We start from the raw sequence: 56,522 nt of genomic DNA, 5'->3' as shown, positions 1-56,522 counted from the left end.
GCGAAGACCTTCGCGCAGTTCCCGACCGACTACTCGACGCTGCCGAAGATGGCCTTCGTCACGCCGAACCTGTGCAGCGACATGCACGACTGCTCGGTCTCCACCGGCGACACCTGGATCAAGAACAACCTGGGCGCCTACGCCACCTGGGCCAAGACCCACAACAGCCTGCTCGTCGTCACCTTCGACGAGGACAACTCGCAGAGCGGCAACCGCATCCCGACCGTCCTGTACGGCCAGCCGGTGAAGGCGGGCAGCTCCAACGGCACCACCTACAACCACTACAACCTGCTGCGCACCCTGGAGGACCTGGCGGGCACCTCGACGCACGCCGGACAGGCCGCCTCCGCCTCCGACTTCAGCGGTATCTGGAACTGACGGGATGTACGTCAGCGAGAGCCGCGGCAGCACGCCCGCGGTGACCGCGCCGCCGACCGCCCGGGGCAAGCTCCCCGGGCGGTCGGCCGTCCCGGTCACCAAGGCCGTCACCGGCACCGTCTTCGCGCTGGGCGCGGTGAGCCTGATCACCGACGTCTCCTCGGAGATGGTGACCGCGGTGCTGCCTCTGTACCTGGTCACCGGGCTGGGCCTGTCCCCGCTCGGCTTCGGTCTGCTCGACGGCGTCTACAACGGCTTCAGCGCGCTGGTCCGGCTGGTCGGCGGTCACCTCGCCGACCGCGGCGGCCGGCACAAGTCGGTGGCGGCCTTCGGCTACGCCCTGTCCGCGCTGTGCAAACCGCTGCTGCTCATCGCGCACACGCTGCCGCTGATCGGCGCGGTGCTGGCCGCCGACCGCACCGGCAAGGGGCTGCGGACCGCGCCGCGGGACGCGATGATCTCGCTGTCCTCCTCGCCCGAGACCCGCGGCCGGGCCTTCGGGGTGCACCGGGCGATGGACACCACCGGGGCGCTGCTGGGCCCGCTGGTCGCCTTTCTGATCCTGCGCCAGGCCGCCGAGGGCTATGACGCGGTGTTCACCGTCAGCTTCTGCGTGGCGATGGTCGGCGTGGTCGTCCTGCTGCTGTTCGTGCCCTCCAGGGCGCCGGAGCTTGGGCCGTCGCCGAAGGCCGCCGACCGCCCCTCGCTGCGGGCCGCGGTGGCGCTGCTCGGGCGCCGCGAACTGCGGAACCTCTCGCTGTGCGCGGTGGCCCTGGGCCTGGCCACGGTCAGCGACTCCTTCGTCTATCTGATGCTCCAGCGGCGCTTCGGGGTGCCCGACCGGTGGTTCGCGCTGATGCCGCTGGGCACGGCGGCGGGCTTTCTGCTGCTGGCGGTGCCGCTGGGCCGCTGGGCGGACCGGATCGGCCGCTGGCAGGTCTTCGTCGGCGGCCATGTGGCGCTGCTGTGCGCCTACGCGCTGCTGCTGGCGCAGCTGCGGTCCGGCTTCCTGCCGTACGCGGTGCTGGCGCTGCACGGCGCGTTCTACGCGGCCACCGACGGCGTGCTGATGGCGGCGGCGGCCGGCTCCGTACCGGCGGCGCTGCGGTCCAGCGGGCTGGCGCTGGTGCAGACCGGGCAGGCCGGGGCCCGTTTCTTCTGCTCGCTGGCCTTCGGGGCCGCCTGGACGGCGTGGGGAGAGCGCTCCGCGCTGGCCGGCGCGGCGGTGGCCCTGCTGGTGAGCGTGTCGCTGTCGGTCGGGCTGCGTCCTTCCCGGGCGCCCGGAGCTGTCAAGGAGGCGGTATGAGCGACGGGTCGCCGGTGGCGGCGATGACCAACCGGAGCAAGCTGATGGTGCTGCTCGCCTGCGTGGTGGTGCTGGCCTGCGTGGCCGGGGTGGCCGTCTGGCACGCGGCGGAGCAGGCCGACCGCAAGAACCAGGTCCAGGCGGGCGGACCGCCGGTCCACGCCGGCACCGTCTCGCTGGCGCCGGACGCGCCCCGGCAGATCGTCTTCCGTTCACTGGTGTGGGGGCCGCACCGCGACGAGCTGGCCAGCGTGCCCGCCTCCGACCCGGACGGGCCGCGCACCGCCTCCGGCGTCAAGTGCCTGCGGTTCTACGCGGCCGGCGGCACCGGGATCTGCCTCCAGGCCGAGCACGGCCCGGTCAACGACACCTACCGGGCCATCGTGCTGGACGCGCGGCTGCGCGAGACCCGCCATGTGGACCTGGGCGGCATACCCACCCGGGCCCGCGTCTCGCCCAGCGGCCGGATGGTCGCCTGGACGGTCTTCGTCGGCGGCGACTCCTACGCGGGCACCAACTTCTCCACCCGCGCCTCGATCCTCGACACCCGCACCGGGGTCCTCCAGCCGACCCTGGAGGATTACACCGTCACCCGCGACGGCAAGGCGATCCACGCGGCGGACATCAACTTCTGGGGCGTCACCTTCATCGACGACGACCACTTCTACGCCACGGTCGCCACCGGCGGGAAGACGTATCTGATCCGCGCCCAGGTCTCCACCAGGACCGCCGTCACCCTGCGCACCAACGTGGAGTGCCCTTCGCTGTCGCCCGACGGCACCCGCATCGCCTTCAAGAAACGCGTCCCCGGCCTCTCTCCCGACGCCCCCTGGCGGCTGTACGTCCTCGACCTGGCCACCCTGCGCGACCACCCCACCGCCGAGACCCGCAACGTGGACGACCAGGCGGTCTGGTCCGACAACGACACCCTCACCTACGCCCTGCCCGGTGACTACGGCTCCGACCTCTACTCCGTCCCGGCCGACGGCACCGGCACCCCCACCCTCCTGACCCCCTCCGCCCTGGCCCCGGCCTACCTCTCCTGATCCCCCCTGACGACGCCCGGTGGGAGGGTCCTGGCGTGGCGAAGGACGTCAGAGAACGAGGAGGCCGGCGTCCTTCGCCAGGCAGAACCGCAGAACGACCAGCAGCTTTCGGGCATCGTCGATGTTCCCTCGGACGAGAGGGTCGTTGACCTCGTCCTGCCACTGGACGACGATGGCCTCCAATCGTGGCAGGATCGCGGCGCACTCGTGGGGCGAGAGCTCGCCTCCGCCGTCGTCCGCGCGGTCGAGCAGCGGTTCGAGTGAGGTGGAGACATCGCTCCACGGGCGCTCCCCGCCGAAGCCCCGCATCTCGGAGAGACTGAACCCCTCGGCCTGCGCCGGCTGTCGCCGGAACACGGAGAAGCCGCTGAAGGACCAGGCAGCGTCCGGACTGCTCGTGTCTCCGTCTCCCGGAAACAGAATCAGCCCCATACTGTCCTCCCCCTGCTTCGTCGCTCGCGCAAAGGATCGGCCACGACCAGGGCCGTCAGCAACTGAGATCTTCGCCGCGTCGGCCGCCTGAACCAGCAGCTGAACGAGTTGCCTGAAGACTCCCGCAGGGCCCTCGAAGACCATCGCCAGGAGCCCGAGATCAACTTTTAGGTCAGGGGTAGCTCCGCGAGCATGACCGCGTAGGTGGGGGAATCGGGGAACGGCCGCCGGTCACCAACCTTCCGATATCCCCATGACTCGTACAAAGCCCGCACCCGGGGATGATCCGGGTCAACGAGGAGGACCGCGAGATCCTCATCCCGGCCCTCCATCAGGGCATCAGCGAGCCGCTTGCCCGCCCCGATCTTCCGCCACCCCACACGGACGGCCATCTCCGAGAACGAGAACGTCCGATCCCGCTCCGGAGCCGGGTCGAGGTGCTCGCGCCACCACTCCCGGCCCGGTGTTGCCGGGGCACCGTAGGCGAAGCCGACAGCCTCGTCCTCGTCGTACGCGATGACGCAGGCGAAGCCGGGGTTGCCGCCCCAGTGGTCCACGAACCATGGGAACCGCTGCACGAACGGGTCGTCCCGCAGCTCCGCGTAGGCGTCGGCATGGATATCCAAGATGGCCTGCCGGATCTGCGGCAGATCGTCGTGGCCATAGCGTCGGACTTCCAGGACCGGGGCGGTCGTCATGCGCGGCTCCATTCGAGTCGGAAGCGTTCGCCCCACTCTTGCGTGGTGTTCGACTTCGGCGCGAGCGTGATCAAGTCGCGGTAGAAGTCGCCCAGTAGTGAACGCATCCTGCCGGGGATCGAGGTTCCGGACATCATCGTAAAGACGGACTCAGCGGTGTCGCACGCCAGTTGGATGTCCCGCTGGTGGAGTTGTGCAAGAGCAAGACGGGCGGTGGCCAGGGCCCGGTTCCGGCGGAACTGCTCGGGGATGTTGGACAGCGCCTGATGCGAAGCGGCCTCGGCTTCAAGGGAGTCGCCGATCCGGTCCAGGACGATCGCGGTCATCGCGGACAGCTCCGCAGGCCCGTAGAAGGCGAGCCAACTTGGCCGGCGCACCGTCGGGTCACTCTTGCCCAGGGCCTCTTCTGCGTAGCCCAAGGAGCGCAGCGCAGCCTGCCGGTCACTCAGCAGTGAGTGACCGACCGCTGTCCGGGCGTGCGCCAGCGAAGCGAACAGGGGATCACGGCGGGCGATCGAGGTGGCCAGGGCGGCGTGTCCGGACGTCACCGCGTGCCCATAGTCCTGGCTCTGTCGGGCGAGCATCGCGTAGAGGTTCCACACCTCCATCTCCACCATCGAGTCCTGCGCCATACCCGCCAGGTACAGGGCACGGCCCAGCAGTGGCTGAGCGCGGGCCAACTGTCGCGCATCCAATGCGGCCCACGCGGCGCGGGCGGTGTAGTCGGCAGCGACAGAGAACAGCCGCTGCCGAATCCGCTGGGACGACGCCAGCTCCTGCATCTCGAGAGCTTGGCCTGCCCGGGACAACGCGTCCTGTTCCAGGGCCTCATGGCCGCCGCCGGTGTCATCGAGAGCGACCAGCCCATCCAGCCCGCTGCGGAGCCGGGCGATGTCGGTGATGCCGACACGGGACCGGGTGGTGAAGGGGGCTACGGCCGCTGCTGTCGTAGCGGTGGCGGCAGAGAAGAAAGTGCGGCGCAACACGGGCTGCTCCGGTTCGGTGGTGGGGCTGCGTCTCGCCGCTGGAGGCACAAACCCCAACTCTGCGGCGTCCACACCGAATACTGCCGTGAGTGCTTCGCGCTGCCGAGGGTGCGGCCACCGGGTTTTTCCGGTCAGCCAGAACCGCACGGTCCGGTCGCTGACGGTCCCTTCGTAGCCTTTCGCCCGTAAGTACGAGTTCACGGCTTCGGCCAACTCGCCCTGCGTGAGACCCGCGTCGGTCAGGACCCTGCTGAGGACTTCGTTCCCCTCCATGCACTGAACGTAGCGACACCACCCCACCCAGTAGAAGCACATGCCCGGAAATTTCCGGTACCCGCCGTGGCACAGCACCCGATTTTTCCTCCTCGACCCGGATGGGCGGCCATTGCCTGGCGCAGCCGCAAACCGCACCCATCGAGGTCCTAATAACTGTGAGCCCCATCGTCGTACGCCACAGAAGCCGCTCCCACGACGAAAACGGCTGGGCCCCGCTCCCCCGTTAACGCCCTCACCAGCCGCTGGGGCACCTCCACCGCCCCCGAAGGGGAAGCCATGTGGATGAGCGCTGATCAGCGGGGACCCGGCGCAACCGGACGCATAGCTCTCTGGGCCGACGACCTCGTCCACGACCCCCGTCAGAGGGTGCGACGGCACCGTCTCGGATATGCGCAGCGATGCGCGGTGACCCCGAGGTACGGGTACGACAAGCTCGCCGGTCGCTACGAAGCAACAGCGCTGGTCGCAGCCGTCAACGAATCGCTGTGCACGCGAGCTTCACGAGGAGCCCGCAAGGAGCCGCCGCGCGTCGGCAGCGGCTGGTGACAGCATGGTGTCCCGTAGGTCCGCCAAGGGGACCCATTCCGCTGCGTTCGTGGAGCCGTCGACCTCGGCCACCAACGGCGGCCCGCTGCTGAGGTCAACGGCGTAGAACAATGCCGTGAGGTTCCACTCCACCCCGGGCCGCCGGGCCGCGTACGTCCGTGCGTCGAGCAGCCGAGCGGCACCGAGTTCACGTCCCGTTTCTTCACGAAGCTCACGCGCCAAAGCCTCCACGGGCTGTTCACCCTGGGGCGATCCCGCCACCCGGCAGGCGCCACAGCCCAGGCGCGAAAATTGGTGAAGAGCTGGACAACCGAGCCAGCAACAGCCGATCGTCCTCCACCGCGATCGTGTACACCGAAACACGGACCTGAATGCGACAACCCACCGGACCGATACCTCTCCGCGCCGGAAAGCTGGCAGAGGGGAACTCTATCCCCGGCCAGATCCACTCGCGCGACAGACCCTGTCCCATCGGCGCAGGCCCAACCGAGTCGCGCCCGCCGGAGCCACCATCTACGCCGCCTCACCAACGCCTCAACGAGACGCGGACGGCCCAAAGACTGCCCGGAGGGGTGAGACGGCTCCGGGCCAGCGGTCCACCGCCGTCGGCCCGGGCACCGCGCACCAGCCACTACAGGTTCCGCAGGTTCTTGCGCAACTCGAAGGCTGTGACCTCGGAGCGGTGCTCCTCCTGCTCCTGCTTCTTCTTGCGCAGGAACTTGAGAGGGGGTCAGGCGAACTGCGCGTTCACCCGCGGCAGGAGCGGTGACCTGCGGCGGAGTGGTCACCGTTGGTCGTTGCCGGTCGGCCCAAGTCGGCCTCGCGCGGCCCAGGGACGGCCCAGCAACTGCTGCCGATGTCACGCCGTGAACTGTGCCAGTTCACGGATCTGCGGGTAGGACGACGCCGCCGTCCCAAGCCTCCCCTGGAAGCCTCGTAGGAGGGGCAACAGAAGTCCGGGCGGGCCCTTCACCCAGGGCAGTTCGCGCACCCGCAGGAAAGGCCAGCGTGCGCGCCGTGTCGGTCAGACGCCCTGTGCGGCCGGCGGCCGAAGATCTCTCTTCGTACATCGTGCAGACGCGGAGTGCACGACCCGGTACCGTACGTCAATGATTGATCTCCGCCGAAGGGGGGCGGAGGACCGGAGGGGGAGTTCATGATCGACATGTCCACGTGGAAAGAGATCACCGTAGATGTCTTAAGGGATCTCCACCTTGACCCGAAAAATGTTCGCCTAGATCTGAAGAGCGATGCACCCGAGGTGGACATCGTCCAGGATCTATTCAGGAACGAAAAGGCATTTTCTCTCGTGGAGAGCATATGCAAGGTAGGGCTTCTGACGCACGAACTCCCTATCGCAGTAATTAGAGATGGCAAGATAGTAGTAGTCGAGGGAAACAGGCGAATCGCGGCCTTGAAGGCGATCCAGAATCCATTCTGGACCCCGGAACATCATGCACGGATCACGAAAATCACTCAGGATATCAATCGTGATGCCTTGCGCAAGATCACTGTTAAGTTAGCGCCAAACCAAGATGAAGCTGATCAGCTAATCGCCGCCATCCATACTGGCTCCCAACGCGTCGGTTGGTCACCTGCACGCCAGGCTGCGTTTTTCCAAGCTCAGATCGACGGCGGGAAGTCCCCTCAGTACCTTATCGACCAGTACCCGACGGTCGAGGTAAAGAAATTCATCATTCGGAGCCGCATTCTAAATCTTTTCCGAGAAGCAAACTACGAAGACCCGGAACTGAAGGATTACGTCTCGGCTCGCAAATTTCCCGTATCGGTACTAGCGCGACTATACGGTTATGACAAGTTCCTTGAGCTTGTGCGAATCTCTATCGACGAGCGAGAGGCAAAAGTAACCCTGGAGTCCACGCAGGAGGAATTTGACGCTATCGCCGAAAAGATAGTCCGAGACATCAGAGAAAAGAAAATTAACACACGAACACTCAACTCGGCCAAGTTGAAAACATTCGAAGACTACATGACGTCTCTTAGAGTGCTGGTCAATGACTTCACCGACCTCACCAAAACAACCAGCAAACGGACTGCAAGCAGCGGCTCGCCGGCGCGAAAGGAAGCCAATTCAAGCCGCCCGGCGCAGAGCAGTGGACAACTCGCAAGACCTTCCAATCGGACCGGTAATGGCACGGAGGCAACAGAATCCACACCGAGTGCACCTCAGCAACAAACACCAAGTGTCGAAGACGGAAAGGCCAAGGCTAGAAGCGCACTTTTCTTGGACCTTCGAGAACTAGAGATTAGTCCGAAATTTCCTCGTTCTATCCACAAGATTGCCACGGAGATATCTGATATCAATATCAGAAAATTCCCCAATGCGACATTCGATCTCCTTCGGACATTCCTCGAAAAGGTCATCAAGGCATACGCCGCCGAGGTAGTCAACGAAGACATCAGGAAGCACTCCGGTTCGCACAAGGGGTACATCCAATTGAGCCAATGTCTGACGTGGCTAGAACACTACGTACAGACGAACCAACAAACCGCGTACATTCAAGTGATCAATAAGATCCGAGGAGAAAACATCTTCGGAAGCTATATCGCTACGCTTGATCACATGAACGCCATGAATCATAATCACCTCGTCTTCGCCACCGGCGAAGAAGTAAGAAATTGCTGGGACGGAATGGAGAGCCTCATCAAGATGATGTTGAAGCCATGAGCACCAGTATGCGGCAACACAAGAAGCCCATCATTTCACCACTACGATACCCGGGCGGCAAGGCATCTCTATACCCCCGACTCCGAACATTGGTACGGGCTAATGCAATGACCGAGGGTACGTACGTAGAGCCGTACGCAGGGGGCGCTGGTGCTGCCCTTGGGTTACTCATTACTGGCGAAGTCCAGCGCATCGTCATCAATGATTTGGACCCAGCCATTTACTCTTTCTGGTTGGCAGTAACGAAGCACCCTGGCGAGTTCTCACAAATGGTTAAGACGGCAGATCTCACCGTGGATGAATGGTTGAGACAAAAGGAGATCTACTCGATTGGCAGTCCCGAAAACTACCTTAAGTTGGGATTTGCAACCTTCTACCTCAATCGAACCAATAGGTCCGGAGTTCTTAACGGGGGTCCTATCGGAGGCATGGATCAGACGGGGAACTACAAGATTGACGCACGCTTTAATAAGGAAGGCTTGATTGAGCGCATTCGCCTTCTTGCGCTCCACTCGAAGCAAATTAAGGTTACGAATTCCGATGGCCTCGCGGTGATTAGAAAATACTCAAGTCGACACAATACCTTGATCTATGCAGACCCCCCCTATTTCGAAAAAGCGGGATCGCTCTACCTGAACTCTTTCATGGACTCCCATCACTCTACTCTCGCTGCCTGCCTGAATAGGGCGGCCGGTTCAAAGTGGCTTCTTACTTACGATAACGTTCCACGAGTTGCCGAGCTGTACAGAGAACGAAGGCGGGAGATTTTCTCTTTGAACTACTCTGCACACAGAGTCGTCAAAGCGAATGAAGTGATGGTGTTCTCCGACTCACTGGTCCTCGTCTGACCAGAAGACGGTCAGCTGAACTCGTATTGCAGCTCATAGAGATGACCGGCCTTGACCATGATGGTGGCTTCGATGGGGCGGTCATTGTCGTTGTAGATGACACGGAATGTCCGCAGGATCGGGAGATCGCTCGGGAGCAGAAGTGCCTCGTACTGCTCTTGAGTAGGAACGCGTGCAGAGACACGGTCTACCGTCTGGCGTGGCGGATAGCCCAATTCAGCCAGTAGTGCGGGAGTGCCGCCTCGGATCTTTCGGGGTTCGGACATCGCGGTACCGCAGGCCAACTCGGCCGGGTAGTAGGATTTGACGAGTTCGACCGGCTCGCCGTCCCACGACCGAATCTGCCGGCGGAGGAAGGCCGTACCGGTCTCGCCGAGGTCCAAGGCGACCGCAACTTCGGCTGTCGGACGTACCTCGGTCACGTCGAGGAGCTGGATGCCCCCGCCCCTTCCACGATTGCCTGCCACGGTGAGCCATCAGTACTACTTCCCCGGCGCGGCGGGTTGACCGGTGTCGGCTGGTCGTACAGTTTCCTGCCGATGCTCTACCACTGTCACCGCGGCGCCGGCCCGACCAATGACGAGGCGCTCGTCTTTGAGGACTTGAAGCGCCTTCTGGACGGTCGCATTCGACGCGTCAAACCAGCCCTTCAGCTGCTGAGTTGAGGGCAGGCTTGCTCCGGGTTCTAGGTCACCGGACATGATCTCGGCCCGCAGGTCCGCGGCGATCCGCTCGTGCAACGGACGCCGGTCAAAGGCTTCTTCGTCAGCTTTGGACGCGTCAGCCAATCCTCAGTTCGTAGCGGCGCCGCTGTCCGGCAGCGGGGAACACAGATACGTCGACCTGAAACGGGCCTGACTCGTCTTCGGTCACTCTCGTCAAGCACAGGACTTGTTCGCCAGCCGCGAGGGCCAGCATGCCGCGCTCCGCATCGTCGGGAACCCTCGCGTGTACTTCCTCGGCACACGGCGCTTCGTGTGCCCCATCGTTGCCAGTAGCGGGACGATCCCGCCGGGGATCTTCGCGGTCTCGGTGAGGTGCGTCCCCGCGGCGATCAGGCGACCCTGATTGTCCGCAGTGGTCGGGAAGTTGCCTTGGCTGTCCGCTGCGTAACCGGCGGTCTCGGCGTAGATCGTGTCACCGGCTGCGTGTCCGGACCGGTGTCAGCTGGGCTTCCGTTCAGTTGGCGTTGCCGCCGGAGGAGTAGCGGTTGTAAACGTAGGCGAGGATGGTGCCGTTGAGGGCGACGGCGGGGGCCGATGTGCTGATGTTGTCGGTGCAGCCGAAGTGGTACGGGTGGTAATCGTGGCAGGTGTAGCCCCAGCAGGTTGCGGCGCTGGATGCGGATACCGGTGAGGAACGAAAGGCCGCAGAGGAGAGCGGGCAGGGCTGATTCTCCACCCGGGGAGCATGCGCGGTGGGCGGTAGCGGGTGGCTCTGGCTGGCCTACGGGGTGGCCGCGGTCTCCTGTCCGGTCCAGGACGGCAGTACAGCGCTGACGGCGTCGCTGAATTCCGCCATAGCGTTGTCCAGCGGCCCTCCGTCCTGTTCGCCGTTCGCTGCCGCCCGCATTACGTGCCCGGTGGCCGTGCGGACGCCGGCGTTGGGGTGGCGCATGAGCGGGACGGTGGCGGCGGCGAGTCGGCTCAGTTCGGTCTTGAGTTCAGCGGCGGCCGTCTTGGTCACGATGCGCTCGGTGCTCACCACCCGGCTCAGCTCGGCGGCTGCGGAGAACAGGCGGCGCCATTCCGGAACGTCCGTGTCAGCGCGGGCGTAGCCCCCGGCTGCCGCCATCGCGGCCAGGCAGAAGGATCTCCATTGCTCCCATGGCGTCTCCCATAGAACCCGGTTGGTGGTCGCGGCGGTTTGCAGGTCCACCACTGCCAGGATCAGGGCTTCGGACTGGCTGGCCAGCAGGGCCTCCGCGACCGCGCGGTCTTTCTTCCGGTCCGCTTGGTCCCGGCTGTATTCGGTGAGGCGCCAGGTGAGCCACGCCACCACGATTGTGCCGACGAGGGCCAGTCCAGCGGTGATCAGTTCGTCTTTCACTTGGGCCAGAATGCAGCAAATCCCCCCGGACGCAGGGATGTTCGCCGTAACAATCAGATCTTGTGTGCCCGGGTTCGCGCGGGCGGACCCGAGCCCGCGCGCCCGGCTTGATCGGGTCCGGTGGGTCAGCCGAGAAACGCCAGGTACGTGCCGACCGTAAGGCCGGAGAACGTGATCAGCTGCCGCGGCTTGAGGCAGGTGAACGCCGCGTGCATGCCGATGCCGGCGGCGACGGCGTACGGCGTGGTCTGCGGGATAAGCAGCGCGGGGGGCAGCGCGATCTCCGTCGTGATGGCGGCGGCCGCGATCAGGCGCCAGCGGCGGACGTCCCGGTCGGTGAGGTTGCCCAGGTGCCGGCACACAACGGCCGGGACGGCGTGCTGCCGCCGGTACGGGAGCTCGTCCTTGACCAGGGTGTAGGTGTGGACCCACTGCGCGAGGTAGAGGCCGCTGCGGAACTGCGGTGAGCGGAGTTTCTGCCAGGCGCTGTTCCAGTAGATGTCGGTGGTGATCAGCACCATCAGGCACAGGGCCCAGGTGTTCGCCGTGGTCGGGTGGCGCTCGATGTGGAGGCCGCGGCCGAGGTCGCCTCCGACAAGGAGGCACCCGCCGGTGAGCAGGGTGTACCGGACGGCGTTGGGGCTCTTGAGGTAGAGCAGCTCCATGGAGATCCCGGCCAGGACCAGCACCAGAGCCGGGCGGGGGTTGAGGCCGATGGCGAGGGCGGGCGCCGCGACGGCGCGGGCGACCAGCACCGGCCGGTAGGCGGCGGCGAGGAGCCGGGCCCGGGTCGGGCCGAAGCGCTGCTCGGCGACGTGGAGGGCGATCCCCTGGGGGTCGAACCGGCCCCAACCGCCCTGGCCGATGGACAGGACGAACCGCAGCGTGCACACGATCCCGAAGACCATGCGGAACAACTGGAGTCGTCCTGGGTCGGTGGGGTGGCGGAAGCCGTCGGCGAGCGCGTCAAAGAACCACACGGCTGTCCGTCACCTCGATCTTCCGCTCGCCCTGTTCGGAGAGGACGCGGCCGTGGCCGTCGACCCGGTCGTACCGGCCGGTGCGGGTGAGGTGGGACACGATCGCCTGGAGCTGCGGCGGGTTGACGAGGAAGCTGCCCGGCGACAGGTGGACGTACGGGTTCACCGGCTCGGTGCGGCCGTCCTTCGTGCCGGTGAGCGTGACGATCGTGAAGGTGGCTCGGCAGAACATCTTCCACCGGAGCCAGCGGCCCGGTCGGCGGGTGAAGCCGCAGATCATCCAGGCCACGAGAGCAACGGTCAGGGCGATTTGGGCAGCGGGCAGCACAGACAAGGGGTGCACGACAGATGCCTCCGGGAAACGGGAGGGGTAGAAGCGGGATGCGCCGAGGGGCGCCGGGGTCAGCGCTCGGGCTTCGGGGGCCGCTGCAACAGCGCGGCGGCGGCCTCGGCCAGGGTGACCTTGTGCTGGAGAACTGTGGTGACGACCTCGGTGATCGGCATCTCGACGCTGTGGGCGCGGGCGAGTTCGAGAATCGCCTCGGCCGACTTGACGCCCTCGGTCGTCGTCCGGGTTTCGGCGGCGGCCTGGGTGACGGTCAGGCCGCGGCCCAGGTAGGTCCCGAACGTCCGGTTGCGGGACAGCGGGGACGAGCAGGTGGCCACCAGGTCGCCGAGCCCGGAGAGGCCAGCGAGGGTGGCCGGGTGGGCGCCCAGGGCGACGGCCAGCCGGGTCGTCTCGGCCAGGCCCCGGGTGATGAGCACGGCCGCGGCGTTGTGGCCCAGACCCATGCCGTCCGCGATACCCACGGCCAGAGCGATGACGTTCTTCACCGCGCCGCCCAGCTCGCACCCGATGACGTCCATGCTGGTGTACGGCCGGAAGTACGAGGTGTGGCAAGCGGCCTGGAACCGCTCGGCAGCCTGCTCATCGATGCAGGCGATGGTGGCGGCAGCGGGCTGACCGGCCATGATCTCGGCGGCAAGGTTCGGGCCGGACAGCACCGCGACCCGATACGCCGGCAGGCCGGTCACCTCGGCGATGACCTGGCTCGCCCGCAGGTGGGTGCCGGTCTCGACGCCTTTCATCAGCGACACGATCGTGGTCGCCGGCCCGATGTGCGGCGCCCACTGCGCGAGGCTGGTCCGCAGGGACTGGGCGGGGATGCTCAGCACCAGGTACTGCGCGCCGTCGAGCGCGGCCACCGGGTCGGTCGTGGCAGTCACGGCGGGGGGCAGCTCGGTGTCCGGCCAGTACGCGGGGTTGCGGTGGCGGGTGGCGATCGAGTCGGCGATCTCGGCCCGGCGGGCGTGCACCACCACGGGGGTGCCGGCGTCGCCCAGGACTTTGGCGATGGCAGTGCCCCAGGACCCGCCGGAGAACACGGCCGCGTGGCCGGAAGGCTGGGTCACTGCGGGGTCCTCTCGCTGGTGGTGGGGGTAGCGGCGGGGTGCCGGCCGAGCCCGGTCATCGTATCGGTTGGGCTTGGTGGGGTCGTTTGCTCCGGCGGGCGGCGCAGGGTCAGCAGGACCGCGCGGCGTCCGGGCAGCGAGGGCAGCTTGTTGCGAGCCTCGCGCAGCATGTTCTCCGCCTGGGGGTCGCCCAGCTCGCGACGCAGGTGGTCGGCGTGGTCGATCCACAGCCGGTAGAGCCGTTCCCACATCGCGGGTTCATGAGGCCGTTCGGCCACGTGCTCGACGGTGAGGCCCGCGCTGCTCGCCTCCTCCACCCAGGCGGGTTCGGCGCTCTGCCGCAGGGCCCGGGTGAGGAGGAGCCGCCCGCCGGGGGCGAGGACCCGGCCGAGCTCGCGCACCGCGTCCCGCCGGTTGGAGGCGAACCCGAGCGAGTCGACGCACACGATGCCGTGGGCGCAGGAGTCGGGGAGGCCGGTGTCGTCCAGTGAGGCGACGCGGAACGTGGCGCGGCCGTTGGGCAGGAACGCGGCCCGGCGTGCGCCGGCCTGCTCGATGGCGACCGGGGACAGGTCGATGCCCACCAGGCGGGCCGACAGCGCGCGGGCCAGCCACAGCCCGGTGCCGCCGGTGCCGCATCCGGCGTCCACGAGGAGCTGGCCGGGCCGCATGCGGAGCCGTGAGGTCATCAGGCCGAGGAGGGGCCAGTCGCAGGAGCTGGAGTCGGCGACCTCGGGCGGGTAGGCCTCTCCCATCGCCGTGGCGTAGAGGTGGTTGACGAGGCCGCTGCGGGCGCGGGCGGCGTGGAAGGCGTCGAACTGGGAGGCCAGGGTGGGCCGGGCGGCGGAGTGTGTCATCGGAGCATCGCCCTCTTGATCCGGGAGCGGGTGCCGGGGCAGATCACCTGCACCGCATGGACTGAAACATCTGCCGGGCCGGGCAGGTCGAGGATCATCGGCTCGTGCCCGGTGACGTGCTGAACGGCCTTGGCGACGGCCGCGGCCTGGTCGGCGAAGCGGCCCCGGGCCGGCGGGAACCGGGAGACGGCTTGCGGCCACGGGGCCAGCCCCTGCCGGTGAGCAGCGCGGAACGGGGCGTCGGTGGCGGCCGGGTCGCTGGGGATGTCGTCCCGGGTTCCGGCGATGTCCGTCAGCCGCGACTGCGCGGCCTCGGTCAGCGCCCGGGTGAGCGCGATTGCCGGGCTGGTGTGGCAGCCGCCGCCCGCGAAGATCGCCGGGAAGTCCTCGGACCACAGGTAGGCCAGGCACACGGGCAGCCCGTACGGGCCGTCCACGAGGGCCATCTCCAGGGCCATCCCGGCGCGGGTCAGCAGCTCGATGACGGACACGGCGAACGGGTCGTCCACCGTCGCAGGGTCGATCGGCGTCCGGCGCTGCCCGCCGGTCTGCTCGTCGCGCCAGAGCACGTCGCGCTCCACGACCTCGAACAGGCCGTGCAGCACCGCCTCTTCCCGAGTGTTGCCGCAAGCCAGGCCGGTGCTCGTCGCGCGCAGCACGTCCGGGCTCCACGGCGGGCGCTGGGCCCGGCGCCGGACCAGGTCCACTGGCACCGGCACGCTGCGCCCGCTGAGCAGGCCGGTGCCGGCGGTCCAGTCCCACACCAGCCGGGCAAGGGCCTGCGGGGGGTAGGGGTGGATCAGGGGCAGCGCGGAGACCGGGTAACCCGGATCGACGCCCAGGGCGGGGCCGCGGACCGCGACCGGGAGCGGCTGCTCTACGTGCCACAGCTCGATGGCCTCCATCACGGCCGAGAGCAGGGCGAGCAGGTTCGAAGCGCCCTTGCCCTGGGACGCGGTCAGCGTCAGCGACGCGGGCCGGATCGCTGTCCACACCGGCAGGCCGATGCAGTCCAGGCCGGTCAGGTCAGCGACCCGGGTGATGCCGAAGACGGGCAGGCGGCCGGCGAGTGCCGCCCACGTCTTCTCGGGGGGCCGGGCGCGCACTGTGCCGGGCAACACGATCACTTCCTCAACAGGCACGGTCCTGCTCCTTCCGCTCATTCAGGAATCCGAGCAGCAGCGGCTTGGCCGCGTCGATGGCGCGCGCCCCGGACACCAGGCCCCGGGCGGAGGCCTCCGCGTCGAACTCCTTGTCGGCGCAGCCCCAGACCTGGATCAGGACTCGGCGGGTGAGGTCGTCGCGGACGCCGCCGGTGGAGAAGCCGGCCCGTGTCCGGCGCGCGTCGGCGAGGACTTCCGCGTACCGCGCGACGGCCTGCCGATCCTCCGGTGTCTCCCACGCGAGCAGCAGGCCCACGGTCTCCTCGTCGCGCAGGTCCACCAGTGGGTGGAAGACCTGGTGGGCGGCGAGGTCTTCGCCGGTGACCAGGGCGAGCCGTTCGCCGAGCGGCAGTCCGGGCCCGCCGTCGGCGGGCTGGAGGGAGCGGTGCTCGAGGTAGGCCGTCCACGTCTCGGAGAACCGGGGGTCGAACACCTGCTGGTAGACCAGCCGGTCGGCGGTGGACAGCTCCACCCCGTCCACCAAAGCGGTGGCGAAGTGGTTGGACCAGCGCCGCATGTACGTCGTCTCCACCAGGGGCGGCCGGTCGGCGCCGACCAGGGGCGCGGGGCCGTCGAGCGCGGTACGGAGAGCGGCGAGGGCATCGAGGCGCTTGAGGTTCCCGAAGTGGCCATCTCGGCCGTGCTGCTCGGCCAGCCAGCGGCCGAACTCCCTCTCGTCCCGGTGGTGGCAGATGGCCTGCACGGCGGCCATGGTGCGCTGCGGGTAGTAGACCGCGCGCAGCGCATTCAGCAGCTTGCCGGCCCGCTGGGTGTCGAGCACTCCGGCCGCCTGTCCGAGTTTCAGGATGTACCGGAGGTTGACCACCGGCCAGGTCAGCGAGCCCCAGGCCCCGTCCGGGGTCTGGCCGACCGCCACCTCGTCGTCCCCGTCGAGATCGCCCCGGGCGTACGCGGTGTAGATGCTGCCGACGCCGAGCATCCCGAACGGTGCCAGCTCCGCGGCCCGCAGGGCGCCGATGCTCGCTGCCCCGATCACGCGGACACCCCGGCGCATCGAGGTCAGGATCTCCTTGTGCCGCAGCGCCGGGGCCTGGTGGTACACCCCGTCGACGATCACCGCCGTGTCGCCGGAGGCGATCGCGGGGCGGTACAGGTCGCCGTGCCGGACCGGCGGCCAGGCCTGCATGTCCGGTGCGGTCAGCAGCGGCTCGGACCGGTTAAGCGTCGGTCCCACAAATACATGGATCACTGGACCTCCCAGAGCGAAGAGGAGGGTGTCCCTCCCCCGGCCCCGCCGGGCCGGGGGAGGGACACCCGGGAGACGTGGCTACTCCTCGTCCTCGACGTCCCGGGCGACCAGCACGTCCTCGGTGGTGGTCGCGGGGTCCTCCACCGTCGCCGTGTTGCTGGCAGCGAGCCCGGACTTGGATACAGACATGCGATACCTCCAGAAAAGCGGGGGTTCTGTGGCCGATCGGCCGCCCAACCAGTGCACCGCCCCGGCGGCGGCCGGGCTAGCCCGCCACGGTGACGACTCCCGCCCGTGTCGGTCGGCAGGTGACGACACCGGGTCAACACACATCGGCATGTGCCGACTTCGGGCGACCAGTGGTGAAGTCGTCACCCGTATCGACGTGATGAGTTACCGTCGGTTGCCCCTGCACACGCAACGGGAGGGGAGGTAAGGGCGTGCGCAACGAGGCGCGGAACGGCCAGCTCGACGCCTGCCTGGACGACTTGGGATGGGCCCCGGCCCACCTGGCGCAGGCCGTCAACCGGGTCCTCGGTCCTGGCTATGTCGCCCGGACGACCGTCGCGGACTGGGTCGTGAGGGGCCGCGTTCCCCGGGACCCGCTGCCGACCGTCGTCGCCCACATCCTTGCGGAGGCGCTCGGCCATCCTGTGTCACCGGCGGGCCTGTGGGGGCCTGGGACGCGGCCTTCCACCACGTGGGCCCGCGCAGATGAGGGTCTGCCCCCGCCCATTGCTGACGGCGCTACCGTTGACATTGCCATGCAGTGGGTCACTCGGGACGGGGGCGACATGGAACGCAGAAGTTTCCTGGCCATCAGCGGCGTGGCCCTCACCGCCCCCGCTTTCACCGTCACCGCCGCTTCGCCAGCGGGTGCCGCCGTGGCGGGAGCCTTAGCCCCTGTCGTGACTCCCGCCATTGCCGACGCCATCACGACCACGGTTGACGGCGTCCGCCATCTCGATGACGCCGAGGGCGGCGACGTCTCCACCCTCCGTCACGCCCACGAGCAGTTCATGCTCGTCGCCAAATACGTGCGGGCCAGCAGCTTCACTGACGCCGCGACCCGCACCCGCACGATCAACTTATGGGGGCAGCTGGCCCAGACGGTCGGGTGGATGGCGATGGACGCCGGGCAGCACGGGCTGGCGCAGCGCTACTTCCGCACCGGGCTGACCGCTGCTCACGAGTCGGGCGATCCGGCTCTGGCGTCCCACATTCACGGCTGCCTGACGTATCAGGCCATCACCCGGGGCCATGTCCGCGACGCTATCGATCTGGCCAACGCCGGCATCACCATCGCCCGCGGTTCACCGCCCGCCGTCCGTGCGCTGGCCGCGGCCCGGCATGCCCACGCCCATGCGGCGCTGGGCGACGTCCATGGCCTGCGCCAGTCCACCGAAGAAGCCCGTCGCTACCTCGATCACCCAGACGCTCTCGACACCCGGCCGCCGTGGCTGTACTGGCTCACCGATCTGAGCGTGGTGACCGGCCAGAGCCTCATCGTCGCCGCCTTCGCCGGCAACGGAGCGCGCCAGGCCACCGGCCTGCTCACGGAGGCCGATCCGCTCATCACCGGGTGGCTCGGTGAGCAGGCCGAGCGTACCGAGGACCGCGACGCCCTCCTCCACGGAACATGGCTCGCCCGCTCGTACCTGCGCCGGGACAACGTGGAACAGACCCTCACCACGGCGGCGTCGCTGCTCACATACGCCTCGACGGTCCGCTCCGCGCAGGTCCGGAACATCCTGCTCGATCTCGAAACCGACCTGGCCCAGCGGGCGGATCTCCGCGGTCACCGCAGCGTCCTCCAGCTCCGCGCGGACCTCAAGGACTTCACGGAGACTTGATGCGTTGCTCGTCAGCCCGGGGGGTCAACCCCGGCGGGGTCCGCCGGGCCGTGGACGGCATGTACGAGACGGCCGGTCCCGCGCCGGACGGCCCGGAAACAGCCCAGGAGGGGTGAGACAGCTCCGGGCCAGCGGTTCACCACCGCTGGCCCGGGTCGGCCCGCGCCACCGAAAAGGGGGCCTGACCAGCCCTTACAGGTTCGGCAGGTTCTTGCGCAGCTCGAAGGCGGTGACCTCGGAGCGGTACTCCTCCCACTCCTGCTTCTTGTTGCGGAGGAAGAAGTCGAAGACGTGCTCGCCGAGGGTCTCGGCGACGAGTTCGCTGCGCTGCATGAGGTCGATGGCCTCGCCGAGGTTCTGCGGGAGGGGCTCGATGCCCAGGGCGCGGCGTTCGGCGTCGGTCAGGGCCCACACGTCGTCGTCGGCGCCCGGGGGGAGTTCGTAGCCGTCCTGGATGCCCTTCATGCCCGCGGCGAGGAGGACGGCGTAGGCGAGGTAGGGGTTGGCGCCGGAGTCGATGGAGCGGACCTCGACGCGGGTGGAGCCGGTCTTGCCGGGCTTGTACATCGGGACCCGGATCAGGGCCGAGCGGTTGTTGTGGCCCCAGCAGATGTACGAGGGGGCCTCGCCGCCGGCGCCGGCGGTGCGCTGGGAGCCGCCCCAGACGCGCTTGTAGGAGTTGACCCACTGGTTGGTGACCGCGGAGATCTCGCCCGCGTGCTTGAGCAGGCCGGCGATGAAGGAGCGGCCCACCTTGGAGAGCTGGTATTCCGAGCCGGACTCGTAGAAGGCGTTGCGGTCGCCCTCGAACAGGGACAGGTGGGAGTGCATCCCGGAGCCGGGGAACTCGGAGAACGGCTTGGGCATGAAGGTGGCGTGCACCCCCTGCTCCAGGGCGACCTGCTTCATCACCAGCCGGAAGGTCATGATGTTGTCGGCCGTCGACAGCGCGTCGGCGTAGCGCAGGTCGATCTCCTGCTGGCCCGGGGCGCCCTCGTGGTGGGAGAACTCCACCGAGATGCCCATCGACTCCAGCATGGTGATGGCGGTACGGCGGAAGTCCATGCCGACGTTCTGCGGGGTGTGGTCGAAATAGCCGGAGTTGTCGGCCGGGGTGGGCCGGCCGCCGTCCAGCGGCTTGTCCTTGAGCAGGTAGAACTCGATCTCGGGGTGCGTATAGAAGGTGAAGCCGAGATCGGAGGTCTTGGCCAGCGCGCGCTTGAGGACGTAGCGCGGGTCGGCGTAGGACGGGGAACCGTCGGGCATCAGGATGTCGCAGAACATCCGGGCGGTGCCGGGGGCCTCGGCACGCCAGGGCAGCACCTGGAAGGTCGCCGGGTCCGGCTTGGCGATCATGTCGGACTCGTACACCCGGGCGAAGCCCTCGATGGCGGAGCCGTCGAAGCCGATTCCCTCGTCGAACGCCTGCTCAAGCTCCGCGGGGGCCACCGCGACCGACTTCAGATAGCCGAGTACGTCGGTGAACCACAGCCGTACGAAGCGGATGTCCCGCTCCTCCAGGGTGCGGAGGACGAACTCCTGCTGCTTGTCCATAACCATCCATCCTTGCCGGTCAGGCGGTCCCCGGCGCGGGCGGCAACGGGGATCAGGAGCATTGCACCACACCGTTTCGGGTGCGTTGCAGCTACCACTCACTCCCCATAGTGCACGCCGGTGCGGCTCAGCCGAAGGTGTCGATGGTGGCGATCTTCCAGCCGCCGTCCCGCCGTACGGCGTCCACCGCGAACATTGCGGCCGCGTAGGTCGTCCCGGCGTTCTTCGCCGCCGCCGCGGTGCTGGTGTTGCGCTGGTCGGCGAAGACCAGCACCCGGGCCCGGTCGCCGTCGATCATCTCGACGCCGGTGTCGGTGACCGTGGTGGTCAGCACCAGCTTCTGCGCCGCCGCCTGCGCTTTGACCTGGGCGATCAGGGTGGCGTACTGCTGTACGGCCCGGCCGGTGAGCAGTCGTTTCGCCGCCTCGTCGGTACGGGCCGGGTCGGCGTAGTCGTAGGAGAAGACGGTGTTCACGTCCTGGGCGACGCCGCCCTTCACCTCGCTGGTGCGGGCGGTGTCGGCCAGCGCGGAATTGCGGGCGGCCGAGGTGTCGCGCAGCGCGGACGCCTTGCCGGCGGCCCAGGCGGCGAAGCCGCCGAGCAGCACGGTGAGCAGGGCGAGGGCGACGGTGAGGGCCGCTCCGCGGGGCGGGCGGCGTGATCGGGGCGGGGCGGACTCCTCGGCGGGGGCCGGGGCCACGGCGGGGGCCGGGGCCACGGCGGGCGGGTCGGCCCGGTCCGGGGCGGGCGGGTCGGCCCGGTCCGGGGCGGGCGCGGGTGCCGTACGGGTTCGGGCCGCGCCGGGCGCGGCCGGGGCGGCGGCCGCGGCCAGCCTGCGCTGCCGGTTGATCAGATGGCGGGTGGTGGACGACGACATGGCTGCGGCGGTCCTCTCGGGGTGACGCTAGGACTGAGGGACGGTCGGGGTCGGGGCGGCGGCGCTGTCGCCCATGGGCGCCTCGCCCAGCGCACTGAGCTTCCAGCCGGCCGGGGTGCGGGTGAGTTCGCCGAGCAGCCGGCTCTCCTTGACCGAGGGCTGGGCCTTGGGCGCCGCCACGGTGATCCGCAGCGCGATCATCACGCTGGCCTTTCCGGTCCTGGCGTCGAGTTCGGTGACCGCGCCGGACAGCACCTTGGCGGTGCTCACCGTCTGCGCCTGCTGCACCTGCTTCTCGAAGTCGGCCCGGCCCTGGACGAGTTGGGTGTGCAGATCGCCGGTGGTGCTGGACTCCCAGACGGCCAGGCCGTGGTCGAGGTCGTTGTGGTCGAGGGTGTTCATGTTCTGCACGGCCTGCTCGCCGGCCGCCAGGACGGTGTCGCGGGTGCGGGCGAAGGCCGCGTCGTCGTCGTGCGCGGCTCCATACCAGGACCAGCCCGTCCACGCGGCGGCGAGGGCGGCGGCCAGCGCGAGGGCGGCGGCGGCCGCGAGGAGCGGGCGGCGCGCGGACCGGGGCGAGAGAGCGGCGGGGGCGGCCGGAGCGGCCGGACCGGCCGCGCCCTCCGGGTCCGCGAGCGGCCCCGGGGACTCCTCCGGCGCGGGCGGGCCGGCCGGCCGCCGGGCTCCGGACGTGAACGGCATGCGTGCCAACTCTCCAGCCTCCTAGCGGGACTTCATATCGGTGATGCGCCAACGGCCGTTCTCCAGGCGGGCGGTCACCGAGAGCTGCGCCGCCGCGCTGGTGACGGCGGCGCCGGCCCGCTGGGCGGTCTGGTCGAGGAAGACCAGCAGCCGGGCGCGGTCCGCGCCGAGGGTGACGACCCCGGCCCGTACCACCCGGGTGGTCAAGGTCAGCCGCTGCGCCGCGACTTGGGTGCGGACCTGGGCGAACAGCTTCTCGTACTGGGTGGCGGCGGCGCCGTCGAGCAGATCGCGGGCCGCCTGGGCGGTGGCCTCGGTGTCGTCGGGCGCGTAGGCGAAGATCCGGCTGAGCGCGTCGCTGACGTCGCCGGTCACCTGATCGGTGGCCGCGGTGTCGGTCAGCGCGCGGTTGCCGGTGGCGCCCGGGTCGCGCGACGACCGGGCGGCGTAAAGGAATCCGCCGGACGCGAGCAGCAGCAGCGCGATGACGGCGACGGCTACCGCCCGCCGGCCGGGCAGCAGGGCCGGCAGCGCCGGCAGGCGGCGCCGTGCGGGGGGCGGCGGCGCCCCGGGGTCCCCTCCGACCCGGGGTTCCGCCGCCTCCCGCGCGGCCTGCTCCGTGGTGTCCATCGCGCCCGCCCCTCTCAACTCGCGCCCAGCGGGACCGCGGTGAGCGCCGTGAGCTTCCAGCCGCCGCCGGTACGGGCCAGGCCCGCCTCGAAGCGCTTGCGGTCGGTGGTCGCGGTGCCCGCGCGGGGTGTGACGGTGACCTGGACGGTGGCGATGACCTTCGCCGTACCCGCCCTGGTGTCCAGCTCGGTGACGGCCGCGTCGGTGACGGCGCCGCGCGTCCTGGTGCCGGACTCCTTGAGGGAGGCGGCGTCGGCGGCGTGCGTGCGGCTCAGCTGTTCGTGGAGCGGGCCGGTGGTGGCATCCAGCCAGGCCCCGAGGTCGCGGTCGGGATGGGCGGCGTCCACCGTGTTGAGCCGGACGATGCCGCGCTGCCCGGCGGCCAGCACGGAGTCGCGCGCCTTGGCGTAGGCGAGTGTGCTGTCGCCGCGTGCGTCGGCGTACGACCAGGCGGACAGCGCGCAGAGCACGACGGCGACCACCCAGGCCGTACCCCAGGCGAGGGCGGTCCGGCGCCGTAAGAGGGCCGAAGGGATCACGGGGTGTCCTCCAGTCCGAGCAGGGCGGACATCGTGGTGGGGGCGGCCGACGGCAGCGCGGGCAGTCCCAGCGCGCCGGGCAGGGCGGCCGGAGCGGCGGCGGACCCGGCAGAACTCTCGCCGGACGTCGGCAGCACCGAACCCGGCTGGGCCGGCGCCGGCACTCCCCCGCCCCGCGGCGCGTGCGCCGACCCGCGGACGTCGATCCCGGCGGAGGCCGGGGCGGTGCAGCGCGCCGCGGTGTTCAGCGCGGTGGCGGGCGCGCCGGTGTCCAGGCCGTTGCGGTACTTCGTGCCGCCGTAGCCCGAGGTGCAGGGCAGCGGCGCGAAGAAGGTGACGGCCATCCCCAGGTGGATCCGCCCGCCGTGCACCGCCGTGGCGCCGGCCGAGACCACGGCGGGCACCTTGACCAGGAACTCCTGGATGCCGTGCTGCCGGGTCACCGCGACGTCCGAGGTGGTCAGCAGATTGGCCAGCACCACGCTCAACTGCGGCCCCACGTCCCGCAGCAGGGCCGAGACCTGCCCGGCCGCCTCGGGCGCGGCGCTGATCAGGCGGCGCAGATCCGTGTCGGAGGAGTCGAGTTGGGCGGCGAGCTGGCGGGCGCTGTCCGCGAAGGAGGTGATGGCCTCGCTCTCGTCCGCCTGGGTGCGCAGCACGGTCCGCGCGTCGTTCGTCAGCCGGGTGTCGGCGGGCAGATTGGTGTCGGCGGCGGCGATGAACCGCCCGCTCGCGTCCAGCAGTGCCTGGAGGTTGGCGGCCTGCCCGTCGAACGCCTGCCCGAACTCGTCGACCACCGTGCGCAGCGAGTCCAGCGGTACGGACGCGGTGAGGTCGTTGACGCTGGTGAGCAGGTCGGTGACCGGCGCCGGGATCCGGGCGTCGGCCTGGGCGATCCGCGAACCGTCGTGCAGATAGGGGCCGTTGTCGGTGCTGGGGCGCAGGTCGATGTACTGCTCGCCGACCGCGGACAGGCTGGCGACGACGGCTTGCAGGTGGTCCGGGACGCGGGGGGCGGAGTCGTTGATCCGCAGCGACGCCTCGACGCCGTCGTCGGTGAGCCGGATCGGGCCGACCCGGCCGACCGAGACACCGCGGTAGGTGACGTCGGCGTGCTCGAACAGGCCCCCGGCCTCCGGGAGTTCGACATCGACGGTGTAGTAGCCGCGCAGCCCGACGTAATGGCCGAGGTCGGCGTAGCGGACGCCGAGGAAGCCCAGGACGAGGACGGCGATGACGAGGAAGGCGATGTTCTTGACGACGGTGGCCCGGGTCAGCATCAGCGGCCCCCTGAGGAGGTGACGGGGGGCAGCGGGAGCGGAACGCCGGCGGCTTTGCCCAGCGATTTCTGGAGGCTGTCGCGGCTGGCGAGCGGCGCGTCGGTGGTGGCGGGCGGCGGGTAGACGTTCTGGTCGGCGGGCATCTGCGGGATGAGCCGGGTGCCGGCCGCGGCGGTGATGTGCAGATAGGCGTTGAGGTAGTCGCCCTTGACGCCGCTGAGCACCTGGTCGGTGAACGGATAGGTGAGCAGCACCTGGAGCGAGTCAGGCAGGTCCTTGCCCGCGTCGGCGAGCCGTTGCAGGGTCGGTGCCAGCGCCCTGAGGTCGGCGACCATGTCGTCCTTGCTCCGGTTGACGGTGTCGACCGCGACACCGGACAGGGTGTCCAGCGAGCGGAGCATGGTGACCAGCGAACCGCGCTGCTGCTCCAGGACGTCGAGGCCGGGGCTGAGGCCGGTGAGCACGGTGCCGATCTCCTGGTCGCGGGCGGCCAGGGTGGCGGACAGCTCGTTCACGCCGTCGAGCGCGTCGGTGATGTCCCGCCTGTGGCCATTGAGGTCGGTGACCAGCGTGTCCACCTTGCCGAGCATGTCGCGGACCTGCGGTTCGTTGCCGGTGAGCGCTTTGTTCAGCTCGACGCTGATGGTCTTGAGCTGCTGGATGCCGCCGCCGTTGAGCAGCATGGACAGGGCGCCGAAGACCTCTTCCACCTCCGGGTTGCGGTTGGTGTGGGAGACGGGGATGACGGCGCCGGAGCGGAGCCGTCCGGTGGCGGGTTCGTCCGCCGGGGGCGCGGCGAGCTGGATGTACTTCTCGCCGAGCAGGCTGGACTGCTCCAGGTGGGCGTAGGCGTTGCCGGGCAGCCGCACACTGCCGTTGACCTTCATCGTCACCATCGCCGACCAGCCGTCGGGGGCCAGCGCGATACCGGTGACCCGGCCGACCGCGACGTCGTTGACCCGGACGGACGCCTGCGGCACCAGGTCCAGGACGTCGGCGAAGCGGGCCTCGACGGTGTAGGGGTGGCCGCCGAGGTCGGCGCCGCCGGGCAGCGGCATGTTCTGCACGTCCAGGGAGCAGCCGGTGAGGGCGAGGGCCAGCAGGGTGCCGGCGGCGGCGCGACGGGGCTTCACCGGGCCGCCCCCTTGACCGCGTCGGGCGTGCCCGGGGCGCTCGGGTGCGCGCCGGGCCGGGCGGAGGGCGGCGAACCGTAGACCGGGCCGACCGCCGGCAGGGGCAGCGGCAGGGCCTTGACGTTCGGGCCCACCGGGACCAGGCCGGCCTCGGGGGCCGCCGCGCCGGGGGGTGCGGCGGCGGACGCCGCGCTGCCGGTGGGAGTGACCGGGCCGCCCAGGCTCAGCTCGTTGATGTCGGCGCGGCCGTCGAGCGTGCCGTGCTTCGGGTCGTAGGCGTTGAGCAGGTTGTCGGCGGCCAGCGGGGCGGTGTCGAGGAGTTCGGCCAGCGAGGCCCGCTGGTCCACCAGTGTCTGGGTGATGGGGGCGAGCGCGGTGATGCCGGCCTTGAGCCGGGCCCGGTTGTCCTGGATGAAGGTCTTCACCTGGCCCAGCGCGGTGGACAGTTGCCGCAGCGCGCCGCCGAGATCCTCCTTGTCGTCGGCCAGGAAGCCGGTGACGGTGGAGAGCTGCTGGGCGGCGGTCCGCACCTTGCCGTCGTTGTCCTTCAGCATGGTGGTGAAGGACTGGAGGTAGCCGAGGGTGGCGAACAGGTCGTCGCTGTGGCTGTCGAGGGTTTTGCTCGCCCGGCCGAGCTGGTCGATGCTGTCACCGATGGCCTTGCCGTTGCCGGACAGATTGCGGGCCCCGGTGTCGAGCAGGCCGGACAGCGCGCCGGTGGCGTTGGCGCCGTTCGGGCCCAGGGCGTCGCTGAGCTGGGTGATGCTGTCGTAGAGCTGGTCGATCTCGACCGGCGTGGCGGTGCGGCTGGCCGGGATGACGGCGTGGTCGCGCAGCCGGGGGCCGCCGGTGTAGGCGGGGGTGAGCTGCACATAGCGGTCGGCGACGACACTGGGCGCGACCACCACCGCGCCGGCGCCGGCCGGCACCTTGATCCCGTGGTCCAGGGTGAGGGAGACCTTCACCTGCTTGCCCTGCGGCCGCACCGAATCCACCGTGCCCACCTTGACGCCGAGGACGCGCAGGTCGGAGCCCGCGTAGACGCCGACCGCGCGGTCGAAGTAGGCGGTGACATGGTCGCCGTCGGGGCCGCCGAAGGCCAGCAGGCCGCCGGCGACGGCGGCGGCCACCAGCACCGCCGCCGCGGTGAGCAGCGCGATCAGTCGGCCGGGGCGGTACGGGCTCCGCCCCGGCCGCCGGAGCCGTGGCAGCCGCGGCAGCCGCGCCCAGGACGGCCGCCCTCCCGGCCGCCGTGGCGCGGCCGACCGTCGTAGCGCCCTCATGACGTCCCTCCTGTCGCCTTGGGCGGCATACAGCCGGTGGCCGGCGGGGTGCCCGGCTGCAGATAGTCCTTGGGGACCAGCCCGCACAGATAGCTGTCGAACCAGCGCCCGCTGCCGAGGGTGTTGCCGACCAGCCGGTAGTAGGGCCCGACCAGCGCGAGCGCCTGGTCCAGGCTGGACTGGTTGGCCAGCAGCACCCGGGTCACCCGGTCCAACGCGTCGAGGGTCGGGGCGAGTTGGCGGTTGTTGTCGGCGACCAGGCCGGTGAGCTGGACGCCGAGGTCCTGGGTGCCGGTGAGCAGCGCGTGGATGGCGTCCCGCCGGCTGCTGATCTCGCCGAGCAGCAGATCGCCGTCGGAGATCAGCGTCTGGAAGCGGCCGCTCTGGTCGGCGAGGGTCGCGGTGAGCTGCTTGCTGCCGCTGAGCAGGTCGGCGAGCTGGGCGTCGCGGCTGGAGATGGTCCTGGACAGCGAGGACAGTCCGGTGGCGGCGCTGCGTACCGAGGAGGGGGTGTCCTTGAACGTGTCGGAGATCGCCTGGAAGCTCGCCGCGAGCTGCCGGGTGTCGATCGAACCGAGTGTGTGGCCGAGGCCGTTGAAGGCCTGGGTGACGTCGTAGGGCGAGGTGGTGCGGCTCTCGGGGATGCGCTGCGCCGGGTCCTGGGCGCGGCTGCCCAGCGGGTCGACGGCCAGATACTTCTCTCCGAGCAGCGTCTTGATGCCGATGGCGGCGGTGCTGGCGTCGCCGATCCAGGTGTGCCGGACCTGGAAGGTCACCTTCACCTTGTCGCCGTCCAGCGCGACTCCGCTGACCTTGCCGACCTTGACGCCGGCCACCCGGACCTCGTTGCCGGTCCGCAGCCCGGCCGCCTCGGTGAAGTCCGCGGTGTACGTCCGGCCGCCGCCGACCAGCGGCAGCGCGTCGGCGTTGTACGCGGCCAGGCTGACCAGCGCGAGCACCAGCAGGCCGACCGCGCCGACGAGGACGGGATTGCGGTCGCGCAGCGGCCGGAAGAGCGGCCGGCCGCGCCGGCCCGGGCCCCGGAAGGGCAACCGGACAGTCGCCCGGAGCGGCGACCGGAACGGCGACCGCAGGCGCGCGGGGAGCCGGACGGCGGTGATCCGGGGGCGGTTCATGACCGGCACCTCGCTTCGGTGATCGGCCGGCCGATGGATGGCTTGCCGCCGCCGGAGGTGGTCAGCCCGGTCACGGTGGCCTGGCAGAGGTAGAGGTTGAGCCAGGAGCCGTAGGAGGCCAGCCGGCCGACGGTCCGCAGCTTCTGCGGAGAGGTGGTGAGGAACTTCTCCAACTCGGGTGTGCTGTCGGCCAGCTGGCTGGAGAGCCGGCCGAGCTGGGCGATGGAGTCCTTCAGCGGCTGCCGGCCGTCGTCGAGCAGTCCGGCGGTGCTGGTGGTGAGTCGGGAGATGGCGGTGATGGAGTCGCCGATCGGCCGCCGGTCGCCCGCGAAGCCGGTGACGAGTCGCTGGAGGGTGGTGATCAGGTCGTTGAAGCCGGCCTCGCGGCTGTTGACCGTGGTCAGCACCGCGTTGAGGTTGTCGATGACCTGGCCGATCACCTTGTCCTTGGCGGCCAGTGCGGTGGTGAGCGAGCCGACGTTGCTGATCAGGCTGTCGACGGTGCCGCCCTCGCCCTGGAGGACCTGGACGATCTCGCCGGCCAGCTGGTTGACGTCCTTCGGGGACAGTCCCTCGAACAGCGGCTGGAAGCCGTCGAAGAGCTGGGTGAGGTCCAGCGCCGGGGTGGTGTGGTCCAGCGCGATGGTGCCGCCGGGGCGCAGCGCCCGGCCGACCGGTCCGGTGCCCTGCTCCAGGTCGATGTAGCGCTGGCCGACCAGGTTGAGGTATTTGATGGTGGCGGTCACCGAGGCGGGCAGCGCGCGGTCTCGGTCGACCGAGAAGTGCACCTGGGCGACACGGTGGTCGACGACCCGGATCGAGTCGACCTGGCCGACCTTGACACCGGCGATCCGTACGCTGTCGCCGGAGGTCAGGCCGGTGGTGTCGGTGAACCGGGCGTTGTAGCCGGCCGTGTTCCCCACCCCGGCGCCGGCGATGCTGACCGCGAGCACCGTGGTGGCCAGCGCGGTGACCAGGATGAAGATCAGTGATTTGACGATCGGTCCGGCCAGGCTGCGGCGCTTCATTTCACCGTCACCTCCGCCCCGCGGAAGACCGGCCCGGCCAGCAGGCTGCTCCAGTCCGGCAGCGATCGGGGCGAGCTGTGCAGCGCCGGCGCGAGGAGTTCATCGACCAGTTCGTTCTCCTGCGGGGAGTTGGCCGGAGAAGAGCTGGCCGGCGCGGTGGTGCTGCGGCCGGTGTACGGGACCGGGTAGCACCGCGGGCCGCCGCTCGCGCCGTACACCGGGGTGTCCTTCCCGGGCAGGTATCTGCCGAGCGAGGGGACGGTGGTGACGTCCACGTGCAGGCCGGGCGTGCCGGTGCCCTTGCCGAGTGCCTTGTCCATGGCGGGGACGAAGTCGGCCAGGGTGCGCAGGGTGCAGGGGAATTCGGGGCTGTAGGCGGCGAGCAGCCGCAGGGTGCCGCGGCTGTCGGCGGACAGCCGGATGAGGTTGTCCTTGTTCTGCCGCAGATACGTGGTCAGGTCCTGGGCGGTGGCGGTCGTGGTGCCGTACAGCTCGCTCAGCCGGGCCCGCTCCTCGGCGATGGTGCCGCTGGTCCGGGTGAAATCGGTGAGCGCCCGCACGACGTCGGGCGCGGCGGCGGTGTAGATCCGGCTGACGGTGACGAGTTGCCTGATGTCGTCGTTGAGGGCCGGCAGGTGGGGGTTGAGTTCGGTGAGGTAGCGGTCGAGCTGGTCCAGGGTGGTGCCGAGCTGGGTGCCGCGGCCGTTCAGCGCGGTGGCGACCGCGTCCAGGGTGGCGGCGAGTTTCTGCGGCTGGACGGCCGTGAGCAGCGGCATCAGGTTGTCGAGCACCTGCTGGAGTTCGAGGGCGTCGCCCGACTTGTCCTGCGGGATGACGGCGCCGGCGCTGAGCGGCGCGCCATCCGTGCCGGTGCCGGTGCCGGCCGGCGGGACGAGGGCGACGTAGCGCTCGCCGAACAGGGTGGTGGGCAGCATCTGGGCGGTGACGCCGGCCGGGATGCCGCGCAGCTTGCCCGGGTCGATGGCGAGTTCCAGCCGGGCGCCCTGCCCGTCGGCGTGGATGGACGTGACCCGGCCGACGACGACACCGCGGACTTTCACGTCGGCGCCCTGGTGCATCTCGTTGCCGGCGCTGCCGGTGTCCACGGTGACGGTCGCGGAGTCGGTGAACGTCTTGTCGTAGACGGCGACCGCGAGCCAGGCCAGCAGGCAGGGCACCAGCAGGAAGACGATCCCGGCGGTCCGGCGCCGGGCGACGGCGCCGAGCCGGTCGCGGCGCGCCGGGGCCGGCCGGGGCGGAGCGGGCGGCCGGGCGCCCGGCGTGATGTCGAAGCCGCTCATCCGGCCACCCGCACCGTGGTGGTGGCGCCCCAGATGGCCAGGCTGAGGAAGAAGTCGGTGATCGAGATGATCACGATGGCGTTGCGCACCGAGCGGCCCACCGCGATGCCGACACCGGCCGGGCCGCCCTTGGCGGTGAAGCCGTAGTAGCAGTGGGCGAGGATCACGATGACGCTGAAGATCAGCACCTTCAGGGCGGACAGCAGCACGTCGGCCGGGGACAGGAAGAGATTGAAGTAGTGGTCGTAGGTGCCGGGCGACTGGTGGTTGACCCAGACGGTGACCAGCCGGGAGGCGACGTAGCTGCTGAGCAGTCCGATGCCGTAGAGCGGGATGATCGCCACGACTCCGGCGATGATCCGGGTGGTGACCAGATACGGCATGCTGCGCACCCCCATGCCCTCCAGCGCGTCGATCTCTTCGTTGATGCGCATCGCGCCGAGCTGAGCGGTGAAGCCGGCCCCGACGGTGGCGGACAGGGCGAGGCCGGCCACCAGGGGGGCGATCTCGCGGGTGTTGAAGTAGGCGGAGATGAAGCCGGTGAAGGCGGTGGTGCCGAGTTCGTTCATCGCCGCGTAGCCCTGCAGGCCGACGACGGTGCCGGTGGCCAGGGTCATCCCGATCATGACGCCGACGGTGCCGCCGATCACGCCGAGGCCGCCGCTGCCGAACACCACTTCGGCCAGCAGCCGCTGGACCTCCTTGAGATAGCGGCGCAGGGTGCGCGGGATCCACAGGACGGCGGTGATGTGGAAGATGAGGTGGTCGCCGGTCTCGTCGAGCCAGCGCAGCCAGCGGCCGGTCTTGAGGCGGGGGCGCCTGCGCGCGGCCGGCGGGGGTGTTCCCGGCGGCTCGGCCGGGGGCGCGTCCTTGTCGAGGAGGGCCATCGCTCAGGCTCCCTTCTGCGGGACGAGCTGCAGATAGATCGCGGTGAGCACCACATTCACCAGGAACAGCAGCAGGAAGGTGATGACGACCGACTGGTTGACCGCGTCGCCGACGCCCTTGGGGCCGCCTTTGGGGTGCAGCCCGCGGTAGGCCGCGACGATGCCGGCGATGAAGCCGAAGATCAGCGCCTTGATCTCGCTGATGTAGAGGTCGGGGAGCTGGGCGAGCGCGGAGAAGCTGGACAAGTAGGCGCCGGGGGTGCCGTGCTGGACCACGACGTTGAAGAAGTAGCCGCCGGCCGTGCCGACCACCGAGACCAGGCCGTTGAGGAAGACCGCGACGAGCATGGTGGCCAGCACCCGGGGCACGATCAGCCGCTGCACCGGGGAGACGCCCATCACCTCCATCGCGTCCAGTTCCTCGCGGATCTTGCGCGAACCGAGGTCGGCGCAGATCGCGCTGCCGCCGGCGCCGGCGATGAGCAGCGCCACGATCAGCGGGCTGGCCTGCTGGATGACGGCCAGCACGCTGGCGCCGCCGGTGAACGACTGCGCGCCCAGCTGCTGGGCCAGCGAGCCGACTTGCAGCGCGATCACGGCGCCGAACGGGATGGACACCAGGGCGGCCGGCAGGATGGTGACGCTGGCCACGAACCAGAACTGCTCGATGAGTTCGCGCAGTTGGAAGGGCCGCCGGAAGGTGTCGCGGACCGTGGTGGCGGCCAGCGACATCAACTGCCCGGTCTGGCGCAGCGCTCCGCTGCCGGGGACCGCGCGGCGCGGCGCGCCGGCCCGGACGGGCGCGGTCATACCGGCTCCCCCCGGACGGGGACCGCGGTGAGCCCGGACTTGATGGCCTCGCGTGCGTGCGGGGGCAGTTGGTCCCACATCTCCAGCACGCGCGCCCGGCGCCGCTGTACGGCCCGGCGCGGTGGGAGGCCCTCGCTGGGTTCGAGTTGCGGCACGATCCGGGGCGGCGCGGTCGCGGTGTCCGCCGGGTCGCGCCGCTCGCGGGCCAGCGTCGCCTCGTCCTTCTCCTCCGACATGCCGATCGGGCCGGCCCGGCGTCCGGCGAGGAACTGGCGGACCACCGGTTCCCGGCTGGTGAGCAGCAGTTCGCGCGGGCCGAAGGCGACCAGTTCGCGGCGGAAGAGCATGCCCATGTTGTCGGGGACGGTCGCGGCGATGTCGAGGTTGTGGGTGACGATCAGCATCGTGGCGTCGATCTGGGCGTTGAGGTCGATGAGCAGCTGGGAGAGGTAGGAGGTGCGGACCGGGTCCAGGCCGGAGTCGGGTTCGTCGCAGAGGATGATCTGCGGGTCCAGTACCAGGGCGCGGGCCAGGCCGGCCCGTTTGCGCATGCCGCCGGAGATCTCGCCGGGGAGTTTGCCCTCGGAGCCGAGCAGGCCGACCATGTCGATGCGTTCCATCACGATCCGGCGGATCTCCGACTCCTTCTTGCGGGTGTGCTCCCGCAGCGGGAAGGCGATGTTGTCGAAGAGGTTCATCGAGCCGAACAGCGCGCCGTCCTGGAACATCAAGCCGAACAGCTTGCGGGCCTCGTAGATGTCCCGCTCGGGGCTGTTGACCATGTCGACGCCGCCGACCAGCACCCGGCCCCGCTCGGGTTTGAGCAGTCCGATCACCGACTTGAGGAAGACGGTCTTGCCGGTGCCGGAGGGGCCGAGCATCACGCTGACCTCGCCCGGCGGCAAGGTGAGCGTCACGTCGTGCCAGACGGTCTGCGTGCCGAAGGACTTGGTCAGCCCCTCGACGACCACTTCGATTCCCATCGCGTCTCCCGGCGGTCAGTGGTGGGGCGGTTCGGGGAAGGCGATCTCGGGATCGCACCCGGTCGCCGCGATGGGAACGCACAGCGGCCCCTGGATGAGGTTGAGCGAGTTGCCGTCGCCGGAGATGGCCGAGGTGAACAGCACGTCGAAGTCCTCCCCGTGCGAGCCGCAGCCGGCGAACCGCGGGATGTACAGCTTGTCCTGGGCCAGCGGGCCGCCGGTCTGGACGCTGTAGTCCTGCGGCCGGGTGGGGACACCGGTGAGCGAACTGCGGTCGTAGCCGACGAGCCGGATGCCGACCGGGTCGACGGTGTGGCAGTCGGGGCCGACGTCGAGCGGGGTGCCGTTGACCTTGACGTCGTACAGCCGCATTTCCTGCTTGCCGTAGATGGTGGTGGTGCTGATGGTGCCCTGGGTGCCGGAGCCGACGGTGACGACGGTCATCAACCCGAGCGGTTCCAGGGCGAGTTTGGCGCTGACCGGCATGAAGCCGTAGACGAGGAAGGTCGAGTCGAGCGGCGGGAGGGTCAGCTTGGCGATCGAGTCGATCTCGAAATACCACTTCAGCGGGTCGTCGGAGGAGAAGTCGCTCCAGGTGCTCTTCTGGACGATCGTGGCCAGGGTCGGATGCCGGGCCAGGTCGTTGACGACGGCGGCGCCGTTGAGCTTGCCGACGTTGGAGTAGCCGGTGATGTAGCCGCACTGGGAGAACGGCGGGAAGGGCGGGTCGGCCGGCCCCGGATAGACCGTGGCGCCGGGCGGGCGGGGCACCCGGGCGAGGATCGCCGGGTCGGGGTCGCCGGCCGGGGGGTCCTCGCAGTCGTGCACCCCGGAGTGCGGCGGGTCGGCGAGCCGGATGGTGCCGGGCCGGCCCGGGGTGGGCGCGGGGCTCCCGGCGGGCGTTCCGGCCGCGGTCCCCCCGCCGCTGCCGTCGCCGGTCCCGCGCTCCGTCCCGGTGGCGGTCGCCGTCGCGGACGGCGAGCCCTGGCCGGCGCCGGGCGTCGGATCGCCGGTGCCGGACGCGCCGCCCGCGACGGGTACGTCGTCCAGCACGGTGGCCTGACCGTCCTTCGGGGCGCAGTTGCCGGTGACGTCGGCGAGGGCGGCCTTGGGGGCGGCGGTGAGCCGCGCGGCGGCGTCCTGCCGGGCGCTCTTGCCGGCGCCCTGCACGGCCCCGGCCCCGGTCCCGGTGCCCGCGGCCGGGGCGCCCGGGTCGGCGGAGGCCGTCGGGGTGGCCGGGGCCGGGTCGGGCGCGGGGGCGGCCGGGCCGCCCCTCGGGTGCAGGGTGAGGTCCAGTGGCCCGGCGGAGAACCGTACGTCGCCGGGCGCGGTGACGCTCAGCGGCGGTACGGCCCCGGTGAGGGTCAGCACCAGGTCCCCGGTGGCCGGGACTTCGGGGGCGGTCAGGCCGGACCACTGGGCATCGGCCGTCGAGTCGCCCTGGGCGACCCGCGCGGTGAGGGTGCCGCCGGCGCTCACCGCCGCCGCCCCGGCGGGCAGCAGGAGCGCGGCGCCGGCCTGCGGGACGGTGACCACGGCGGTCAGGCCGCCCGGCCGGATGTCGGCGCCCACCGTTCCCGCCGCCGGGTATCGCTGCTCCAGCGCGACGGTGATCTGCTGCTCGCCGACCGGGAAGCGGCAGGTGTAGGCGAGGGTGAGGTGCCCGTCGGGGCCGCTGGCCGCCGAGTCCGTGCCGGGCAGCAGTCCCGCGAGCAGCGCCACGCCGGTGGCGGCGGCGAACCGCGCGGCGCGGCGCGGGTGCACGGCACCCCTCATCACGGCACTCCTCAGGCAGCGTCAGGCAGGCGTCAGCGACGCAGGACATTACGGTCGGGTAATAAGCGCGGACAAGCGATCGGACCATCCGGGGTCGGCGGATTCACGCACGGCCTGATTTCTTGTCACCTGGTGACAAAGGGCAGCCGGATTCTTGTCCGCCGGTGAGTGTCCGGCCCGGGCCCGCCCGGGACCGGCCGGGTGTCCGGCCAGCCCGCGGCGGGCCCCGGCGGGACGGCCCGCCGGGGCCCTGCGGGAGAACCGCCGCCCGTCCGGAGCGGCGCCGCGTCAGGTCGCGGTGACCACCACGGGGGCGGTGCTGGCGAGGACGTAGTTCGCCTTGTAGGTGATCGAGTCGCCGTTGTTGATCAGGCCCAGGCACAGGCCGCCCACGCCGGAGACGGACAGCGAGCCGCCGGTGATCGACAGGGTGTGGGAGCTGTTCACGAAGCTGCCGGTCACCGAGCCGGTGATGGTGGCGGTGCACAGGCCGGTCAGCTTGGCCGAGACGCCGGTGAGCGAGACCGGGGTGCTGCCGCTCGCGGTGACGCCGGTGACCAGGAGGTTCCACGGCAGGGTCCCCGCCGTGACGGTGAAGGTGATGCTGTTCAGCTTGCAGGTGCTCCAGGCGGCCTTGGTGATGGTGCCGACCTTGATGGCGGTGGGAGCGCCAGCCGTGTAGACGCCGTTGAGGACGGAGCCGGTCGCGCTCGCCGAGGTGCAGGTGAGCTTGGCGCCGGTGGTGTTGTCGGTGAGCGTCGGGGTGGTGGCGGTGGCCGTGATGACGCCGCCGCTGGGGCTGCCGGAGACGACCGCCTGGTTCACCGACGCGAAGGCCGGGGCGGCGGCGAGCCCGATCGCGGCGATGAGCGCCGCACCGGTGACCGCGGTACCCGTGGCCGCCTTCGTGAACTTGCGCATGGGCTGATCCTTCCTGAGGGGATTTTCGAGGGTGGATACGAGGGGAGCGACGTACCTGATAAACCGGGTCCGCGCTGCTCAGGCACGGAATTCGGTTACGGCTCACTACCTGGAACGTGGGGCACCGATTCCCTCGGTTGCCCTTGCGGAGCAGGACGTTACGCACGGGTAACCGGGGGCGCAACAATCCCGGCCAAGATTCTCGGGCCCACCCTACCGACGGGTATTTTTCTGTCACCGGGGCAACAACACGACGGTGCCCTTTATAAGAAGGTGAGCGGCGGTCGGGGCCGGCGCCCGCCCCGGCGCCGGTCTCCGGGGCGAACGGCCGGGCGCGGTACGGCCGGTGCGCCGCCGCCGGGGCCCTGCGAGCGCGGGGTTCAGAACGTTTCCGTGACCGAGGGGCTGCGCTCAGTGCACCATTGGTCTATGTTGCCGACACCACGCAACGCAGCGGCCGGGAGGGGGACACGTATGCCCGTGATGCGGCAGACTCCGGATCAGGCGGAACCGCTGGGTCCGATTCCGCGGGAGTTCGCCGCCGTGATGAGACCGGAACTGCCCAGTTTATTAAAAGAGATGGCCGCGGAAATCGTCACGGCGATCCCCGAATACGGTCATCTGCTGGAGGGCCCCAACGCGCGGGTGATCAAAATCGGCATCGAGCAGAATATCGCCACCTTCGTGGACCGGGTGGCCGCGCCGACCGCCACCACCGCGCTGCGCGACGATCTGTGCCGCCAGTTCGGCCGCTTCGAGGCGTACGAGGGCCGGAGCCTGGACAATCTCCAGGCCGCGTACCGGATCGGCTGCCAGGTGGCGCTGCGCCGGGTGCGTACGGTGGGGCGGCGGTACAACTTGTCGGCGTCCTTCATGCTGACCTTCGCCGACGCCCTGTTCGCGTACATGGGCGATCTGGCCGAACTCTCCCGCGAGGGCTATGTGCAGGCGCTGGCCGAGCTGGGCGAGGAGCCGGACAACCGGCGGCGCCGGCTGCTGCGCCGGATCCTGGGCGGCACCGCGGTGGCCCGCAGCGCGCTGGCCGAACTCGCCGAGCACTCGGCCTGGCCGCTGCCGGACGAGGTGACGCTGGTCGCGGTCGCCCCGGACACCCGGCCGTCCAGGGCGGCACTGGACAAGGACGTCCTGCTGGACTTCGCCGACCCCGAGCCGCATCTGCTCGTCCCCGGGCCCTTCACCGACGAGCGGCGCGCCTCGCTGGCGGTCGCGCTCAAGGGCTGCCGGGCGGCGGTCGGGCTGACCACCGTGCTCGGTGAGGCGGCCGACTCGCTGCGCTGGGCCCGGCACACCCTCGCGCTCGCCGACGCCGGCCTGATCGGGCACCGGCCGGACGGCGGGGACGACGGCCGGGACCCGATGACGAGGAGCGAGGACCATCTGCTGCCGCTGTGGCTGCTGGGCGATCCGGCCCTCGCCGACCAGATCGCCGCGCGGTATCTCACCCCGCTGACCGGGCTGACCGCCAGCCAGCGGGCCCGGCTGATCGACACCCTGCGGATCTGGCTGACCACCCGCGGCACCGCCGTCCAGGTCGCCGAGCAGCTCGGGGTGCATCCGCAGACCGTCCGCTACCGCCTGCGCATCCTGGACCGGGCCTTCGGGAACCAGCTGACCGACCCCGACCAGCGGTTCGCCACCGAGATCGCGCTGCGCGCGCTGCACTTGCGGGAACACGGCGAAACACCGGACGGCGGCCCCCGCAAGGGGAACCGCCGCCGGCTGTGAGTCAGCGAGCACCAGGCTCCGTCGTTACGAGGCGTACACCTCGAACTCGGAGATCTGGCCGGCCGGCCAGCCGGTGTTGCCGGTGAAGTTGAGGCGGATGTAGCGGTCGTTGGCCGCGGTGAAGGTCAGTGTCGCGGCGTTGCCCGACGACGGGTTGAAGGTGACCCCGCCCGAAGCCTTCAGCGTGGCCCAGTTGTTGTTGTCGGTCGAGCCCAGCACGCTCAGCGTCTCGGTCCGGGTCGCCCAGTCGGAGGACGGCGGCAGCTTGAGCGTCACCTTGCCCACCGACTTCGTGGCACCGAGGTCCACGGTGAGCGTCTGCGGGAAGGCGCCGTTGACCGACTCCCAGTAGGAACTCGCGTTGCCGTCCACCGCGTTGCCCGCGGTGTAGGTCTGCGTGGTGGAGGAGGCGGTCGCCGGGTGGCCCAGCGCCAGGTTGCTGTTGGCCGGGGGCGTGGTGGTGCCGCCGGTGGTGCCGCCCGTACCGCCGCCGCTGGAGCCGGCGCCCGGCTGCGGCCAGGTGCTGCAGTTGCCCCAGACACCGTCCCAGCCGCTGTTGCCCGAGCCCTTGTTGATGGTGAAGGCCGGCAGGTTGGTCGGGTAGGAGCAGTTGTAGACACCGGTCGCCCCGGTGGTGGTGGCCGTCACGTTGCTGAAGGACGCGGAGCCGGGGGTCTCGGCCTGCACCACGACGGTGCCGGTGCCGGAGGCGGTCGCGCCGCTCACCGTGACCCCGCTGATGGTGTAGCCGTGGCCGCCGCCCGAGACGAACTCGAAGTCGCTGTACGGGCTGTCGATGAACTTGGTGTTGCTGATCTGGATGTTGTTGCTGATCGCGTAGTCGTAGCTGTCGACCCGCAGGGCGCCCATCGGGTGGCCCCAGTTGGGGTTGAGCGCGCCGGTCCGGATCAGGGTGTTGCCGGAGACGGTGACGGTGCCCGACAGCGGGTTGAACGGCTGGAGGAACGCCTGGTTGGAGATGGCGATGCCGCCGCCGAGCGCGTTGGTGTCGGCGATCACGTTGTTGCTGACGGTGTTGTTGCTGCCGCCGTAGATCGCGATGCCGTTGGCCAGGTTGGGCTGCACGATGGTGTTGTTGCTGAAGGTGTTGCCCGTGTCGGGCGAGCCCAGCGACCACATGGCGAGCGAGTCGTCACCCTGGTTGCGCAGGAAGTTGTTCTTCACCTGGACACCGCTGGCGCTGCCGTCGAGGTTGATGCCGTCGGCGGTGGTGCCGATGATCCGGTTGTTCTGCACCAGCAGGTTGGTGTTGTTGCCGGTCAGCCACAGACCGCACTTCTCGCGCTGGATCCACATGCCCTGGACCACGGAGTTCGGGCCGAGGCTGCCGGTGACGAAGCTGTCCGGCGAGTTGTCGTTGCGGACGCTGACCGAGCCGATCACCGCGAAGTCGTAGAGCTTGGTGTTGCCGGTGGCGCTGGTCTGGTCGATGAAGTGCGAGCTGTGCACCACCGAGTACCAGTTGCCGGCGCCACGCAGCGTGACGTTGTCGGCCGGGATCTGCGAGGTGAGGGTGAAGGTGCCCGGCGGGATCCAGACCTCCTTGCCCTGTGCCTTGGCATCGGAGATGGCCTGCCGGAACGCCTGGGTGGAGTCGCCGTTGCCACTGGCGTCGGCGCCGTCGGTGACGACCGAGATGGAGTTCGAAGGCTGCGCCGCGGCGCCCGCCACCTGCTCGAAGTCGGCCAGGTCGATGGTGGCCGAGCCGGTGTCGCCGGAGTCCAGCTGGAGCCTGACTTTGGCGCCCGCGGCGAGGTTCTGGCCCAGTTGTATACGGGAATCGTCGAAGAAGTGGTGCGTCTTCGCGCCGGCGATCCAGCCGGTGTCCACATACGAGTACTGCGCGGTGACCGGCAACTTGGTGCCGATCTTGCCGCCGTTGACGTAGACCGAGACGGTACCGGAGGCGCCGCGCGGCAGGTTGTACGCCACGTCGACCGCGTTGGCCGCCTTGGTCAGCGTGAACTCGACGTACTTGCCCTGCCCGCTGAGGGTGACCGCGCGGCGGCCGGAGGCCTCCGAGGCCACCGTGGACTGGGTGTAGTCGGGGCCGATGACCGATCCGTTGGTGGCCGCCGCCTCGGCTTCGTACTCGGTGAACGGCACGGTGGCGCCACCGCTGACGTCGAAGGGCGAGACAGTCGATACCGTGGGGGCGGCAGTGGCTGTCTGGGCGGTCATCGCGAGGGCGAGTCCGCCGGCCGCGAGAGCCGCGGCGGTGGCTGTGGCCAGCCAGGCTGACGAGCGACGTCTGGTGTCCATGGGGTGTGGGGTGTCCCTTCTGGCGTGTGTGTCGCTTGAGATGCGGGCCACCATACGGATGTCGAACAGGGCACAGCAATATCTCGATCAGATTTCGCAAAAATTGGATGACTTGCAGAGATCTCGCAAAATGACCGCAAGAATCTTGCGCTTCCTGTACTAGAATCGACGCCATGACACGACGACTTGCCGAGGTGGCAAAGAAGGTCGGGGTGAGCGAGGCCACCGTCAGCCGAGTGCTGAACGGGAAGCCTGGAGTCTCCGACGCGACACGGGCCGCCGTCCTCACCGCCCTTGACGTGCTCGGATACGAACGGCCCACCCAGCTGCGCGGAGAACGCGCCCGGCTGGTCGGCATGGTCATGCCCGAGCTGCAGAACCCGATTTTCCCCGCTTTCGCGGAAGTCGTCGGTGGCGCGCTGGCCCAGCAGGGCTTCACTCCTGTGCTGTGCACGCAGACCGCCGGTGGCGTCTCGGAGGCCGACTATGTGGAGCTGCTGCTGCAGCAACATGTCTCCGGGGTGGTCTTCTTCGGCGGTCTCTATGCCCAGGCCGAGTCCCCGCACGACCACTACGCCCGCCTGGCCGAACGCAACCTGCCCACCGTGCTGATGAACGCGGCCATCGACCATCTCGACTTCCCGCGGGTCTCCTGCGACGACGCCGTGGCGGTGGAGCAGGCGATGAACCATCTGATCTCGCTCGGCCACCAGCGGATCGCGCTGGTCCTCGGCCCGCCCGACCACGTACCGTCACGGCGCAAACTGGCCGCCGCCCGCCGGGTGGATCCCTCGGTCACCGTCGAACACGCGCTGTTCACCCTGGAAGGGGGCCAGGCCGCGGCCAGCCGGCTGTTCACCCGCGGCATCACCGCTTTCATCTGCGCCTCCGACCTGCTGGCGCTCGGCTGCATCCGGGCCGCCCGCCGGCGCCGGCTGTCGGTCCCCGAGGACATCTCCGTCATCGGGTACGACGACTCGTCCCTGATGAACTGCACCGAACCGCCGCTGACCACGGTCCGGCAGCCGATCGAGGCGATGGGCCGGGCCGCGGTGGACCTGCTGGCCGGCGAGATCAGCGGCGCCTCGGTCGACCACGACGAACTCTTCTTCGAACCGGAGTTGGTGGTCCGGGGTTCGACCGGGCCGGCTCCGCACACCGCCCGCATCCCGCATCCGGAGACCCGAACGGCGACCGCGTAAGGCGTACTTGCGCCCAGGGCGCGCATCCACGGCAGCACCGGCGCCGGGGCAGGGGACCGTTCCCCCGCCCCGGCGCCTTCATGTGCGGGCCGCACACGGTCTGCTGGGGGCCGTATCGGGGCCGTGACGGGCCGGGCCGCGCTGTCAGCGCTACGCCGCTCAGCGTCGTGACCAAGTCGTGTCTTTGCGAAATTCGCGCGACATCTTGCGGACATCTATCGGGTTAAGTACGTTGAGCCAACCCGGGACGGCGGCGCAAACGGGCGCCGGACTCATGTGCATCACGTGCCGCGGGGGTCCCAGATCGCAGTCCAACGACGCGCAGTGGTTCAGGGGAAGGGTAATCAGAGGATGACTAAAAACGGCTACCGGAGACTGGTGGCAGTCGCACTGGTCGCAGGTATCGGCTTGACCGGCGCCGCGTGCTCCAGCGACAGCAAGGACAGCTCCGGCGGAAGCAAGACAACGAGCAGCGCCGCGGACAGCAGCAGCAGCGCCGCCACTCCCTTGGACCCGAAGACCAAGGTCTCCATCAGCGTCGACTGCGAGCCGCCGACCACCAAGGCGGCCGAGCGCAAGCAGTGGACCGACGACATCGCCGAGTTCAACAAGACGTACCCGAACGTGACGATCAACTCCAAGGACGCCTTCCCTTGTGAGGACCCGGCGAAGTTCACCGCCCAGCTCCAGGCGGGCAGCGAGACCGACACGTTCTACTCGTACATGACGGACCTTCAGCAGGTGCTGGACTCCGGTCAGGCCGCCGACATCTCGGACTACGTCAACACCAAGACGATTCCGAACCTCGACAACATCGACAGCGGTGTGCTGAACGTCCTCAAGGACGGCGGCAAGCTGTACGGTCTGCCCACCTCGAACTACCAGATGGGCCTGATCTACAACCGGAAGATCTTCACCGAGGCCGGGCTGGACCCCAACAAGCCCCCGACCACGTGGGCCGAGATCCGCACCGACGCCAAGACCATCCAGGACAAGCTGGGCAGCAAGGGCATCAACGGCTTCATGGAGAACGCCGGCGGCAACCAGGGTGGTTGGCACCTGGTGTCCGAGATGTTCGGTGTCGGCAGCAAGGCCGTGAGCGACGACGGCACCAAGGCCGCCTTCAACAACGACCAGACCAAGTCGGTGCTGACCACGCTCCAGCAGATGCGCTGGACCGACAAGAGCCTGCCCGCCACCCCGGGTCTGGCCTGGGGTGACGTCCAGAAGGCGATGGGCACCGGCAAGATCGGTATGTACGTCGGCGCCCCCGACGACGTCCCGCTGGTCGTCCAGCAGTACAAGGCCGACTACAAGGACCTCGGCATGGCGCCGATCCCCGGTGGCCAGACCGCGCTCTTCGGCGGCAACGACTACATGTTCAAGAAGAGCGACACCCCGGACCAGATCAAGGCCGGCATCGCCTGGGTCAACTTCAAGTACCTGACCCTGGGCAAGGGCCAGTTCAACTACGCCCGCAACAAGACGGACGGCCTGCCCGTCGGTCTGCCGGAGCCGTTCTTCTTCACCGGTGCCGCCAAGGACCAGGACACCGCGCTCAAGACGGCCAGCGCCACCATCCCGGTCGACAACTTCAAGACCTATGTCGACGCGCAGGTGCCGGTGCTCCCCGAGCCGCCGAACGCGCAGAAGATCTACACCGTGCTCGACACCGTGATGTCGGGTGTTCTGACCAACAAGAGCGCCAACATCGACAAGTTGCTCTCCACCGCGGAGACGCAGGTCAACTCGTTGCTGGCCGCCAGCCAGTAACAGCGGAGCCCAGCGGGGGCCGGTCGGCGACCGGTCCCCGCTGCGGCGGCATCGGCTTCCGGTACCGAATTCAGTCGAGGAGCACCCATGGCGGCGACGACCGTCCCCGAGAATTTGACCAAGCGCCACGCCGGGCGCCCCTCCGGTCCTGCCGGCGGTGCCGCCCGGAACGGCCTGAGCCGCAAAGTCCGGCAAAACCTCCAGGCCCATGGGTTCCTCATCGGCGCGCTCCTCTGCTTCCTGATGTTCTCGTGGTACCCCATGGTCCGCGAATTCATCATGAGCTTCCAGGAGACAAAGCGCGGCGAGACGCACTGGGTCGGTTGGAAGAACATCGACCGCGTCTATCACGACCCCTACTTCTGGACCGCCTGGAAGAACACCGCGGAGTTCACCGGCATGGCGCTGGTGATCGGCTTCGCGGTGCCGTTCGTGATAGCCATCGTGCTCAATGAGCTCAAGCACGCACAGGCCTACCTGCGCATTCTGGTCTACTTGCCGGTCATGCTCCCGCCGGTGGCCGGCGTACTGCTGTTCAAGTACTTCTACAACCCGGACTACGGGCTGTTCAACCACATCCTGAAGTTCCTGCACCTACCGACATCGCAATTCCTGGACTCGTCCAGCACCGCGATGATCTCGGTCGTCATCGCCGCCACCTGGATGAACCTCGGCAGCGCCACCCTCATCTACCTGGCCGCGCTGCAGAACATTCCCGGCGAGCTCTACGAGGCCGCCGACCTGGACGGCGCCGGTCTGTTCGGCAAGATCTGGCACGTCACCATCCCGCAGACCCGGATGGTGCTGTCCCTGATGCTGCTGCTCCAGATCGTGGCCACCATGCAGGAGTTCACCAACGTCTTCCTGCTCACCGGCGGCAACGGCCCGGAGAACTCCACGATGACCATCGTCTACATGGTCTACCAGTACGCGTTCCGGTACAACAACTTCGGAAGCGCCGCGGCGCTCGGCCTCTTCCTGCTGCTGGTACTTGCCATCTTCTCCGGCATCTACACACGGCTCAGCCGGAACAGCGACTAGGACGGACAGGACCATGGCAGCGACGTTTTCCTCGCAGAACCGCACCCTCATCTCCTCGGCCGCGCTGAACCGGCCCAAGGGGAGAATCGCCTACTGGACCGTGCTCACCCTGATCGTCGCGGTGTTCACGCTGGTCTTCCTCGGCCCGCTGTACTGGATGGTCATCGGCGGTTTCAAATCCGCCCAGGAAGTGGTGGCGAATCCGCCCACCTTCATCCCGAAGCACCCGCAGCCCAGCAATTACCACACCGCGTGGAGCCAGCTGAAGATCGCCCGGCTGCTCTTCAACACGCTGTACTACGCGTTCGGCGCGCTCGCCTTCCAGCTCGTCTTCGACGTGGCGGCGGCCTACGCGATCTCCAAGCTCCGGCCGGTGTTCGGCAAGCTGATCCTGGGCGGCATGCTGGCCACCTTGATGATCCCGGCGGCGGTGCTGATCGTGCCGCAGTACATGACGGTGCTGAAGCTGCCGGTGGTGCACTTCAACCTGATCGGCACACCGTGGGCGATCTGGCTGCCGACGGTGGCCAACGGCTTCAACATCTTCCTGCTCAAGCGGTTCTTCGACTCCATCCCGGAGGACCTGATGCACGCGGCCGCGATCGACGGCGCCAGCCCGCTGCGGACCCTGTGGTCGATCGTGCTGCCGATGTCCCGGCCCATCCTCGGCGTGGTGTCCATCTTCGCCGTGGTGAACGTCTGGAAGGACTTCCTCTGGCCGATGCTGGTGGAGCCCGACCCGAAGCAGCAGCCGATCAACATCGGCATCAACTCGCTCTCGCAGGGCGTCCCGGAGAACGTGCTCATCGCCGCGCTCGCCATCTCCGCCGTACCGACCCTGCTGATCTTCCTGCTCTTCCAGCGCAACATCATGTCCGGTCTGACCGCCGGCAGCCTCAAGGGCTGACCTGCCGTTCCGGCACTCCCCGCACCGACGAACGCACCACCCATCAGCACTCCGCCGCCGGCCCTCATGCCCACATCCCCGCCATCCGGGGCCGGCGGCGGGGTCCCACCTGCCCGAAAGGACGTTGACGTGGCAGACACCCCTCAGCCCGAGGCCGACGAGAACTGGTGGCGCGGCGCGGTCATCTACCAGGTCTACCCGCGGAGCTTCGCCGACAGCAACGGCGACGGGACCGGTGATCTCGCCGGCGTGCGGTCCCGGCTGCCGTACCTGGCCGAGCTGGGCGTCGATGCCCTGTGGTTCAACCCCTGGTACCCCTCGCCGATGGCCGACGGCGGCTACGACGTGGCCGACTACCGGGACATCGATCCGGTGTTCGGCACGCTCGCGGAGGCCGAGAAGCTGATCTCCGAGGCGGTGTCGCTCGGCATCAAGACCATCATCGACATCGTGCCGAACCACATCTCCGCGGCGCACCCGTGGTTCCGCGAGGCACTGGCGGCCGGACCCGGCAGCGCGGCCAGGGAGCGGTTCTGGTTCCGCCCGGGCCGCGGTGAGAACGGCGAACTGCCGCCCAACAACTGGCCGTCGCAGTTCGGCGGCCCGGCCTGGACCCGCACCACCGACCCGGACGGTACGCCCGGCGACTGGTTCCTCAACCTCTTCGACTCCGAGCAGCCGGACCTCAACTGGGACCATCCGGATGTCCGCGCCGAGCACGAGGACGTGCTGCGGTTCTGGTTCGACCGCGGCGCCGGCGGGGTGCGGATCGACTCCGCCGCGATGGTCTCCAAGGACCCGCTGCTGCCCGACCTGTCCGACGACCCGGCCGCCCCGCATCCGTACATCGACCGGGACGACCTGCACGAGATCTACCGCGGCTGGCGCCGGATCGCCGACTCCTACGACGGCGCCCGCATCCTGGTCGGCGAGGTGTGGCTGCCGGACGCGGTGCGCTTCGCGAACTATCTGCGGCCCGACGAGATGCACACGGCGTTCAACTTCGACTTCCTGGCGTGCCCCTGGGAGCCGGGCCGGCTGCGTACGTCGATCACCACCACGCTGGCCGTGCACGAGCCGGTGGGCGCGCCCGCCACCTGGGTGCTGTGCAACCACGACGTGACGCGTACGGTGACGCGCTACGGACGCGCCGACACCGGGTTCGACTTCGCCACCAAGGCGTTCGGCGTCCCCACCGACCTGGAGCTGGGCACCCGCCGGGGGCGGGCGGCGGCGCTGCTGACGCTGGCGCTGCCCGGCTCGGTCTACGTCTACCAGGGCGAGGAGCTGGGGCTGCCGGAGGTGGAGGACATCCCCACCGAGAAGCTCCAGGACCCGATGTACCTGCGCTCCGGCGGCACCGACCCGGGCCGCGACGGCTGCCGGGTGCCGATCCCGTGGGCGGGCGCGAGCTCGCCCTTCGGCTTCAGCCCGGAGGGGTCCACCGAGCCGTGGCTCCCGCAGCCGGCCGACTGGGCGGCCCGTACGGCCGAGATCCAGTCCGCCGACCCGGCGTCGATGCTGTCGCTCTACCGGGCGGCGCTGCGGCTCCGCAAGGAGGAGCCGGGCCTGGGTGACGGCCCCATCAGCTGGCTCGACTCCGACCCCGGCGTGCTGGTGTTCGGCCGCTCCGAGCGGTTCGTCTGCCTGGTGAACCTCTCCGGGGAGCCGGTGGAGCTGCCGGCCCACGAGGAGATCCTCCTGACCAGCGGTTCCCTGGCGGAGGACGGCCGCGTCCCCTCCGACACGGCGGTCTGGTACCGCCCGTAAACGATTCCCCGCCGTTCCGCGCGCTCCCCGCGCCCCACAAGGGCGCGGGGAGCGCGGCACGTCTACCCGGGCGGTGCCCTACAGGGGCGCGGGGAACTGCGCGACCGGCCCACGGCGGCCCGCGGTCCGCGAACGACCGGAACCGCCCTCCCCCGACCCGCCGCGCCGGGCCCGCGCCCTCGCGGCCCGCACCCCCGCCGGGCGGCCACCGCACCGGGCGGCCACCGCGCCGCGAGCCCCGCCGGAATTAGAATGACCAGGTGCCCCAACTTCGTGTTGCCCTGAATCAGATCGACTCCACCGTCGGTGACATCGCCGGGAACAGCGAAAGCGTTCTGCGGTGGTCCCGGTATGCCGCCGGCCAGGGCGCGCACCTGGTGGCGTTTCCCGAGATGATGCTCACCGGCTACCCCGTGGAGGATCTCGCGTTGCGGTCCTCGTTCGTGGAGGCCAGCCGGGCCGCGGTGGTGGACCTGGCCGGGCGGCTGGCCGCCGAGGGGCTGGGCGAGCTGCCGGTGGTCGTCGGGTATCTGGGCCGCAGCGAGAACGCCCAGCCGCGCTACGGACAGCCGGCCGGCGCCCCGCAGAACTGCGCGGCCGTCCTGCACCGCGGCAAGGTCGCGCTGCGCTTCGCCAAGCACCACCTGCCGAACTACGGCGTCTTCGACGAGTTCCGCTACTTCGTGCCCGGCGACACCATGCCGGTGATCCGGGTCCGCGGCGTGGACGTCGCGCTGGCGATCTGCGAGGACCTGTGGCAGGACGGCGGCCGGGTGCCGGCCGCCTGCTCGGCCGGCGCCGGGCTGCTGCTGTCGATCAACGCCTCGCCGTACGAGCGGGACAAGGACGACACCCGGCTGGAGCTGGTCCGCAAGCGCGCCCGGGAGGCGGGCAGCACGCTGGCGTATCTGGCCATGGTCGGCGGCCAGGACGAGCTGGTCTTCGACGGCGACACGATCGTGGTCACCGCGGGCGGCGAGGTGATCGCCCGGTCCCCGCAGTTCGCCGAGGAGTGCCTGCTCCTCGACCTGGAGCTGCCGGCCGCCCCGGCCGAGGCGCCGTCCGGGCGGGTGGACGACGGCCTGGAGATCCAGCACGTCACCCTCACGGCGGAGCCGGTGCCGCCGTACGAGCCCGAGTACACCGGGGGCGAGGCCGAGCGGCTGGGCGACGACGCCGAGGTGTACGCCGCCCTGGTGACGGGCCTGCGCGCGTACGTCCGCAAGAACCACTTCCGCTCGGTGCTGATCGGCCTGTCCGGCGGCATCGACTCGGCCCTGGTCGCGGCCATCGCCTGTGACGCGGTGGGCGCCCAGAACGTGTACGGCGTCTCGATGCCCTCGGCGTACTCCTCGGACCACTCCAAGGGGGACGCCGCCGAGCTGGCCCGCCGCACCGGGCTGGACCTGCGCACGGTCTCGATCGCCCCGATGTTCGACGCGTACATGGGCTCGCTGAAGCTGACCGGCCTCGCCGAGGAGAACCTCCAGTCGCGGACGCGCGGGGTGACCTTGATGGCCATCTCCAACCAGGAGGGCCACATCGTGCTCGCGCCGGGCAACAAGAGCGAGCTGGCGGTGGGCTATTCGACGCTCTACGGCGACTCGGTGGGCGCCTACGGCCCGATCAAGGACGTCTACAAGACGACGGTCTTCCGGCTGGCCCGCTGGCGCAACGCGGCGGCGCTGGCCAAGGGCGAGACCCCGCCGATCCCGGAGAACTCGATCAGCAAGCCGCCGAGCGCCGAACTGCGCCCCGGCCAGATGGACTCCGACTCGCTGCCGGACTACGACGTGCTGGACCGGGTGCTGGAGCTGTATGTGGACCGCGACCAGGGCCGGGAGGCGATCGTGGCGGCGGGCTTCGACGCGGAGCTGGTCACCCGGGTGCTGAAGCTGACCGACACCGCGGAGTACAAGCGGCGGCAGTACCCGCCGGGCACCAAGATCTCGCCGAAGGGCTTCGGCAAGGACCGCCGGCTGCCGATCACCAACCGCTGGCGCGAGGGCGAGGGTTCGTAGCCGCGCGGACGCCCGGCGGTTTACGGCAGTTGCAGGCGGGCGGCGACCGGCAGATGGTCGCTGCCCGTCTTCGGCAGCGTCCAGGAGGAGCGCGGCTCGATGCCCTTGACCATGATCTGGTCGATCCGGGCCATCGGGAAGGAGGCCGGCCAGCTGAAGCCGACACCGTTGCCCGCCGCTCCCTGGGTGGAGCGCATCTGCGAGGTGACCGCCGCCAGCGCCCGGTCGTTCATGGTGCCGTTGAGATCGCCGAGCAGCACCACGCTGTGCAGGGGCTCGGCCGCGATGGCCTGACCGAGTGCCTCGGCGGCGTTGTCGCGCTGCCCGGCCGTGAAGCCGGCGTCGAACTTCACCCGTACCGAGGGCAGATGGGCCACATAGACCGCCACCGGGCCGTGCGGGGTGCGGACCGACGCCCGCATGGCCCGTACCCAGCCGATCTTGATGTCCACCGGACGCACCCCGCTCAGCGGGTACTTGCTCCACAGCCCGACCGTGCCCTCCACCGCGTGGTAGGGATACGCCGCCGCGAGATCCTTGGCGTAGCGGGGCTCCTGGCTCTCGGCCAGTTCCTCCAGCGCCACGATGTCGGTGCCCGCCGTGACGAGGTCCCGCGCGGTGCCGTCCGGGTCGGGATTGCCGGCGTTGACGTTGTGGGTGAGCACGCTGAGGTCGCCGCCGGCCGCGGACTTGTCGGTGAGCTGGCCGCCGAAGAGATTCAGCCAGATCAACGACGGGACGAGCAGGGCGATCAGCGCGGTCGCCGAGCGCCGCAGCAGCGCCACCGCGAGCAGCACCGGCACCGCCAGGCCGAGCCAGGGCAGGAACGTCTCCAGCAGGCTGCCGAGGTTGCCGATCCGGTTGGGCACGTCCGAGTGGAAGAACAGCAGCAGCGACAGCAGCCCGGCGCACACGGCGGTGACGATGCCGCGCCGCCACATGCCGGCCGGCTGCCACCACCGGATCAGGCGGGCGCCGAAACGTGGCCGCGCCCCTGAGGCGTTCGGGCGCCGCTGCTCGCCGCCGTCCTGGGTCGCGTCCGTGCCGCTCTGCGCCTGGGTCATGAGGATCCTCGCTGCCTTGCCGGGTGCACTGCCGACCTTAGGGGATCGGTACAGGTAGCGACGGACTGCGGGGGCCGGTGGGTTCCGTGGTGCGGCCAAGCAGGGGACCGCTGTGACACAACTCGTACAAATCAGGTCAAGAAGAAAGCGATGCCGACACCTGCGGCCGGCGTCGGCATCGATGGAGCATCGGTGGGGGCTTCAGGAGCGCGGGCGCATCCCCTCCAGCAGGGTGTCGACCACCCGCTCGGCGAGATCGGGCTCCAGCGGCGCGTCGGGGCGCAAAGTGGCCCGTACCAGCACCGGACCGACCACCATGTCGGCCAGCAGGTCCAGGTCGGCGCCGGCCCGCCGGCAGATCTCCCCGTCCTCGATGCCGCGTTCCAGCAGGTCCATCAGCATCCTGCGCCGGGCGGCCACCACCGTGTCGTGATAGCGCCGCCACAGCTCCGGGTTGCTCTGCGCCTGCGCCACCATCGTGCGCAGCAGCGCCGATTCACGCTTGGCGAGGCTGCGCAGCCGGATGTACTCGACGGCCGCGATCAGGTCGTCGCGCAGCACCCCGCTGCTCTTCAGGTCCGGCGGTCCGTCCACTTCGGCCAGTACGTCGAGCAGCAGCGCGTCCTTGCCCGCCCAGCGGCGGTAGACGGTCGCCTTGCCGACGCCGGCCTCCCGGGCGATGCCCTCGATGGTCAGATCACTGAAGGTGGTGCCCTCGGCGATCAGCCGCACGACGGTGTCGATGACCGCGCGGTCGACCGCCGCGTTGCGCGGACGCCCGCGCCGCGCGGCGGTCGTTCCCGGCGGGCCGTCCGCCGGACCGGACGGGATCAACTCTCCACACCCGCCATTTCCCGTTCCGTCGGGGAGCCGGGTGTGGCGGTGGGGGCGGCGGACTTGGCGGGCAGGAACACCGCGGCCACGACCGCGCCGATCAGCGCGACCCCGGCGGAGGCGGCGGCGGTGATGTGCATCGCGTGCAGGAAGGCGTCGTTGGCGGGCTGGACCAGCACCTGGCCCTTGGCGCCCAGCCGTTCGGCGACACCGAGGGTGGCCTCGATGGACTCACCGGCCGCCGCCCGCTTGTCGGCGGGCAGCGAACCGAGGTGGCCCGAGATGCCGTCGCGGTAGACGGTCGACATCACCGAGCCGAGTACGGCCACGCCGAGCGCGCCGCCGACCTGCCGGAAGGTGTTGTTGACCGCCGAGCCGGAGCCGGCCTTCTCGCGCGGCAGCGAGGACATGATCATCACGGTGGCCGGCGGCATGACGTGCGCCATCGCGACGCCCATCAGGAAGAACAGCACCTCCAGCACCCAGATGGGGGTGGACCTGCCCAGCAGCAGGAAGCCGAGGAAGGACACCCCGGTGAGCGCCATACCGCCGGCGCAGACCGCGCGGGCGCCGATCCGGTCGACCAGCAGCCGGGCCCGGGGCGCGAAGACCATCTGGGCGGCGGCCAGCGGGAGCAGCAGCAGGCCGGACTGCAGGGCGCTGTAGCCGCGTACCGACTGGGTGTAGAAGACGATGAAGAAGGTCACGCCCATCAGCGCGAAGAAGATGAGGCCTATGGCGGCCACCGACGCGGAGAACTGCCGATTCTTGAAGTAGCGGACGTCCAGCGCCGGATGCTCGCTGCGGGACTCGTACCAGACGAAGCCGCCGAGGACGGCCAGGCCGGCCACCGAGGTGGCCCACACCTCGGGCCGGGTGAAGTCGCCGTACTCGCCGCCCTTGATGATGCCGTAGATCAGCAGCACCAGGCCGGCGATGGACGTCAGCACGCCGACCGGGTCGAGCCGGCCCGGGCGCGGGTCGCGGGAGTCGGGCACCAGCAGGAACATCGCGATCAGGCCGATGATCACTATGGGCACGTTGACCAGGAAGACCGAGCCCCACCAGAAGTGCTGGAGCAGCAGGCCGCCGGTGATCGGGCCGATCGCGATGGCCAGGCCGACGACGCCGGACCAGATGCCGATGGCGCGCGGCTGCTCGTCGCGCTCGAAGACGTTCATGATGATCGCCAGCGTGGCGGGCATGATGAAGGCGCCGCCCAGGCCCATCACGCCGCGGTAGGCGATCAGTTGGCCGGCGGACCCGGCCATCGCCGAGGCCGCGGAACCGGCCCCGAAGACCAGCATGCCGAACAGCAGCACCTTCTTCCGGCCGAGCCGGTCGCCGAGCAGCCCGGCGGTGAAGAGCAGGCCGGCGAAGACCAGCGTGTACGAGTTGATCGCCCATTCCAACTGGCTCTGGGTGGCCCCGAGTCCGGTGGGTGACGGCTGGGCGATGGTTTTCATCGCTACGTTGAGGATCGAGTTGTCCAGCACCACGACGAGCAGGCTGAGCAACAGCACGGTGAGGATCGCCCAGCGGCGGCGGTGGATCGCCGGAGACACGGTGGGAGTCATGGGTTCGGCCATGGCGTCAGCGTACGATTTATTTTCGATACGGGACCGTCTCGTATCGTAAAGCTGGGGTAAAAAACGGGCCCGCGCCGACCGCCGGACGGGCGCCCGCCGTGGCTGTGCCCCGCGTCTCTCCGCCGCCGCCTTTCCGAACGCGGCGGGGCGTGCCAGCATGGAGGTGATCCGGGGACGCCGTGAGGGCGCCTCGAGATGACATGAAGGAGCCGTCATCATGACGCAACTTCCTGCTGCCCGGCCCACCGCGGGCAGCTCCGGGTCCGACCACCCCAAGGCGCTCTACGGAGGCACCGGCACCCGCCGGATCACCGTGCGCGATCTCGGCGCCGCCAAGGAGCGGGGCGAGAAGTGGCCCATGCTCACCGCCTACGACGCGATGACCGCCTCCGTCTTCGACGAGGCCGGCATCCCGGTGCTGCTGGTCGGCGACTCGATGGGCAATGTCCACCTCGGCTACGACTCCACCGTCCCGGTCACCCTGGACCACATGGCGATGCTGTCCGCCGCCGTGGTCCGCGGCACCCGCCGGGCGCTGATCGTGGCCGACCTCACCTTCGGCTCGTACCAGGAGGGCCCGGTGCAGGCGCTGCGCAGCGCCACCCGGCTGATCAAGGAGGCCGGGGTCGGGGCGGTCAAGCTGGAGGGCGGCGAGCGCTCGCTGGCGCAGACCGAGACCCTGGTCGAGGCCGGCGTCCCGGTGATGGCCCACCTGGGTCTGACCCCGCAGTCCTTCAACACCCTCGGCTACCGCGTGCAGGGCCGCGGCGACGAGGCCGCCGACCGGCTGATCAGGGACGCCAAGGCGGCGCAGAACGCGGGCGCCTTCGCGCTGGTCCTGGAGCTGGTGCCGGCCGAGGTGGCGGCCGAGATCACCCGCTCGCTGCAGATCCCGGTGATCGGGATCGGCGCCGGGCCCGACACCGACGCCCAGGTCCTGGTGTGGACCGACATGGCCGGGATGACCGAGGGCAAGGTGCCGCGCTTCACCAAGCAGTACGCGAACCTGCGCCAGACCCTCGGCGACGCGGCCCGCGCCTTCGCCGGCGACGTGGTCGGCGCGGCCTTCCCGGCCGAGGAGCACACCTTCCACTGACCCCGCGCTCTCCCCGGCCCGGTGCCCGGACCCGTCCCTCCAGGGTCCGGGCACCGCCGCGCGGGGAAATCTGCGGTCTTTCCGTTTTGGGTGCGGAGATTTTGAGACAACCGGCGATCCGGTCCGTATGTCCCGGTGAGCGCCGCTGAGGCGCCGTACCTCGCACCTACGGGAAGTCTCATGATCCTCTCCAACCGCGGCCGGATGGCCACCGGAGCCGTATTCGCCGCGTCCCTGGCCCTGTCCCTGTCGGCCTGCATGTCCTCGTCCGGGTCGTCGGCCTCCTCCTCTTCCTCGCCGTCCGCCCCGTCCTCGCCCTCCTCGCCCTCCCCGGCGGCGCCCGCCGCGGGCGGCTCGGCCTCCGGCGCGACCGGGGTGCACACCGTGTCCGACGCCACACTCGGCACGATCGTGGTGAACGGCAAGGGCTTCACGCTCTACCGCTTCGACATGGACACCAACAAGCCCCCGGCCTCGCACTGCACCGGCCAGTGCACCGCGCTGTGGCCGGCCGCGCCCGCCTCCGACGCCGCCATGGTCCAGGGCGTGAACCAGAAGCTGCTGGGCTCCATAACCGGCACGGACGGCCAGAAGCAGCTCACCCTGAACGGCTGGCCGCTCTACACCTACGCCCAGGACAGCAAGGCCGGCGACACCAACGGCCAGGGCGTCGGCGGCATCTGGTGGGCGGTGACCCCGGCCGGCGCCAAGGCGTCGTCGTCCTCGGCGGGCTCCTCCTCGACCACGTCCTCGACCACCGGCTCGGGTTCGAGCGGCGGATCGTACGGCTACTGATGTCCCGGACCGCTACACGCGAACTCGACCGCAGGCGGCAGGTAGGGCAGGATGCCGCCGTGGACGGATCTCCCGGACCGCCGGAACCGCCGGAACCCCTGGAACCCCAGGAAGCGGTGCCGGAGGAAGACATGATGCGGGCGCTGTACCGCGAACACGCCAGTGCGCTGTTCGCGTACGTGCTCCGGCTGGTCGCGGGCGACCGCTTCCTGGCCGAGGACATCGTGCAGGAGACGCTGCTGCGGGCCTGGAAGAGCGCGGCCAGCCTCGACCCGGCGGCCCGCAGCCTGCGGCCCTGGCTGGTGACGGTGGCCCGGCGGATCGTGATCGACGGCCACCGCAGCAAGCAGTCCCGTCCGCAGGAGACCTCCCCCGCCGCCCTGGAGCAGCTTCCGGCCCAGGACGAGCTGGAGCGCTCACTGCGCCTGATGACCATCTCGGACGCCTTGCAGGACCTGTCGGCGGCCCACCGGGAAGCTCTTGTCCAGACCTACTTCCGGGGCCGTACGGTGAATGAGGCGGCCGACGAACTGGGACTCCCGGCCGGCACCGTCCGGTCCCGGGTCTTCTACGCACTGCGCGCTCTGCGGAACGCGCTGGAGGAGAGAGGGGTGACCACCTCATGAACCCGCATGTCGATGTGGGCGCCTATCTGCTCGGGGCGCTGGAGGACGACGAGATGACCAGGTTCGAGGAGCATCTGACCGACTGCGAAGAGTGCGGTGTGCAGCTGGACGAGCTGATGGGCGTGGTCCCGGTGCTCGAAGAGCTGCGCGGGGACGGCATCGGCTTCGTGGAACCACCCGGTGACGCGCTGCTGGACCGGCTGCTGCGGCAGGTGGCCGGCGAGCGCCGGACCCGCGGGCGGCGCCGGCTGGTGGCGGTGGCAGTGGCGGCGGTGCTGGTGGTCGGCGGTCCCACCGTCGCGGTGCTCGCCACCGACAGCGGCGGCCACACCACCCGCCCGATCGCGCAGGCCACCTTCTCGGCCGACCAGCACTCCGCCAGCAATCCCGCCACCGGGGCCTCCGCCGTGGTGGGGCTCACGGACAAGGGCTGGGGCAGCGTGGTCGACCTGAAGCTGACCGGAGTGAGCGGCCCGCTCACCTGCAGCCTGGTCGCGGTCGGCAAGGACGGCAGCCACCAGACGGTCGCCACCTGGTCCGTCCCCGACGCCGGCTACGGCACCGACGCGCATCGCAAGCCGCTCATCGTGCACGGCGCCTCCGGGCTGCACGAGTCCGCGATCAACCACTTCGACGTCCGCACCTCGGCTGGAAACCTGCTGGTCAGCGTGCCGACCTAGGATCGGCGGCGGGACATCCCACCCGGCGGTGCCGCAGCCCGCCGGCGCCGCCGACACGGGACCGACACCGGGCCGACACGGCTCCGTACTGACCTGGGGCGGCGCTGTCGGCGGTATGTCGGCGCTGCGTCGGTGGACCCCGGCATGGTGGTGCCCATGACGACGCGACTGACTGACGACAGTGGGACCGCCGCCGTCGAGGTACGGGGTCTGGTCAAGCACTACGGCGCGACCAAGGCCCTCGACGGGGTGGATCTGGAGGTACGCCAGGGCACGGTCCTCGGCGTGCTCGGCCCGAACGGGGCCGGTAAGACGACGCTGGTACGCGTGCTCTCGACGCTGGTCCGGCCGGACGCCGGCAGCGCCCGGGTGGCCGGCTACGACGTACTGCGACAGCCACGGCAACTGCGCCGGGTGATCGGCCTGACCGGGCAGTACGCCTCGGTGGACGAGAAGCTGTCCGGCCGGGAGAACCTCTACATGATCGGCCGGCTGCTGGACCTGTCCCGCGGCGCGGCCCGGGCCAGGGCGGACGAGCTGCTGGAGCGGTTCTCGCTGACCGAGGCGGCCAAACGGCCCGCGATGCAGTACTCCGGCGGTATGCGCCGCCGGCTGGACCTGGCCGCGAGCATGATCGGGCAGCCGGCGGTGCTCTACCTGGACGAGCCGACCACGGGCCTGGATCCCCGTACCCGCAACGAGGTGTGGACCGAGGTGCGGCGGATGGTCACCGAGGGCGCGACCGTGCTGCTCACCACCCAGTACATGGAGGAGGCCGAGCACCTCGCCGACGAGCTGACGGTGATCGACCGCGGCCGGGTGATCGCCAACGGCCGGGTCGCGGAGCTCAAGGCCAAGGTGGGCGGGCGCACCCTGCAGATCACGCCGTCCGACAAGGCGCAGACGGCGGCGATGGCCGCCGCGATCGGCGCCGCCCGGCTCGACGGGGTGGCGGGCGCGCACGCCGACGAGGCCGAGGGCGTGGTGAGTGTGCCGATCCTCAGTGATGAGCAGCTGACCGCCGTGGTGGGCCTGCTGGGCGCGCACGGCTTCGGCATCGCCGGTATCGGCACCCATCTGCCCAGCCTGGACGAGGTGTTCCTGGCGATCACCGGCCAGAAGGCCGACGGCGGCAAGGGCGCGGACCCGGCCACGGCCGCGGGCGGCGACACGGACGCGGACATGGAGGGCGGGACCCCCGCCCTGGAGAAGAAGCACGAAGTGGAGGTCAGGGTATGAGCGCCGCGACAGCGACGGTTTCCGCGTCCGCCGGCCGGGCCGCGGTGGCCGGCGAGGGCCGGATCGGCCTGCGGGCCAATCTGCGGCACATCGGCGCGCTGGCGCGCCGCAACATGCTCCAGATCAAGCAGGACCCGGAGTCGATGTTCGACGCCCTGCTGATGCCGGTGATCTTCACCCTGCTGTTCGTCTACGTCTTCGGCGGCGCGGTCTCCGGCAAGGGCAATCAGCACGCGTATGTGAACTACGTCGTCCCCGGCCTGATGGCGATGATGGGCATGAACAT

The 56,522-nt window shown here is 69.9% G+C and carries 51 protein-coding genes and 1 pseudogene (2 of these 52 cut by a window edge); 19 read left to right on the top strand and 33 right to left on the bottom strand.

Annotated elements, in window-relative coordinates; genetic code table 11:
• The 3 genes in view from ACFO3J_RS27970 to ACFO3J_RS27960 are tightly spaced (at most 23 nt apart) and all read left to right on the top strand, a layout consistent with a single transcriptional unit that may run on beyond the window.
• Positions 1-378 carry the 3' end of an alkaline phosphatase family protein gene (locus tag ACFO3J_RS27970; protein WP_386434940.1) on the top strand. The gene continues 504 nt to the left of window position 1, outside the view, so 378 of the gene's 882 nt are visible here — the last part of the coding sequence; its start codon lies off the left edge, out of view; its stop codon occupies positions 376-378.
• Between the two features lie 4 nt (positions 379-382).
• Positions 383-1,684, top strand: coding sequence for an MFS transporter (locus ACFO3J_RS27965; RefSeq protein ID WP_386434937.1), 1,302 nt, complete (start codon positions 383-385; stop codon positions 1,682-1,684).
• 23 nt (positions 1,685-1,707) lie between these two features.
• Positions 1,708-2,730 (top strand): TolB-like translocation protein, encoded by a 1,023-nt coding sequence (locus ACFO3J_RS27960; RefSeq protein ID WP_386435029.1) that lies wholly within the window; start codon positions 1,708-1,710, stop codon positions 2,728-2,730.
• A gap of 48 nt (positions 2,731-2,778) precedes the next feature.
• On the opposite strand, the gene ACFO3J_RS27955 is transcribed toward ACFO3J_RS27960, so the two are convergent.
• From ACFO3J_RS27955 to ACFO3J_RS27940, 4 genes are all read right to left on the bottom strand, one after another.
• Positions 2,779-3,162, bottom strand: coding sequence for a hypothetical protein (locus ACFO3J_RS27955; RefSeq protein ID WP_386434934.1), 384 nt, complete (start codon positions 3,160-3,162; stop codon positions 2,779-2,781).
• A gap of 167 nt (positions 3,163-3,329) precedes the next feature.
• Positions 3,330-3,860 (bottom strand): GNAT family N-acetyltransferase, encoded by a 531-nt coding sequence (locus tag ACFO3J_RS27950; RefSeq protein ID WP_386434932.1) that lies wholly within the window; start codon positions 3,858-3,860, stop codon positions 3,330-3,332.
• A complete protein-coding gene (locus ACFO3J_RS27945) occupies positions 3,857-5,119 on the bottom strand; it encodes a helix-turn-helix domain-containing protein (protein ID WP_386434930.1) in 1,263 nt (420 codons plus the stop codon). Before ACFO3J_RS27945 ends, ACFO3J_RS27950 begins: the two co-directional genes overlap by 4 nt.
• Positions 5,120-5,620: 501 nt before the next feature.
• On the bottom strand, positions 5,621-5,899 hold the full coding sequence (locus tag ACFO3J_RS27940; protein ID WP_386434928.1) for an NUDIX domain-containing protein: 279 nt from the start codon (positions 5,897-5,899) through the stop codon (positions 5,621-5,623).
• Positions 5,900-6,824: 925 nt separating this feature from the next.
• On the opposite strand from ACFO3J_RS27940, the gene ACFO3J_RS27935 reads away from it, so the two are divergent.
• Positions 6,825-8,357 (top strand): hypothetical protein, encoded by a 1,533-nt coding sequence (locus ACFO3J_RS27935; RefSeq protein WP_386434926.1) that lies wholly within the window; start codon positions 6,825-6,827, stop codon positions 8,355-8,357.
• The gene (locus tag ACFO3J_RS27930) at positions 8,354-9,205 is read left to right on the top strand and encodes a DNA adenine methylase (RefSeq protein WP_386434925.1); all 852 of its coding nucleotides are present in this window, start codon (positions 8,354-8,356) and stop codon (positions 9,203-9,205) included. Before ACFO3J_RS27935 ends, ACFO3J_RS27930 begins: the two co-directional genes overlap by 4 nt.
• An 11-nt stretch (positions 9,206-9,216) precedes the next feature.
• On the opposite strand, the pseudogene ACFO3J_RS27925 reads toward ACFO3J_RS27930, so the two are convergent.
• The 9 genes and pseudogenes from ACFO3J_RS27925 to ACFO3J_RS27885 all read right to left on the bottom strand — a co-directional run bounded on the left by ACFO3J_RS27925 (position 9,217) and on the right by ACFO3J_RS27885 (position 16,862).
• Positions 9,217-9,993 (bottom strand): annotated as a pseudogene (locus ACFO3J_RS27925) (GntR family transcriptional regulator).
• A gap of 391 nt (positions 9,994-10,384) precedes the next feature.
• Positions 10,385-10,606, bottom strand: a complete 222-nt coding sequence (locus ACFO3J_RS27920) for a hypothetical protein (protein WP_386434924.1) — start codon at positions 10,604-10,606, stop codon at positions 10,385-10,387.
• A 45-nt stretch (positions 10,607-10,651) separates the two neighbouring features.
• The gene (locus ACFO3J_RS27915) at positions 10,652-11,254 is read right to left on the bottom strand and encodes a hypothetical protein (protein ID WP_386434922.1); all 603 of its coding nucleotides are present in this window, start codon (positions 11,252-11,254) and stop codon (positions 10,652-10,654) included.
• Between the two features lie 125 nt (positions 11,255-11,379).
• Positions 11,380-12,234: a hypothetical protein gene (locus tag ACFO3J_RS27910; RefSeq protein WP_386434920.1), complete on the bottom strand. Its 855-nt coding sequence runs from the start codon at positions 12,232-12,234 to the stop codon at positions 11,380-11,382.
• Positions 12,221-12,514 carry a hypothetical protein gene (locus tag ACFO3J_RS27905; RefSeq protein ID WP_386435026.1) on the bottom strand — a complete coding sequence of 98 codons (294 nt, stop codon included), beginning with the start codon at positions 12,512-12,514 and terminating at the stop codon, positions 12,221-12,223. The genes ACFO3J_RS27910 and ACFO3J_RS27905 overlap by 14 nt, the downstream gene beginning before the upstream one ends.
• A gap of 122 nt (positions 12,515-12,636) precedes the next feature.
• Complete coding sequence (locus ACFO3J_RS27900; RefSeq protein WP_386434919.1) at positions 12,637-13,647, bottom strand: NAD(P)H-dependent glycerol-3-phosphate dehydrogenase; 1,011 nt, start codon at positions 13,645-13,647, stop codon at positions 12,637-12,639.
• Positions 13,644-14,504, bottom strand: coding sequence for a class I SAM-dependent methyltransferase (locus ACFO3J_RS27895; protein ID WP_386434916.1), 861 nt, complete (start codon positions 14,502-14,504; stop codon positions 13,644-13,646). Before ACFO3J_RS27895 ends, ACFO3J_RS27900 begins: the two co-directional genes overlap by 4 nt.
• Entirely contained in the window at positions 14,501-15,646 is a 1,146-nt protein-coding gene (locus ACFO3J_RS27890) for a YcaO-like family protein (RefSeq protein ID WP_386434913.1), read from the bottom strand. Before ACFO3J_RS27890 ends, ACFO3J_RS27895 begins: the two co-directional genes overlap by 4 nt.
• Positions 15,636-16,862 carry a TfuA-like protein gene (locus tag ACFO3J_RS27885; RefSeq protein ID WP_386434910.1) on the bottom strand — a complete coding sequence of 409 codons (1,227 nt, stop codon included), beginning with the start codon at positions 16,860-16,862 and terminating at the stop codon, positions 15,636-15,638. Before ACFO3J_RS27885 ends, ACFO3J_RS27890 begins: the two co-directional genes overlap by 11 nt.
• 455 nt (positions 16,863-17,317) lie before the next feature.
• On the opposite strand from ACFO3J_RS27885, the gene ACFO3J_RS27880 reads away from it, so the two are divergent.
• Positions 17,318-18,730, top strand: coding sequence for a hypothetical protein (locus tag ACFO3J_RS27880; protein WP_386434907.1), 1,413 nt, complete (start codon positions 17,318-17,320; stop codon positions 18,728-18,730).
• A 192-nt stretch (positions 18,731-18,922) separates the two neighbouring features.
• Here ACFO3J_RS27880 and ACFO3J_RS27875 read toward each other — a convergent pair whose 3' ends face one another.
• From ACFO3J_RS27875 to ACFO3J_RS27800, 16 genes are all read right to left on the bottom strand, one after another.
• Positions 18,923-20,284 carry a glutamine synthetase family protein gene (locus ACFO3J_RS27875; protein ID WP_386434904.1) on the bottom strand — a complete coding sequence of 454 codons (1,362 nt, stop codon included), beginning with the start codon at positions 20,282-20,284 and terminating at the stop codon, positions 18,923-18,925.
• Positions 20,285-20,411: 127 nt separating this feature from the next.
• A complete protein-coding gene (locus tag ACFO3J_RS27870; protein WP_386434901.1) occupies positions 20,412-21,161 on the bottom strand; it encodes a hypothetical protein in 750 nt (249 codons plus the stop codon).
• 27 nt (positions 21,162-21,188) lie between these two features.
• Complete coding sequence (locus ACFO3J_RS27865) at positions 21,189-21,689, bottom strand: nuclear transport factor 2 family protein (RefSeq protein WP_386435023.1); 501 nt, start codon at positions 21,687-21,689, stop codon at positions 21,189-21,191.
• Between the two features lie 195 nt (positions 21,690-21,884).
• A complete protein-coding gene (locus tag ACFO3J_RS27860) occupies positions 21,885-22,493 on the bottom strand; it encodes a hypothetical protein (protein WP_386434899.1) in 609 nt (202 codons plus the stop codon).
• Positions 22,494-22,507: 14 nt separating this feature from the next.
• A complete protein-coding gene (locus ACFO3J_RS27855) occupies positions 22,508-23,032 on the bottom strand; it encodes a hypothetical protein (protein WP_386434896.1) in 525 nt (174 codons plus the stop codon).
• Positions 23,029-24,312 carry an MCE family protein gene (locus ACFO3J_RS27850; RefSeq protein WP_386434893.1) on the bottom strand — a complete coding sequence of 428 codons (1,284 nt, stop codon included), beginning with the start codon at positions 24,310-24,312 and terminating at the stop codon, positions 23,029-23,031. Before ACFO3J_RS27850 ends, ACFO3J_RS27855 begins: the two co-directional genes overlap by 4 nt.
• Positions 24,312-25,445, bottom strand: a complete 1,134-nt coding sequence (locus ACFO3J_RS27845; RefSeq protein ID WP_386434890.1) for an MCE family protein — start codon at positions 25,443-25,445, stop codon at positions 24,312-24,314. The genes ACFO3J_RS27850 and ACFO3J_RS27845 overlap by 1 nt, the downstream gene beginning before the upstream one ends.
• Positions 25,442-26,728, bottom strand: coding sequence for an MCE family protein (locus ACFO3J_RS27840; protein WP_386434887.1), 1,287 nt, complete (start codon positions 26,726-26,728; stop codon positions 25,442-25,444). Before ACFO3J_RS27840 ends, ACFO3J_RS27845 begins: the two co-directional genes overlap by 4 nt.
• Positions 26,725-27,864 (bottom strand): MCE family protein, encoded by a 1,140-nt coding sequence (locus ACFO3J_RS27835; protein WP_386434885.1) that lies wholly within the window; start codon positions 27,862-27,864, stop codon positions 26,725-26,727. Before ACFO3J_RS27835 ends, ACFO3J_RS27840 begins: the two co-directional genes overlap by 4 nt.
• On the bottom strand, positions 27,861-28,892 hold the full coding sequence (locus ACFO3J_RS27830) for an MCE family protein (RefSeq protein WP_386434883.1): 1,032 nt from the start codon (positions 28,890-28,892) through the stop codon (positions 27,861-27,863). Before ACFO3J_RS27830 ends, ACFO3J_RS27835 begins: the two co-directional genes overlap by 4 nt.
• Positions 28,889-30,193 carry an MCE family protein gene (locus tag ACFO3J_RS27825; RefSeq protein WP_386434880.1) on the bottom strand — a complete coding sequence of 435 codons (1,305 nt, stop codon included), beginning with the start codon at positions 30,191-30,193 and terminating at the stop codon, positions 28,889-28,891. The genes ACFO3J_RS27830 and ACFO3J_RS27825 overlap by 4 nt, the downstream gene beginning before the upstream one ends.
• Positions 30,190-31,080, bottom strand: coding sequence for an MlaE family ABC transporter permease (locus ACFO3J_RS27820; protein ID WP_386434879.1), 891 nt, complete (start codon positions 31,078-31,080; stop codon positions 30,190-30,192). The genes ACFO3J_RS27825 and ACFO3J_RS27820 overlap by 4 nt, the downstream gene beginning before the upstream one ends.
• 3 nt (positions 31,081-31,083) lie before the next feature.
• Positions 31,084-31,890 carry an MlaE family ABC transporter permease gene (locus ACFO3J_RS27815; RefSeq protein ID WP_386434876.1) on the bottom strand — a complete coding sequence of 269 codons (807 nt, stop codon included), beginning with the start codon at positions 31,888-31,890 and terminating at the stop codon, positions 31,084-31,086.
• On the bottom strand, positions 31,887-32,873 hold the full coding sequence (locus tag ACFO3J_RS27810) for an ABC transporter ATP-binding protein (RefSeq protein ID WP_386434873.1): 987 nt from the start codon (positions 32,871-32,873) through the stop codon (positions 31,887-31,889). Before ACFO3J_RS27810 ends, ACFO3J_RS27815 begins: the two co-directional genes overlap by 4 nt.
• A gap of 15 nt (positions 32,874-32,888) precedes the next feature.
• Positions 32,889-34,649 (bottom strand): DUF6801 domain-containing protein, encoded by a 1,761-nt coding sequence (locus ACFO3J_RS27805; RefSeq protein ID WP_386434870.1) that lies wholly within the window; start codon positions 34,647-34,649, stop codon positions 32,889-32,891.
• A gap of 288 nt (positions 34,650-34,937) precedes the next feature.
• Positions 34,938-35,570, bottom strand: coding sequence for a hypothetical protein (locus ACFO3J_RS27800; protein WP_386434867.1), 633 nt, complete (start codon positions 35,568-35,570; stop codon positions 34,938-34,940).
• Positions 35,571-36,044: 474 nt separating this feature from the next.
• On the opposite strand from ACFO3J_RS27800, the gene ACFO3J_RS27795 reads away from it, so the two are divergent.
• Entirely contained in the window at positions 36,045-37,316 is a 1,272-nt protein-coding gene (locus ACFO3J_RS27795; protein WP_386434865.1) for a helix-turn-helix domain-containing protein, read from the top strand.
• Between the two features lie 24 nt (positions 37,317-37,340).
• Here ACFO3J_RS27795 and ACFO3J_RS27790 read toward each other — a convergent pair whose 3' ends face one another.
• The gene (locus ACFO3J_RS27790) at positions 37,341-39,599 is read right to left on the bottom strand and encodes a discoidin domain-containing protein (protein ID WP_386434862.1); all 2,259 of its coding nucleotides are present in this window, start codon (positions 39,597-39,599) and stop codon (positions 37,341-37,343) included.
• A 173-nt stretch (positions 39,600-39,772) separates the two neighbouring features.
• Between ACFO3J_RS27790 and ACFO3J_RS27785 the strand changes: the two genes are divergently transcribed.
• From ACFO3J_RS27785 to ACFO3J_RS27760, 6 genes are all read left to right on the top strand, one after another.
• On the top strand, positions 39,773-40,801 hold the full coding sequence (locus tag ACFO3J_RS27785; protein WP_386434859.1) for a LacI family DNA-binding transcriptional regulator: 1,029 nt from the start codon (positions 39,773-39,775) through the stop codon (positions 40,799-40,801).
• 351 nt (positions 40,802-41,152) lie between these two features.
• Positions 41,153-42,574 (top strand): extracellular solute-binding protein, encoded by a 1,422-nt coding sequence (locus ACFO3J_RS27780; protein ID WP_386434856.1) that lies wholly within the window; start codon positions 41,153-41,155, stop codon positions 42,572-42,574.
• A gap of 87 nt (positions 42,575-42,661) precedes the next feature.
• Positions 42,662-43,615, top strand: a complete 954-nt coding sequence (locus ACFO3J_RS27775; RefSeq protein WP_386434854.1) for a carbohydrate ABC transporter permease — start codon at positions 42,662-42,664, stop codon at positions 43,613-43,615.
• A 13-nt stretch (positions 43,616-43,628) separates the two neighbouring features.
• Positions 43,629-44,522 carry a carbohydrate ABC transporter permease gene (locus tag ACFO3J_RS27770; protein ID WP_386434851.1) on the top strand — a complete coding sequence of 298 codons (894 nt, stop codon included), beginning with the start codon at positions 43,629-43,631 and terminating at the stop codon, positions 44,520-44,522.
• 129 nt (positions 44,523-44,651) lie between these two features.
• Positions 44,652-46,292 carry a glycoside hydrolase family 13 protein gene (locus ACFO3J_RS27765; protein ID WP_386434849.1) on the top strand — a complete coding sequence of 547 codons (1,641 nt, stop codon included), beginning with the start codon at positions 44,652-44,654 and terminating at the stop codon, positions 46,290-46,292.
• Positions 46,293-46,552: 260 nt separating this feature from the next.
• Positions 46,553-48,313, top strand: coding sequence for an NAD+ synthase (locus ACFO3J_RS27760; RefSeq protein WP_386434846.1), 1,761 nt, complete (start codon positions 46,553-46,555; stop codon positions 48,311-48,313).
• 20 nt (positions 48,314-48,333) lie between these two features.
• On the opposite strand, the gene ACFO3J_RS27755 is transcribed toward ACFO3J_RS27760, so the two are convergent.
• From ACFO3J_RS27755 to ACFO3J_RS27745, 3 genes are all read right to left on the bottom strand, one after another.
• Positions 48,334-49,254 (bottom strand): endonuclease/exonuclease/phosphatase family protein, encoded by a 921-nt coding sequence (locus ACFO3J_RS27755; protein ID WP_386435020.1) that lies wholly within the window; start codon positions 49,252-49,254, stop codon positions 48,334-48,336.
• A 324-nt stretch (positions 49,255-49,578) separates the two neighbouring features.
• Positions 49,579-50,211, bottom strand: a complete 633-nt coding sequence (locus tag ACFO3J_RS27750) for a TetR/AcrR family transcriptional regulator (RefSeq protein ID WP_386434843.1) — start codon at positions 50,209-50,211, stop codon at positions 49,579-49,581.
• Entirely contained in the window at positions 50,208-51,800 is a 1,593-nt protein-coding gene (locus tag ACFO3J_RS27745) for an MFS transporter (protein ID WP_386434840.1), read from the bottom strand. The genes ACFO3J_RS27750 and ACFO3J_RS27745 overlap by 4 nt, the downstream gene beginning before the upstream one ends.
• Before the next feature lie 217 nt (positions 51,801-52,017).
• Between ACFO3J_RS27745 and panB the strand changes: the two genes are divergently transcribed.
• The 6 genes from panB to ACFO3J_RS27715 all read left to right on the top strand — a co-directional run.
• Positions 52,018-52,896: a 3-methyl-2-oxobutanoate hydroxymethyltransferase gene (gene panB, locus ACFO3J_RS27740; protein WP_386434837.1), complete on the top strand. Its 879-nt coding sequence runs from the start codon at positions 52,018-52,020 to the stop codon at positions 52,894-52,896.
• 180 nt (positions 52,897-53,076) lie between these two features.
• On the top strand, positions 53,077-53,691 hold the full coding sequence (locus ACFO3J_RS27735) for a COG4315 family predicted lipoprotein (protein WP_386434835.1): 615 nt from the start codon (positions 53,077-53,079) through the stop codon (positions 53,689-53,691).
• A 131-nt stretch (positions 53,692-53,822) separates the two neighbouring features.
• Complete coding sequence (locus ACFO3J_RS27730; RefSeq protein ID WP_386435017.1) at positions 53,823-54,317, top strand: sigma-70 family RNA polymerase sigma factor; 495 nt, start codon at positions 53,823-53,825, stop codon at positions 54,315-54,317.
• Complete coding sequence (locus ACFO3J_RS27725) at positions 54,314-54,997, top strand: anti-sigma factor family protein (protein WP_386434832.1); 684 nt, start codon at positions 54,314-54,316, stop codon at positions 54,995-54,997. Before ACFO3J_RS27730 ends, ACFO3J_RS27725 begins: the two co-directional genes overlap by 4 nt.
• A 156-nt stretch (positions 54,998-55,153) precedes the next feature.
• Positions 55,154-56,236: an ATP-binding cassette domain-containing protein gene (locus ACFO3J_RS27720; protein ID WP_386434829.1), complete on the top strand. Its 1,083-nt coding sequence runs from the start codon at positions 55,154-55,156 to the stop codon at positions 56,234-56,236.
• Positions 56,233-56,522: the beginning of an ABC transporter permease gene (locus ACFO3J_RS27715; protein WP_386434826.1), read on the top strand. Its footprint extends 547 nt past the window's final position; only the first 290 of its 837 coding nucleotides appear in the window; it begins with the start codon at positions 56,233-56,235; the stop codon falls past the right edge of the window. Before ACFO3J_RS27720 ends, ACFO3J_RS27715 begins: the two co-directional genes overlap by 4 nt.

The sequence above is a fragment of the Streptomyces polygonati genome (assembly GCF_042650325.1).
Classification (GTDB): domain Bacteria; phylum Actinomycetota; class Actinomycetes; order Streptomycetales; family Streptomycetaceae; genus Actinacidiphila; species Actinacidiphila polygonati.
This window is presented reverse-complemented; position numbering and strand designations above follow the sequence as displayed.

What these genes read in the sequence shown, in the direction of transcription:
- ACFO3J_RS27965 (WP_386434937.1), top strand. Translation starts at nt 383, where the DNA reads ATGTACGTCAGCGAGAGCCGCGGCAGCACGCCCGCGGTGACCGCGCCG.
- ACFO3J_RS27960 (WP_386435029.1), top strand. Translation starts at nt 1,708, where the DNA reads ATGACCAACCGGAGCAAGCTGATGGTGCTGCTCGCCTGCGTGGTGGTG.
- ACFO3J_RS27955 (WP_386434934.1), bottom strand. Translation starts at nt 3,162, where the DNA reads ATGGGGCTGATTCTGTTTCCGGGAGACGGAGACACGAGCAGTCCGGAC.
- ACFO3J_RS27950 (WP_386434932.1), bottom strand. Translation starts at nt 3,860, where the DNA reads ATGACGACCGCCCCGGTCCTGGAAGTCCGACGCTATGGCCACGACGAT.
- ACFO3J_RS27945 (WP_386434930.1), bottom strand. Translation starts at nt 5,119, where the DNA reads ATGGAGGGGAACGAAGTCCTCAGCAGGGTCCTGACCGACGCGGGTCTC.
- ACFO3J_RS27935 (WP_386434926.1), top strand. Translation starts at nt 6,825, where the DNA reads ATGATCGACATGTCCACGTGGAAAGAGATCACCGTAGATGTCTTAAGG.
- ACFO3J_RS27930 (WP_386434925.1), top strand. Translation starts at nt 8,354, where the DNA reads ATGAGCACCAGTATGCGGCAACACAAGAAGCCCATCATTTCACCACTA.
- ACFO3J_RS27905 (WP_386435026.1), bottom strand. Translation starts at nt 12,514, where the DNA reads ATGATCTGCGGCTTCACCCGCCGACCGGGCCGCTGGCTCCGGTGGAAG.
- ACFO3J_RS27895 (WP_386434916.1), bottom strand. Translation starts at nt 14,504, where the DNA reads ATGACACACTCCGCCGCCCGGCCCACCCTGGCCTCCCAGTTCGACGCC.
- ACFO3J_RS27875 (WP_386434904.1), bottom strand. Translation starts at nt 20,284, where the DNA reads ATGGACAAGCAGCAGGAGTTCGTCCTCCGCACCCTGGAGGAGCGGGAC.
- ACFO3J_RS27870 (WP_386434901.1), bottom strand. Translation starts at nt 21,161, where the DNA reads ATGTCGTCGTCCACCACCCGCCATCTGATCAACCGGCAGCGCAGGCTG.
- ACFO3J_RS27860 (WP_386434899.1), bottom strand. Translation starts at nt 22,493, where the DNA reads ATGGACACCACGGAGCAGGCCGCGCGGGAGGCGGCGGAACCCCGGGTC.
- ACFO3J_RS27850 (WP_386434893.1), bottom strand. Translation starts at nt 24,312, where the DNA reads ATGCTGACCCGGGCCACCGTCGTCAAGAACATCGCCTTCCTCGTCATC.
- ACFO3J_RS27840 (WP_386434887.1), bottom strand. Translation starts at nt 26,728, where the DNA reads ATGAGGGCGCTACGACGGTCGGCCGCGCCACGGCGGCCGGGAGGGCGG.
- ACFO3J_RS27835 (WP_386434885.1), bottom strand. Translation starts at nt 27,864, where the DNA reads ATGAACCGCCCCCGGATCACCGCCGTCCGGCTCCCCGCGCGCCTGCGG.
- ACFO3J_RS27830 (WP_386434883.1), bottom strand. Translation starts at nt 28,892, where the DNA reads ATGAAGCGCCGCAGCCTGGCCGGACCGATCGTCAAATCACTGATCTTC.
- ACFO3J_RS27825 (WP_386434880.1), bottom strand. Translation starts at nt 30,193, where the DNA reads ATGAGCGGCTTCGACATCACGCCGGGCGCCCGGCCGCCCGCTCCGCCC.
- ACFO3J_RS27820 (WP_386434879.1), bottom strand. Translation starts at nt 31,080, where the DNA reads ATGGCCCTCCTCGACAAGGACGCGCCCCCGGCCGAGCCGCCGGGAACA.
- ACFO3J_RS27815 (WP_386434876.1), bottom strand. Translation starts at nt 31,890, where the DNA reads ATGACCGCGCCCGTCCGGGCCGGCGCGCCGCGCCGCGCGGTCCCCGGC.
- ACFO3J_RS27810 (WP_386434873.1), bottom strand. Translation starts at nt 32,873, where the DNA reads ATGGGAATCGAAGTGGTCGTCGAGGGGCTGACCAAGTCCTTCGGCACG.
- ACFO3J_RS27805 (WP_386434870.1), bottom strand. Translation starts at nt 34,649, where the DNA reads ATGAGGGGTGCCGTGCACCCGCGCCGCGCCGCGCGGTTCGCCGCCGCC.
- ACFO3J_RS27800 (WP_386434867.1), bottom strand. Translation starts at nt 35,570, where the DNA reads ATGCGCAAGTTCACGAAGGCGGCCACGGGTACCGCGGTCACCGGTGCG.
- ACFO3J_RS27795 (WP_386434865.1), top strand. Translation starts at nt 36,045, where the DNA reads ATGCCCGTGATGCGGCAGACTCCGGATCAGGCGGAACCGCTGGGTCCG.
- ACFO3J_RS27790 (WP_386434862.1), bottom strand. Translation starts at nt 39,599, where the DNA reads ATGGACACCAGACGTCGCTCGTCAGCCTGGCTGGCCACAGCCACCGCC.
- ACFO3J_RS27785 (WP_386434859.1), top strand. Translation starts at nt 39,773, where the DNA reads ATGACACGACGACTTGCCGAGGTGGCAAAGAAGGTCGGGGTGAGCGAG.
- ACFO3J_RS27780 (WP_386434856.1), top strand. Translation starts at nt 41,153, where the DNA reads ATGACTAAAAACGGCTACCGGAGACTGGTGGCAGTCGCACTGGTCGCA.
- ACFO3J_RS27775 (WP_386434854.1), top strand. Translation starts at nt 42,662, where the DNA reads ATGGCGGCGACGACCGTCCCCGAGAATTTGACCAAGCGCCACGCCGGG.
- ACFO3J_RS27770 (WP_386434851.1), top strand. Translation starts at nt 43,629, where the DNA reads ATGGCAGCGACGTTTTCCTCGCAGAACCGCACCCTCATCTCCTCGGCC.
- ACFO3J_RS27755 (WP_386435020.1), bottom strand. Translation starts at nt 49,254, where the DNA reads ATGTGGCGGCGCGGCATCGTCACCGCCGTGTGCGCCGGGCTGCTGTCG.
- ACFO3J_RS27745 (WP_386434840.1), bottom strand. Translation starts at nt 51,800, where the DNA reads ATGGCCGAACCCATGACTCCCACCGTGTCTCCGGCGATCCACCGCCGC.
- panB (WP_386434837.1), top strand. Translation starts at nt 52,018, where the DNA reads ATGACGCAACTTCCTGCTGCCCGGCCCACCGCGGGCAGCTCCGGGTCC.
- ACFO3J_RS27735 (WP_386434835.1), top strand. Translation starts at nt 53,077, where the DNA reads ATGATCCTCTCCAACCGCGGCCGGATGGCCACCGGAGCCGTATTCGCC.
- ACFO3J_RS27730 (WP_386435017.1), top strand. Translation starts at nt 53,823, where the DNA reads ATGATGCGGGCGCTGTACCGCGAACACGCCAGTGCGCTGTTCGCGTAC.
- ACFO3J_RS27725 (WP_386434832.1), top strand. Translation starts at nt 54,314, where the DNA reads ATGAACCCGCATGTCGATGTGGGCGCCTATCTGCTCGGGGCGCTGGAG.
- ACFO3J_RS27720 (WP_386434829.1), top strand. Translation starts at nt 55,154, where the DNA reads ATGACGACGCGACTGACTGACGACAGTGGGACCGCCGCCGTCGAGGTA.